At 50.1% G+C, this 57,671-nt stretch carries 51 protein-coding genes (2 of these 51 running past the window's edge); 29 read left to right on the plus strand and 22 right to left on the minus strand.

The features are described from left to right. The 3 genes from T488_RS0113170 to T488_RS0113185 all read left to right on the plus strand — a co-directional run. Nucleotides 1–1,102 carry the 3' portion of a serine/threonine-protein kinase gene (locus T488_RS0113170; RefSeq protein WP_028521199.1) on the plus strand. It extends 599 nt beyond the left edge of the window, so only the last 1,102 of its 1,701 coding nucleotides appear in the window; its start codon lies off the left edge, out of view; it ends in the stop codon at nucleotides 1,100–1,102. Between the two features lie 11 nt (nucleotides 1,103–1,113). Then, nucleotides 1,114–1,515 carry a hypothetical protein gene (locus T488_RS0113175; protein WP_028521200.1) on the plus strand — a complete coding sequence of 134 codons (402 nt, stop codon included), beginning with the start codon at nucleotides 1,114–1,116 and terminating at the stop codon, nucleotides 1,513–1,515. A gap of 350 nt (nucleotides 1,516–1,865) precedes the next feature. Next, a complete protein-coding gene (locus T488_RS0113185) occupies nucleotides 1,866–7,478 on the plus strand; it encodes a hypothetical protein (RefSeq protein WP_028521202.1) in 5,613 nt (1,870 codons plus the stop codon). A gap of 48 nt (nucleotides 7,479–7,526) precedes the next feature. Here T488_RS0113185 and T488_RS0113190 read toward each other — a convergent pair whose 3' ends face one another. The 4 genes from T488_RS0113190 to T488_RS0113205 all read right to left on the minus strand — a co-directional run bounded on the left by T488_RS0113190 (nucleotide 7,527) and on the right by T488_RS0113205 (nucleotide 10,785). Then, entirely contained in the window at nucleotides 7,527–8,399 is an 873-nt protein-coding gene (locus T488_RS0113190; protein ID WP_028521203.1) for a sensor histidine kinase, read from the minus strand. Between the two features lie 17 nt (nucleotides 8,400–8,416). Next, entirely contained in the window at nucleotides 8,417–9,127 is a 711-nt protein-coding gene (locus tag T488_RS0113195; RefSeq protein WP_028521204.1) for an ABC transporter permease, read from the minus strand. Continuing rightward, nucleotides 9,120–10,034, minus strand: a complete 915-nt coding sequence (locus T488_RS0113200; protein WP_028521205.1) for an ABC transporter ATP-binding protein — start codon at nucleotides 10,032–10,034, stop codon at nucleotides 9,120–9,122. Before T488_RS0113200 ends, T488_RS0113195 begins: the two co-directional genes overlap by 8 nt. 82 nt (nucleotides 10,035–10,116) lie before the next feature. Then, the gene (locus T488_RS0113205) at nucleotides 10,117–10,785 is read right to left on the minus strand and encodes a response regulator transcription factor (protein ID WP_028521206.1); all 669 of its coding nucleotides are present in this window, start codon (nucleotides 10,783–10,785) and stop codon (nucleotides 10,117–10,119) included. Between the two features lie 125 nt (nucleotides 10,786–10,910). On the opposite strand from T488_RS0113205, the gene T488_RS18055 reads away from it, so the two are divergent. From T488_RS18055 to queF, 6 genes are all read left to right on the plus strand, one after another. Then, a complete protein-coding gene (locus tag T488_RS18055; protein WP_051536483.1) occupies nucleotides 10,911–11,867 on the plus strand; it encodes a hypothetical protein in 957 nt (318 codons plus the stop codon). Nucleotides 11,868–12,057: 190 nt separating this feature from the next. After that, a complete protein-coding gene (gene queD / locus T488_RS0113215; protein ID WP_028521207.1) occupies nucleotides 12,058–12,483 on the plus strand; it encodes a 6-carboxytetrahydropterin synthase QueD in 426 nt (141 codons plus the stop codon). Beyond that, nucleotides 12,480–13,142 carry a putative 7-carboxy-7-deazaguanine synthase QueE gene (gene queE, locus T488_RS0113220; RefSeq protein ID WP_207640304.1) on the plus strand — a complete coding sequence of 221 codons (663 nt, stop codon included), beginning with the start codon at nucleotides 12,480–12,482 and terminating at the stop codon, nucleotides 13,140–13,142. The genes queD and queE overlap by 4 nt, the downstream gene beginning before the upstream one ends. Further along, the gene (gene folE / locus T488_RS0113225) at nucleotides 13,142–13,711 is read left to right on the plus strand and encodes a GTP cyclohydrolase I (protein ID WP_028521209.1); all 570 of its coding nucleotides are present in this window, start codon (nucleotides 13,142–13,144) and stop codon (nucleotides 13,709–13,711) included. Before queE ends, folE begins: the two co-directional genes overlap by 1 nt. 10 nt (nucleotides 13,712–13,721) lie before the next feature. Further along, nucleotides 13,722–14,408, plus strand: a complete 687-nt coding sequence (gene queC / locus T488_RS0113230) for a 7-cyano-7-deazaguanine synthase QueC (protein ID WP_028521210.1) — start codon at nucleotides 13,722–13,724, stop codon at nucleotides 14,406–14,408. A gap of 1 nt (nucleotide 14,409) precedes the next feature. Further along, entirely contained in the window at nucleotides 14,410–14,907 is a 498-nt protein-coding gene (queF, locus tag T488_RS0113235) for a preQ(1) synthase (protein ID WP_028521211.1), read from the plus strand. A gap of 73 nt (nucleotides 14,908–14,980) precedes the next feature. Here the strand turns inward: queF and T488_RS0113240 are convergent, their stop codons facing one another. Together T488_RS0113240 and T488_RS0113245 are read right to left on the minus strand one after the other, a co-directional pair. Then, the gene (locus T488_RS0113240; protein ID WP_028521212.1) at nucleotides 14,981–17,944 is read right to left on the minus strand and encodes a glycoside hydrolase family 9 protein; all 2,964 of its coding nucleotides are present in this window, start codon (nucleotides 17,942–17,944) and stop codon (nucleotides 14,981–14,983) included. Nucleotides 17,945–18,173: 229 nt separating this feature from the next. Next, nucleotides 18,174–19,481, minus strand: a complete 1,308-nt coding sequence (locus tag T488_RS0113245) for a GGDEF domain-containing protein (RefSeq protein WP_028521213.1) — start codon at nucleotides 19,479–19,481, stop codon at nucleotides 18,174–18,176. A gap of 297 nt (nucleotides 19,482–19,778) precedes the next feature. Between T488_RS0113245 and T488_RS0113250 the strand changes: the two genes are divergently transcribed. The 5 genes from T488_RS0113250 (at nucleotide 19,779) to T488_RS0113270 (ending at nucleotide 23,788) form a co-directional block, all read left to right on the plus strand. Then, nucleotides 19,779–20,600, plus strand: a complete 822-nt coding sequence (locus T488_RS0113250; RefSeq protein ID WP_082320540.1) for an NUDIX hydrolase — start codon at nucleotides 19,779–19,781, stop codon at nucleotides 20,598–20,600. Between the two features lie 13 nt (nucleotides 20,601–20,613). Continuing rightward, nucleotides 20,614–21,138, plus strand: coding sequence for a cysteine hydrolase family protein (locus tag T488_RS0113255; protein ID WP_028521215.1), 525 nt, complete (start codon nucleotides 20,614–20,616; stop codon nucleotides 21,136–21,138). Nucleotides 21,139–21,156: 18 nt separating this feature from the next. Then, the gene (pncB, locus tag T488_RS0113260) at nucleotides 21,157–22,359 is read left to right on the plus strand and encodes a nicotinate phosphoribosyltransferase (protein ID WP_028521216.1); all 1,203 of its coding nucleotides are present in this window, start codon (nucleotides 21,157–21,159) and stop codon (nucleotides 22,357–22,359) included. Nucleotides 22,360–22,500: 141 nt separating this feature from the next. Then, nucleotides 22,501–23,049 (plus strand): hypothetical protein, encoded by a 549-nt coding sequence (locus T488_RS0113265; RefSeq protein ID WP_028521217.1) that lies wholly within the window; start codon nucleotides 22,501–22,503, stop codon nucleotides 23,047–23,049. Nucleotides 23,050–23,062: 13 nt separating this feature from the next. Further along, a complete protein-coding gene (locus T488_RS0113270) occupies nucleotides 23,063–23,788 on the plus strand; it encodes a prolipoprotein diacylglyceryl transferase family protein (RefSeq protein ID WP_028521218.1) in 726 nt (241 codons plus the stop codon). 17 nt (nucleotides 23,789–23,805) lie between these two features. Here T488_RS0113270 and T488_RS0113275 read toward each other — a convergent pair whose 3' ends face one another. From T488_RS0113275 to T488_RS18995, 7 genes are all read right to left on the minus strand, one after another. Beyond that, entirely contained in the window at nucleotides 23,806–25,518 is a 1,713-nt protein-coding gene (locus T488_RS0113275; protein WP_028521219.1) for an ABC transporter ATP-binding protein, read from the minus strand. Beyond that, nucleotides 25,515–25,940 carry a S26 family signal peptidase gene (locus T488_RS0113280; protein WP_028521220.1) on the minus strand — a complete coding sequence of 142 codons (426 nt, stop codon included), beginning with the start codon at nucleotides 25,938–25,940 and terminating at the stop codon, nucleotides 25,515–25,517. Before T488_RS0113280 ends, T488_RS0113275 begins: the two co-directional genes overlap by 4 nt. Then, nucleotides 25,937–26,668: a hypothetical protein gene (locus T488_RS0113285; protein ID WP_028521221.1), complete on the minus strand. Its 732-nt coding sequence runs from the start codon at nucleotides 26,666–26,668 to the stop codon at nucleotides 25,937–25,939. The genes T488_RS0113280 and T488_RS0113285 overlap by 4 nt, the downstream gene beginning before the upstream one ends. After that, on the minus strand, nucleotides 26,655–27,779 hold the full coding sequence (locus tag T488_RS0113290) for a nucleotidyltransferase domain-containing protein (protein ID WP_028521222.1): 1,125 nt from the start codon (nucleotides 27,777–27,779) through the stop codon (nucleotides 26,655–26,657). Before T488_RS0113290 ends, T488_RS0113285 begins: the two co-directional genes overlap by 14 nt. Beyond that, complete coding sequence (locus tag T488_RS0113295) at nucleotides 27,776–28,036, minus strand: PqqD family protein (RefSeq protein WP_028521223.1); 261 nt, start codon at nucleotides 28,034–28,036, stop codon at nucleotides 27,776–27,778. Before T488_RS0113295 ends, T488_RS0113290 begins: the two co-directional genes overlap by 4 nt. Before the next feature lie 18 nt (nucleotides 28,037–28,054). Next, nucleotides 28,055–28,447: a hypothetical protein gene (locus T488_RS18060; protein WP_037298296.1), complete on the minus strand. Its 393-nt coding sequence runs from the start codon at nucleotides 28,445–28,447 to the stop codon at nucleotides 28,055–28,057. A gap of 209 nt (nucleotides 28,448–28,656) precedes the next feature. Further along, nucleotides 28,657–30,963: a BspA family leucine-rich repeat surface protein gene (locus T488_RS18995; protein WP_051536484.1), complete on the minus strand. Its 2,307-nt coding sequence runs from the start codon at nucleotides 30,961–30,963 to the stop codon at nucleotides 28,657–28,659. Nucleotides 30,964–31,455: 492 nt separating this feature from the next. On the opposite strand from T488_RS18995, the gene T488_RS0113315 reads away from it, so the two are divergent. The 4 genes from T488_RS0113315 (at nucleotide 31,456) to T488_RS0113330 (ending at nucleotide 36,615) form a co-directional block, all read left to right on the plus strand. Beyond that, the gene (locus T488_RS0113315; protein ID WP_028521224.1) at nucleotides 31,456–34,005 is read left to right on the plus strand and encodes a dockerin type I repeat-containing protein; all 2,550 of its coding nucleotides are present in this window, start codon (nucleotides 31,456–31,458) and stop codon (nucleotides 34,003–34,005) included. A gap of 185 nt (nucleotides 34,006–34,190) precedes the next feature. Continuing rightward, nucleotides 34,191–34,808 (plus strand): TetR family transcriptional regulator, encoded by a 618-nt coding sequence (locus tag T488_RS0113320; protein ID WP_028521225.1) that lies wholly within the window; start codon nucleotides 34,191–34,193, stop codon nucleotides 34,806–34,808. Then, nucleotides 34,808–35,845 (plus strand): aldo/keto reductase, encoded by a 1,038-nt coding sequence (locus tag T488_RS0113325; RefSeq protein ID WP_028521226.1) that lies wholly within the window; start codon nucleotides 34,808–34,810, stop codon nucleotides 35,843–35,845. The genes T488_RS0113320 and T488_RS0113325 overlap by 1 nt, the downstream gene beginning before the upstream one ends. 14 nt (nucleotides 35,846–35,859) lie before the next feature. Next, nucleotides 35,860–36,615 carry a carboxymuconolactone decarboxylase family protein gene (locus T488_RS0113330; RefSeq protein WP_037298298.1) on the plus strand — a complete coding sequence of 252 codons (756 nt, stop codon included), beginning with the start codon at nucleotides 35,860–35,862 and terminating at the stop codon, nucleotides 36,613–36,615. A 123-nt stretch (nucleotides 36,616–36,738) separates the two neighbouring features. Here T488_RS0113330 and T488_RS0113335 read toward each other — a convergent pair whose 3' ends face one another. Next, on the minus strand, nucleotides 36,739–38,211 hold the full coding sequence (locus T488_RS0113335; RefSeq protein WP_028521228.1) for a DUF2828 family protein: 1,473 nt from the start codon (nucleotides 38,209–38,211) through the stop codon (nucleotides 36,739–36,741). A 492-nt stretch (nucleotides 38,212–38,703) separates the two neighbouring features. After that, nucleotides 38,704–39,939, minus strand: coding sequence for an RtcB family protein (locus T488_RS0113340; RefSeq protein ID WP_028521229.1), 1,236 nt, complete (start codon nucleotides 39,937–39,939; stop codon nucleotides 38,704–38,706). Between the two features lie 146 nt (nucleotides 39,940–40,085). On the opposite strand from T488_RS0113340, the gene T488_RS0113345 reads away from it, so the two are divergent. The 9 genes from T488_RS0113345 to T488_RS0113385 all read left to right on the plus strand — a co-directional run bounded on the left by T488_RS0113345 (nucleotide 40,086) and on the right by T488_RS0113385 (nucleotide 48,891). Next, a complete protein-coding gene (locus T488_RS0113345) occupies nucleotides 40,086–41,360 on the plus strand; it encodes a WYL domain-containing protein (RefSeq protein ID WP_028521230.1) in 1,275 nt (424 codons plus the stop codon). After that, the gene (locus tag T488_RS0113350; protein WP_242838352.1) at nucleotides 41,338–42,333 is read left to right on the plus strand and encodes a WYL domain-containing protein; all 996 of its coding nucleotides are present in this window, start codon (nucleotides 41,338–41,340) and stop codon (nucleotides 42,331–42,333) included. The genes T488_RS0113345 and T488_RS0113350 overlap by 23 nt, the downstream gene beginning before the upstream one ends. Nucleotide 42,334: 1 nt before the next feature. Then, on the plus strand, nucleotides 42,335–43,663 hold the full coding sequence (locus T488_RS18070; protein WP_037298300.1) for a CCA tRNA nucleotidyltransferase: 1,329 nt from the start codon (nucleotides 42,335–42,337) through the stop codon (nucleotides 43,661–43,663). 5 nt (nucleotides 43,664–43,668) lie between these two features. Further along, on the plus strand, nucleotides 43,669–44,697 hold the full coding sequence (locus tag T488_RS0113360) for a DNA polymerase beta superfamily protein (protein ID WP_028521232.1): 1,029 nt from the start codon (nucleotides 43,669–43,671) through the stop codon (nucleotides 44,695–44,697). A 177-nt stretch (nucleotides 44,698–44,874) separates the two neighbouring features. Beyond that, nucleotides 44,875–45,408: a flavodoxin family protein gene (locus T488_RS0113365; RefSeq protein ID WP_028521233.1), complete on the plus strand. Its 534-nt coding sequence runs from the start codon at nucleotides 44,875–44,877 to the stop codon at nucleotides 45,406–45,408. A 15-nt stretch (nucleotides 45,409–45,423) separates the two neighbouring features. Next, nucleotides 45,424–45,888: a flavodoxin gene (locus T488_RS0113370; RefSeq protein ID WP_028521234.1), complete on the plus strand. Its 465-nt coding sequence runs from the start codon at nucleotides 45,424–45,426 to the stop codon at nucleotides 45,886–45,888. A gap of 173 nt (nucleotides 45,889–46,061) precedes the next feature. Next, nucleotides 46,062–46,628, plus strand: coding sequence for an RNA polymerase sigma factor (locus T488_RS0113375; protein WP_028521235.1), 567 nt, complete (start codon nucleotides 46,062–46,064; stop codon nucleotides 46,626–46,628). A 12-nt stretch (nucleotides 46,629–46,640) separates the two neighbouring features. Continuing rightward, complete coding sequence (locus T488_RS0113380) at nucleotides 46,641–48,017, plus strand: hypothetical protein (protein ID WP_028521236.1); 1,377 nt, start codon at nucleotides 46,641–46,643, stop codon at nucleotides 48,015–48,017. Nucleotides 48,018–48,186: 169 nt separating this feature from the next. After that, nucleotides 48,187–48,891, plus strand: coding sequence for a dockerin type I domain-containing protein (locus T488_RS0113385; RefSeq protein ID WP_028521237.1), 705 nt, complete (start codon nucleotides 48,187–48,189; stop codon nucleotides 48,889–48,891). Between the two features lie 77 nt (nucleotides 48,892–48,968). Here the strand turns inward: T488_RS0113385 and T488_RS0113390 are convergent, their stop codons facing one another. From T488_RS0113390 to T488_RS0113405, 4 genes are all read right to left on the minus strand, one after another. Beyond that, a complete protein-coding gene (locus T488_RS0113390; RefSeq protein WP_028521238.1) occupies nucleotides 48,969–50,183 on the minus strand; it encodes a hypothetical protein in 1,215 nt (404 codons plus the stop codon). Between the two features lie 13 nt (nucleotides 50,184–50,196). Beyond that, nucleotides 50,197–50,748, minus strand: a complete 552-nt coding sequence (locus tag T488_RS0113395; RefSeq protein ID WP_028521239.1) for an RNA polymerase sigma factor — start codon at nucleotides 50,746–50,748, stop codon at nucleotides 50,197–50,199. A 135-nt stretch (nucleotides 50,749–50,883) separates the two neighbouring features. Beyond that, nucleotides 50,884–52,017, minus strand: coding sequence for a leucine-rich repeat protein (locus tag T488_RS0113400; protein WP_028521240.1), 1,134 nt, complete (start codon nucleotides 52,015–52,017; stop codon nucleotides 50,884–50,886). A 303-nt stretch (nucleotides 52,018–52,320) separates the two neighbouring features. Further along, nucleotides 52,321–53,670, minus strand: coding sequence for an MATE family efflux transporter (locus tag T488_RS0113405; protein ID WP_242838353.1), 1,350 nt, complete (start codon nucleotides 53,668–53,670; stop codon nucleotides 52,321–52,323). 205 nt (nucleotides 53,671–53,875) lie between these two features. On the opposite strand from T488_RS0113405, the gene T488_RS0113410 reads away from it, so the two are divergent. Together T488_RS0113410 and T488_RS0113415 are read left to right on the plus strand one after the other, a co-directional pair. Continuing rightward, a complete protein-coding gene (locus T488_RS0113410; RefSeq protein ID WP_028521242.1) occupies nucleotides 53,876–54,286 on the plus strand; it encodes a VOC family protein in 411 nt (136 codons plus the stop codon). A 20-nt stretch (nucleotides 54,287–54,306) separates the two neighbouring features. Next, nucleotides 54,307–55,386 carry a dockerin type I domain-containing protein gene (locus T488_RS0113415; RefSeq protein WP_028521243.1) on the plus strand — a complete coding sequence of 360 codons (1,080 nt, stop codon included), beginning with the start codon at nucleotides 54,307–54,309 and terminating at the stop codon, nucleotides 55,384–55,386. 60 nt (nucleotides 55,387–55,446) lie between these two features. Here the strand turns inward: T488_RS0113415 and T488_RS0113420 are convergent, their stop codons facing one another. The 3 genes from T488_RS0113420 to T488_RS0113430 all read right to left on the minus strand — a co-directional run. After that, the gene (locus T488_RS0113420) at nucleotides 55,447–55,653 is read right to left on the minus strand and encodes a helix-turn-helix domain-containing protein (RefSeq protein WP_028521244.1); all 207 of its coding nucleotides are present in this window, start codon (nucleotides 55,651–55,653) and stop codon (nucleotides 55,447–55,449) included. Between the two features lie 11 nt (nucleotides 55,654–55,664). Then, a complete protein-coding gene (locus T488_RS0113425; protein WP_028521245.1) occupies nucleotides 55,665–56,117 on the minus strand; it encodes a DUF2975 domain-containing protein in 453 nt (150 codons plus the stop codon). Between the two features lie 256 nt (nucleotides 56,118–56,373). Next, nucleotides 56,374–57,671, minus strand: the 3' portion of a protein-coding gene (locus tag T488_RS0113430; RefSeq protein WP_028521246.1) for a leucine-rich repeat protein. It continues 3,250 nt past the right edge of the window; the window shows 1,298 of its 4,548 coding nt (coding positions 3,251–4,548); the start codon falls outside the window, past its right edge; the stop codon is at nucleotides 56,374–56,376.

The following is a 57,671-nucleotide window of genomic DNA, read 5'->3' on the forward strand; positions in this document are numbered from 1 at the left end:
GAGGACAGATATATTCAATATCGGCGCCACCATTTATCATATGCTTACTGGTAAAAAGCCCCTTAACGTCTCCGCTGACGGAAATCTGGTAAGCTCTGCCGAGAGGTTCACCTTCGGCAAGGGCATGAACTCGGCTCTTGTCAGGATAATCAAGAAGTGCGTCAACGATGACAGGAGCAAGAGATACCCCAACTGCGATGAGCTCTATGATGCCCTCTACAAGGCTGAGAACCACACCTACGCGAGAGCAACGGGCATACTTGCAGGTCTTGCGGCAGTGTTCCTGGGATTTTCATTCTTCGCTGGAACTATGGCTAACAAGAGCAGGAGCGAGGACTTCAACAAGCTGGTGGAAAGGGCTGAGAACTCCGCAGAATACAGCGAAAGATCAGCTGCCTTCGAGGAGGTCATAAAGGCTGACGGCTCCTACTCAGACGCCTATCTCAAGCTCATAGAGCTGTACAAGACGGATATGGTATTTGACGAGAAGGAGACCAGTCAGATACTGACTCTCATAAATGAAAACATCAACGAGCTCAAGCGTGATCCTCAGTATGAGGAGGTCGCCTATGAGCTGGGTATACTCTACTGGTATTACTACTTCTACGGAAGCGACGGTGACAGCTCAAAGCAGAACGGAAGCACCACAGGCAGGATCGCCTCGGTAAAATGGTTCCGCGAGGCTCAGACCGAGAACTTCAGGAAGTCCGATCCGGATAAATACGATATTGCCAGAGTCTACTGCGCTATCGGTGACTTCTACTCACAGACACAGAAGAAGGAGAACGAGCTCCTGAAGAAGAACTACTCCGCCGATCTGTGGGAGAGCATGAAGGAGCTGGACTCACTTGTTGAGGAGGCAAACGCAGGCTCGGAGATCATAATCCTTGAGACCTACAAGACACTGTTAAATCTCGAAAATACCAATATGAACGACTTTGCAAAGGCAGGGATCTCCTATGAGGAGCAGAGGAGCTTCCTTGACAATATCAAGGCAAAGACAGAAAAAATGAATGCCGCCGAGGAACGTGCGGCTGAGGCTAAGGAGTATATCCTCAGCTTCTATGACAGAGTCGCCGAGAGTATCGACGGCGCGGAATAAGGAGGTGCGGCATGAGTTCATTCGACTGGCAGGTGGTATCGCAAATATCTCTGGGCATCGGACTGGTGCTGCTCCTTGCGGCGCTGGTGATCGCTGTCAGGTTCAGGGTCATATCCAATCTGGTATCGGAGCTGACCTCAAAGGGCGGCGCTGCCGAGCCCGCTTCGCAGTCACCGTCGGTGAGCAGATCGCTGAGAGCTTCTGAGAATATGATCTTTGACGATCAGACTGACGATAACAAGGACGGCGACATAATAACCGTGGTTGTCGGACATAAGAAAAAGGAAAATATCAGCGATACAGTTGTTGTGGGTACCAAGACCGACAGCAGCAGCGACTTCAGGATAGTGAGAAATGTACTGCTTATAAACGCTGATGTTGAGGCGATCGACGACCGCGGCAGAGACAGATGAAAACAACGGATAGCCTTCCGTACTAAGCGGAAAAGAGGAATATCCTTATACGTATTATTGTTTGCTCCCCTTTGCGGAGCACCTATCAAGACACAGGAAAGCGCAGCATACTTCATGACCATTTGTGTATGCGGGGCTTTTACGGCGCTCCTGAGAAGGACCGTCCCTTGCAGCCTGATGAGGCTGTGAGCCTGTTACAAGCTCGGAACAGCCCGCCGCCGCTGCGGATCAGCGGAGGTCAGAGGGTCCGAAGTTCCCTCTTCGGACTTCTCGGCTGTAATGCGGAGGCGGCTCAGGCTGTGACGATGCGGGCTTATGGTCTTGAACCAAGAAAAAGGAGGTAGATCGGGATGAATAACGGCATCTTTGATTTCAGAAAAAGAATAGCTGCTGTGGCTGCCCTCGTCTTTGTTTCCCACTCGCTCTGCGGTATGCCGATAACAGAAAGTAAAGCGGCTTCGGTGATGTTCACCGCCGATGTACAGCCCAATGCGGCTGATAATGATGAAACAGACGGAGCTTCCGCTGATGACGGCGAAACAGAGCCCGTCACCTATACAGTGACCTTCACCAACTGTACATTCAATGAGAATGATTTCAACAGTCTTGCTTACAGTATTTTCAAAACCCAGCTGGAACAGGAGTTCTCTGCGGATACGAATACGGGTACTATAACCGTAAGCAGTGATGCCGGGATAAGTAATGATGATATTTATATCGGCGGAAAACTTTACAGGGTAGACCGTGAAAACTCGGATATTTCCAATATGAAGATCGCTGTGAGCCTTTTTGTAAGGGCGGATAATCTCACATCATTCGACGAGCTGGAGTTCAGCGGAGCAGTGGACGGGATATATGCCCGTGTAGGTTCCGATCTGATCATCACTCCGAAAAAAGAGTATATCCTCAAGGGATCAGCCGAGAGCCAGACTATCACTGTGGGAGAGGATTTCTATCTCTACAGACAGAACGAGGACACAGAGGCTGAGACCTATGAGATAAACCTGGCAGGCAGGATCTTCCGCGTTGCTCCCAGGACCTTCACTATTGACAGAGAGAATACCGATATCTCTGTATTTCTCAACAGAACAGCTGTAGTCCCCGAGGGCATGACCTTCAGGTGGAAGGATACGGATTCCATAATCGTGATCCCCTCCGCCAGCAGCGCTCTGGAGGTATCCTGCGACGGCAGGAAGCATATCTTCAATGTCAGCAATACCCAGTTCAAGATGGAAGATGTGCTGGGTATTGAGGGTATCGGCTATAAGCAGAATGCCAGGATAGGGCTCAGGGCTGTACCGAATACCATAAATTCCGTGCTCAGATATGAGGGCGATGAAGAACGCTCGGACGTTCGTCAGCTGCTCAAATTACAGATCGAGAACGGAGATCTTTTCTATCCCGTACCATATCTTGAGAACGGCGGATACTATCTCAGCAGCTATGATTATGAGGGCGATGAGCCGGTATCCCAGAGTCAGCTTTACACTGATGTTACAAGCGGCGAAAGGTTCTTCAGGATACCCGCCAAAGCAGGAGATAGCGAGATAACTCTCAATTACAGCAAGCTCGCCACATTCGGAAGCTATGTATACAAGCCTTCTGACGGCATTACCAAGCGAAATCAGCAGTGCTACACCATTGACGGCAGCGCTCTGAATACGGCTCTTATGACATTCCCTGCTGAGCTCCTGGGCTCTGCCTTTGTGTATGACACCTTCAAGGGTGACAGCCATTCGGGACTCAGCTCATCATATTTTACTGTAACCAAGGGAAGGAGCGCCTTTACCGTTACAAGAAGTGAAGTGGAGAATTCTCATTTCTTCTTCGCCAAGGACGTACTGAAAAACGGCACGGAGGTCGCCGACGGTCTGGGCTCGGATATATGCTTCTATGTGGACAGGAATGCCCCTGAGACCACCGTTAAGGACACGGAGACGGGAGAAGCTCCGGATGACGGTAAGTGGTCGGGAAAGAGCGGTCTTACCGTGGCTCTCGAAGTGGACGATACCGAGGAATGTCCCCTCAGCGGCAACTCCACCTCCTATGAGGAGCGCACCGTCAGTGACGTATACGACAGGTATATCAATGCCGCCTCAGAGGACGGCAGCGAGATACGCTCGGTCATCATCGGCGATATTCGTTTTGACAGACCCGAAAAGGGCTGGACCGATACAGACAATATCGTAAGCTATATTGAAAACGACGCTATCCGTGCAGGAGAGGAGAGAGCTGTTGACTATCTCAGGAGCGACAGCCTTATAGAGGCAAACACTATACATATCAGCAGCGACAGGGAATATAACTTCTATAAGCAGCTGCTCAGGGACGGTATCTGCGACAGGATCGAAACTGACCTGAAAAACGAGCTTGACGAGGCTGAACACCTTATCAAAGCCTTTACGGAAAATGAAGAGGACGTTCCTTCGTCTCTCATTACACAGGTGCAGAAGGCTGATGAGAGGCTCACAGTGTTCAGAAAAGAGGTGGGCGATTACAGAAATGCTGTTGCAGCTGCAAAAACTGCATATAAGTCTGTACCCTCCCTTACCTACGATCAGGAGAACCACAGGTTCGTTGTCACCATTGAGGCGGGAGAAACAGTCAAAGACAGCATCTTCACTGAGACACTCCCCGTTTTTGCCGTTGATAACAGCAACAACAGCGGCATAGGCGAAAAGTCCGACGAGATAGTTTTCAACTATGACGGAGCTGCTCCCGTTATCGCAGATAACGATGTCCGCATAGAGAATGCGGTGTTCATAGGCGAAAAGGACGGCGTGAAGCAGTACGTTCTCAGGGACGGCACTGAGTTCAGGGCAAATGTAGACGATGTGCTCCGCAGCGGAAGCAGTGAAAAACAGGGTACGGGAATTGACAGAGTTGTCTGGGAGTTTGACGGCGTGCGTCATGATATGTACGGCTACGGCGACAGCTACAGCGGCAGAGTCAACGCAGATGCTATCAGCGGAGAAGATGTCAATTCCGAGATCATCTTCTATGCAGTGGATAAGGTGGGCAACGAGACAAAGCTCAGCTCCGCCGCCGCAAAGGATAAGTTCCGTGTTATCGTGGACAATACGGCGCCGAAATGTGAGATAAGTGATATATCCGATCCCTCGGAAACATACACCGATAAGGAGAAGCAGAAAAAGTGGTTCAGCTCCTACAGCGGCATAAAAATACAGATCAAGGCAGATGACGGCGATCCCGCCGGAAGCTCTGGCGTGGAGAAGGTCATCATAAATATAAACGGCAGGGACAACGAGGTCAATGTGGCTTCGGCGGGTATTGACCCCGCAGCTCTCGGCAAGGGAGGCTATTATATCTCCTTTGAGGCGGATCAGGCTCCCGACAGCTTCAGAGCTGTACTCAGAAACAGCGCAGATCAGGACTTTGAGCTTTCACTTGGCGGAGATTATTACCGTATCGGACGCCGCTACGACGGAAGCTATGAGGATATTCCCGACAAGGGTGCGGTCTCTGTAAAGGTAAGAGCTGCCGACTATGCAGGTCATATCACCGGATCAGGTGAGGAGAAGGCTTTCCTGGATCTTGAGAAGCCCAGTATATCAAGGATCGAATTCGGAGGCAGAAACATCATCAACAGGGACGGTGTGGTGAGATATTCCGTATTTGCAGCCTCAGAGGCTGAATTCACCGTCAAGGCGGGGGATAACCTTCCCGTTTCGGGAATCGAGAAACTGAATGTGAGCCTTGCCAATGCCGACGGAACTCCCTATAAGGGCAGTGTGGAGGTGAGAAACACCGTTCCGGACAAGGAGTGGAGATTTACCATACCCGCAGGCTTCAGGGGTACAGTTTCCGCGTATGTGGAGAGCAATGTTCACAGAAGCTCGGATACAGTGGAGACCTTCGGTATCATCACCGAGAGCGCTCAGATACATGACCAGAATTCATCGGCAGCAGTGGAGCTTCCCGCTGCACAGCACTACGACGCACAGGGACGTCCTCTTTACAGCGGCGACGTTGACATTAAGCTCAGTGTCCGCGACGGCTTCTCGGGAATAGATCAGGTATTTCTTACCTCCTCGGGAGCAGGCGGCGGTACAGCAGATGTGGACGTTGAAGGCAATATCGGAGGCGAAGACGGAGAACGCTGGACCGCGGCAGGTACCTACAAGAACCTGGTTACCGCTATGGACGGTACTATCCGCGTATCCGACAATGTCAACGGCAGCAGAGTATCGCTGGGATACATTGACAATGCGGGACATTATGAGGAGGAGGCTGCTTCAGCCGGCTTCAGCATAGACAAGACCGATCCGAGGGTGGAGGTAACTTTCACCGACCAGAACAGCGGCGGCGACCAGGATTTCAAGGACGTCTACAAGAACTCAAGGCGTGCAGTCATTACCGTTACCGAGCGCAATTTCGATCCCGAGCTGGTAGAGGTTACAGTAAACGGCACAAGGCAGAGAGTGGACTTCACGCTGTCAGGCGGCACCGCAGGCACTGATACGGCTCAGTACCGCGGTGAGGTGCCCTTCGATGCAGACGGCACATATACTCTTTCGGTAAAGTGCAGGGATATGGCAGGCAGAAACAGTCAGGAGTATACCTCCGAGCCCTTCACTATAGATAAGACGGCTCCTGTTCTCAATGTGGGCTTTGACAAGACCATTGAGAACGACCATTACTACCATGACAATATGACCATGACATTCAAGGTCAGCGACGAGAATTTCGAGCCTTCAAGACTAAATATCTCGGGCACCTTCAACGGAAGCGCCGAGAGCTTCCCCAAGGCATCGGAATGGAGCAGAATTGGTAAGGATTACTTCTCCACCATAAAATTCGGCAAGGACGGAGAGTACTCCGTAAGCGTGTCGGGAAGCGACAAGGCAGGAAATGCTCTTGACTCTTACAATACCAAATTCTGTATCGACACCACAGCTCCCTCTATCAGTATAGGCGAGGTGGAAAAGGCTAACGGCGGCGCTGAGGTAAGACCGCATATACGCTTTAACGATACCAACCTTGACAGGGACAGCATAAGCATTACCCTTGAGGGTGCAAAGCGAGGAAAGAACCTTCCCTTCGACGGTCAGTTCAACGAGACTCCCGAGGGACTTGACTATGTATTCGATAACTTCCCCGCACGCAAGTCCTATGACGACATCTACACCATCAAGGCAAGCGTAAAGGACAACGCCGACAACCAGCTGGATACAGAGCTCACATTCTCTGTAAACAGATTCGGTTCCACATTTGAATTCGACGAGGCGTCAAGGAAACTGGCTGACAAGTACATCTCCAGTGAGCAGGACATTGTCCTCACAGAGTATAACGTTGACAAGCACTCTGAGGACTGCGGAGTCTTCATCACCAAGGACTCAGAGATGATAGAGCTGAGAGAGGGCAGAGACTACTCCATAGAGCACACAGGCGGCAACGGAGAGTGGTCTGTCTACAAGTATACCATCTATGCAAGCAACTTTGGCAGCGATGCCAGGTATACTGTTTCCGTCCATACCGTGGACGAGGCAGGCAATATCAACATCAGCGATTCCGACAAGAAGAAGGCAGAGCTCTCATTCTACGTGGACAAGACAAAGCCCCTTTGCATACCGCTGAATCTCAGCGAAAACAGTGCATACAAGGGCGAGAGCTATACCGCTCATCTCTCTGTCACCGACAACATCGACCTCAAGGCGGTTGAGATCTTCCTCAACGGCGATAAGATCGGCTCAAGGATAGAAAATGACGAGTGCACATTCGATATACCCAATTCGGCGCGCTCTCAGGACATCAGAGTCATACTTACGGATATGGCTGACAACGAGATAGAGTACAACTACAGGAACGTTCTTGTTACCACAAACGTGGCAAGACTCCTTATCCGAAAGACCTGGGTAAAGGTAACAGGTATTTCTGCTATCGCTCTTGCAGGAGCAGGCGCATTCCTTCTGAAGAGAAGAAGGAAGAACAAGCTCCTCTGATAAAGAAAAAAGCCCTGAGACGGCGTAAAAGCTGCCTCAGGGCTTTTATTATATCTTCAGGGTAATTATGAGCCTTCCATCTGTGAGCTCTGCGGACAGGCTGCCTCCCGCTCTCTCTGCAAGAGCCCTTGCTATGGAGAGCCCCAGACCTGTGGAGCTCCGTGCGGTCTCCACGGTATAGAAGCGGTCGAAGAGCTGTGCTGCCTGCACGGGGGTCATATCCGCAGCAGCATTGGCGAAGGTGATGACACCGTCGGCAGTGAGCCTTATCTCAAGGTCGCCGCTGCTGTACTTGGCGGCGTTGGTTAGCAGATTGGAAAACACTCTGGAGAGCTCCGACCTGTTGGCGGTACGCATGACCTTTTCCTCGGTAAGGTCTATATCGGGACTTATCCCGCTCTCGGTAAGAACGGGATAATAGCTGCTTATACACTCCGCAAGGAGCTGATTTACGTATATCTCCTCCGTATCCTCGGGCTCGTCCTTAGATATGATGACGGAGTAGCTGAAAAGCTCCTCTGTCAGCTGCTGCATAGCGTCTGTTCGCTGTGAGATCACCGAGAAATAGCGGCGGAGCTTCTGCGGATCATCGGTCTTTTCCGCAAGGTCAAGGTAGCCCCGTATGGCTGTGAGAGGTGTCCGCAGGTCATGGGAGATATTTGTCACTGCATTTTTCAGTTTCCTGTTGCCGCGGATACAGGACAGCTTCTCTCTGCGGAGCAAAGACAGCTGAGAGTCAATGCTCTCCGCAAGACCGCGTATATCCTTGTCACCTGAGGAAACATAAATGGTGTTGTTGGTGTCGCTTTTAAGTCTGTCAGCAAACTGCGCGGATATTTCCCGTGCCGACTTTTTCAGCAGATATATCTTGACGCAGAGCAGTATTATCACAACTGCGGCGCATAACAGACAGTAAACCATTTTTTCCTCCTGTGTGGTTATTTAAGGTCGGCTTTGCGGAAGTTTACCACTCCCGCTGTTATGAAAAATACGGTGAGTATCAGTGAATATACTATGTGAATGGCGGCGCGTTTGTCAGGGACCGCAAGTGCAGTCATCTGGCTCAGGGGAATGATGTCATTCATCACCTGTATCCACTTTGAATCGCCGAATTCCTGAGACATAGCAGCGAACATCAGCAGGGGATACATGATTATTATGGGAAGAACTCCGCCTGCGGCGCTTTTTACGGTCATGGCGAGAAATGTGGTTAGAGCGGATACAGCGACCACCGCAAAGAAGCAAACGGTCATGTTTTTCAGCACATCAGAAGCAGCTGCACCCTTTGCACCGATGACTATAAGGTTGGCAGCAGATGATACCGCAAAGAAAATGATGAGCGATACACCGAAAAATACTGTCTCCGCTATCTGATTTGCAAGGTAGATGTGGGAGCGCTTATGTCCCACGGTGAGCTTGTTGCGTATGGTATTCTGGGTGTAGTCACGGCTTATGAAGAGACCTCCCACAGCCGACATGAACATCATCATTATCAGTGGTATCTCAAACATACCGAACCAGTCAAGGCTGCCGTTGAGCTTGCTTATGAGGACCTCCAGCAGGGCGAGTACCGCCGACATGATGACGCATATCATCGTATCCTTTCTGCGGAGCATGAGCTTCAGGTTTACTTTCAGGAGCTTATTCATTGCTGCCACCTCCTACCAGTGAGATAAAGAAGCCTTCAAGGTTCTCATCGTGCTCGGAGGCGGAGAGTATCTCGCACTTCTCCTCCCACAGGCTGAATGCCAGCTTTGTGATATTCGGAGAGGCGAAGATGTCAGCCGTTTCCTTGTCGATCATTCTGTAATCGGTGCCCATTCCGTCAAGCACTCTTGCAAGGGCGCCGGTGTCGGTGACCTTCACCCTTACGCACTTGCGGCACTCGTTTTCCAGCTCCTCGGCACTCATTTCGCGGACTATCTGCCCGCCGTTGATGAAGCCGTAATGTGTGGCTACCTTTGCCAGCTCGTCAAGGATATGGCTGGAGATGAGAATGGTGATGTTGTTCTCGCGGTTGAGCTTGATTATGAGCTCGCGCATTTCGATGATGCCCTGTGGGTCAAGACCGTTAATGGGCTCGTCAAGGACGAGAAAATCCGGTTTTCCGCAGAGCGCCACGGCAATGCCGAGACGCTGGCGCATTCCCAGCGAGAAGTCTCTGGCGTGTTTATTTCCTGTGTTTTTCAGTCCCACAAGTTCAAGGAGCTCATCAATGCCCTTATAGTCGGGCATTCCCATAATGTCATACTGCATTTCCAGGTTTTTCCTTGCGGAGAGATAGGGGAGTATTGACGGGGTCTCCACAACTGCACCCATTCTCCTTCTGGTCTCGGAGATATTTGGATCGCTGTTTTTGACGCCGTAGAGCTCGAAGCTGCCGTCCGTGGGGAACTGTATCCCGCACACCATGCGTATGAGAGTGGTCTTTCCTGCGCCGTTCCTGCCTACAAAGCCGTATATGGAGCCCTTGGGAACGTTCATTGTGAGACCGTTCAGGGCTTTGAAGTCCTTGTATTGCTTGGTGAGCGCATTTGTTCTGAGTACATAGTCCATATAAGAACCTCCTTCTTTCTTTCTGATATGAGTATATCACAGGAAGGTTAAGAAATCGGTTAAGAAAAGAGTTAAGATACGGTTAATTTTTATCGGAAAGCATATAGCCTATACCCCACACTGCTGAGATACAGTCGCTTCCCATTGCTGCTTTCAGCTTGCGGCGGAGATTGTGGACGTGTATTTTCAGGGAGTCCTCGGTGCAGTCGGGAGTATCATCGCTTATGCGGTCGAGTATGGTCAGCTTCGCCACCACCTGTCCCTTATTCTGCATGAGGAGCTTGAGTATGGCGTATTCCGTCCTGGTGAGCCTTATCTCACCGCCCGGGCAGGTCACGGTATGGGAGTCGGTGTCAAGACTGAGACTGCCGCAGGTGAGCAGTTCCTTCTCCGAAGCGGGAGCGTTTCTGCGCAGCTGCACCACTATCCTTGCAAGGAGCTCCTCGGTATCGAAGGGCTTGGTGATGTAGTCGGCAGCTCCGCCGAGAAGCATATCCACCTTGCCTGCGCGGTCGGACTTGGCACTGAGCACGATAACGGGAATGTCCTTTATCTGCGGGAGGAGCTCCTCACCGCTGAGTCCCGGGAGCATCAGGTCAAGGAGTATCAGGTCCGGAGTGGTCTGCTGCAATATGAGCAGAGCCTCTGTGCCCGAATACGCCCTTTTTACGGCATACCCCTCGCCTGTCAGCACCTCGCTGAGCATATCATTGATGTGTATATCGTCGTCGATTATCATTATAACTGCCATGTGTCCGCCTCCTGCCGTTTTAACTATTATAACATCAGAGGAAGATTTTTGCAAGCCGCAGACTTGATTTGACGCGGCGTCTGTGCTATAATTGTAAAAGATTATTTACAGAAAAGGTGACATGATTGCATAGATTCAGAAAAGCCCTGCCCTCGGTCATATCCCTTGTACTTGCGGTACTTATGGTGGCGGCGGCAGAGCTTGCACATGAAAAAGAAATGATATTCCCCGAGATAACGGCTATAGCCATAGGTGCACTTGCTGCTCCGCGGCAGGTGTGGAACACATCGCGGCTGAGGCTGCTGCTGACCATATCAGCCTGTGCTGCGGCAGGAGTGGGTATAGTTTATCTGGTGCCTCTGCCTCTTGCGGCGCAGATACCCATAGGACTTGTCATTGCATTTGCACTTATAACTCTTTCGGGTACGGAGTTCCTGCCTGCGGTGTCAGCCTGCGTGCTGCCCGTGCTTCTCGGCACAAGGAGCCCCATATACATACTCTCCGTCGTTGTGATGACCTCCCTGATACTGGGAGTACAGCTGCTTCTTGAGAAGGCAGGCATGAGGGAGAAATACGACTTCCGCCCCGTTGAGCCTGACCGTGAACTGTTCTTGCTCCGCGGAAAGCAGATAGTATGCGCTTCGCTTATATGCCTTATCCCTGCGCTGCTCCACGAGATATTCTTCATAGCTCCGCCCCTTATAGTGGGATTTGCGGAGATGAGCAAGCCTGCATCAAAGCTGAGGGAAAAGGCAACTGCCACTGTGGGGCTTATCGCCCTTGCTGCGGCAGCAGGCTGTGCTTCACGCTATGTCCTGTGCGTTACAATGGGACTTCCGCTTGCATTGGCGGCAGGGGTGTCCTGCGGAGCCATACTCATTGCGGTAAATGCCGCAAAGCTCTATTTTCCGCCCTGCGGAGCTGCTGCCACGCTGCCCTTCATAATTCCCGGGGCAGCACTGCTGAAGTTCCCCTTCGAGCTGACCGCAGGCTATGTGATACTTACCGCAGCGGTGTTCCTGTTCTTCGGCGAGAGACCGCTTGCTCCCGTAAGGAAAATCGCCGCGATAATACGCAGATAACACTTGACACAGGGGAGAAATAGTGTTATAATATTTCTCGGACCATGTTCCCGACAGTTCGTTTGCGCCATCCTGTCGTTAAACAAAACCAGGGCATCTGTGAGTGCAGGAATACTGCGCTCTTAAAGTGATACAGATGCGTCTGCCCATGGCAGGCGCTTTTTTGTTGATATATCCAAGAGGTGAAGAAATGTATTATCTGAAAACTTCCGCTGAGTTCGACAGCGCGCATTTCCTTGCAGGCTATAAGGGCAAGTGCGCAAATATCCACGGTCATCGCTGGAAGGTAGAGGTGACTGTGGCTGCGGACGCTCTTATTGAAAGCGGTGAGAAAAGAGGTATGGTCATCGACTTCGGTGACTTAAAGCACGAGGTAAGGGCTCTTGCAGACAGCTTCGATCACGCGCTTATATATGAGACAGGTTCGCTGAAGGAGACCACACTTGCGGCTCTCCGCGATGAGGACTTCCGTCTTATTGAGGTGGCTTACCGCCCCACAGCCGAGAATTTTGCAAAGGATTTCTTCGGCACACTTAGAGAAAAGGGACTTCCCGTCAAGACCGTCACGGTCTATGAGACTCCCGAAAACTGCGCTGTATATGAGGAGGAGATATGATGCTGCCCGTAGTTGAAAAATTTGTCAGCATAAACGGTGAGGGCGCCCACGCAGGTGAGCTTGCAGCATTTGTGCGCTTCCGCGGCTGCAATCTTAACTGCTCATACTGTGACACCAGCTGGGCAAACAGCGGCAATGCTCCTGCGGAGTTCGAGACTCCCGCGGAGATAGCCGACTGGGTAAGCGAAACAGGTGTCCGCAACGTTACCCTGACAGGGGGAGAGCCTCTGCTGCACAAGGAGTGCGCTGAGGTCATCAGCCTTCTCATGGAGAGAGGCTGCCGCGTGGAGATAGAGACCAACGGAAGCATTGCTCTTGACAGACTGGCTGAGGCTGACCGCAGACCCGTTTTCACCATGGACTATAAGCTGCCCTCAAGCGGCATGGAGGAGTTCATGTGCAGAAACAATTTCCGCCTGCTGGGCTGCCATGATACGGTGAAGTTCGTTTCGGGCAGCATGGAGGACCTGGAAAGGGCAGCGGAGGTTATAGAGGAGTACAGGCTCACTGAGCGCTGCCATGTTTACATCAGCCCTGTTTTCGGCGAGATAGAGCCTGCCGACATAGTTGAGTTCATGGAGGAGCGGAATATGAACGGAGTAAGGCTCCAGCTCCAGCTCCACAAGTTTATATGGGAGCCAACAAGGAGGGGCGTTTGATGGACAGAGAAAAAATCGAATACCACGTTCTCGGACTTCTCAAAGCCATAGGCGAGGACCCCGACCGCGAGGGACTCAGGGAGACTCCTGCCCGTGTGGCGCGTATGCTTGAGGAGGTACTTGAGGGAACTGCATATACAAATCACCAGATAGCCGAGATGTTCGGCAAGACCTTTGACGCAGAGGGCACCCCCGATATGGACAGCGCCGTGGTCATGAAGGATATTACCGTTTTCAGCTACTGCGAGCACCATCTGGCGCTTATGTACGATATGAGCGTGAATGTGGCGTACATTCCCCACGGCAGAGTGCTGGGACTCAGCAAGATAGCCCGTATCTGCGATATGGCGGCGAAGCGTTTGCAGCTTCAGGAGCGTCTGGGAAAGGACATCGCAGAGATAATCTCCGAGGCGGCAGGTACTCCCGATGTGGGCGTAATGATAAGGGGTAGCCACAGCTGTATGACTGCCAGAGGTATCCGGAATGCCGGCGCAAAGACGGTGACGGGTACGTTCATGGGCGCTTTCAGGGACAGTGCGGAGCTGAAATCCCTGGTGAAGTTTGACTGAGGAGGATATTATGAAAGCATTGGTACTTTTCAGCGGCGGCGTTGACAGCACAACCTGTCTCGCCATCGCTGCTGATAAATACGGAGCAGACGAGGTGCTTGCACTGTCTCTCTACTACGGACAGAAGCACAGCCGCGAGCTGGAAGCTGCAAGGAAGATAGCTGCCCATTATGGTGTAAAGCATAAAGAGCTCGATCTTGCGCTGATATTCGCTGACAGCGACTGCACTCTTCTCAAGGGCTCCGATGGGGAGATACCCAAGGAGAGCTATGCGGAGCAGCTGGAAAAGACAGACGGCAAGCCTGTCTCCACCTATGTGCCCTTCAGAAACGGACTTTTCCTGGCTTCTGCGGCAAGCATAGCCCTGTCCAACGGCTGCGTGGAGATATACTACGGCGCTCACAGCGATGACGCCGCAGGCAATGCCTACCCCGATTGCAGCAGCGACTTCAATGACGCCATCAACCGCGCCATCTATCTGGGAAGCGGCGAAGAACTGAGGGTAACGGCTCCCTTTATAGGCATGAACAAGGCTCAGGTCATTGCAAAGGGACTGGAGCTGGGAGTTCCCTATGAGCTTACATGGAGCTGCTATGAGGGCGGCGACAAGCCCTGCGGAGTATGCGGCACCTGCCGCGACAGGATAGCCGCATTCAGAGCCAACGGCATGGACGACCCTGCCATGAAAGGAGAATAATATGAGCGGAAGGACCGAAAATGAAAAGGGGAGCATAACTCTCCTCGGCAATAACAACACAAAGTATTCATCTGATTACGACCCGTCGGTGCTGGAGACCTTCCCCAACAAGCACCCCGACAATGATTATTTCGTAAAGTTCAACTGTCCCGAGTTCACAAGTCTGTGCCCTATCACCGGACAGCCCGACTTTGCCACCATTTACATCTCCTATATCCCCGGCGAGAGAATGGTGGAGAGCAAGTCGCTGAAGCTGTATCTGTTCAGCTTCCGCAATCACGGCGACTTCCATGAGGACTGCGTGAACATCATCATGAAGGACCTCATAAAGCTCATGGAGCCCAAGTACATAGAGGTATGGGGAAAGTTCCTGCCCCGCGGCGGCATCTCCATCGACCCCTACTGCAACTACGGCATTCCCGGTACAAAGTGGGAACAGCTTGCCTGGGACAGGCTCGCACACCACGATATGTACCCCGAGAGCATCAATAACAGGTGATATAAAACGATCCCCTGAGTGAATGAACACTCAGGGGATTTTCTGTTTTATTCAGTTGTCAGCTGTGTGCTTATCAGTCCAGTGATTCGACCAGGTGGAGGAGATACTCCTGAATGCGGAGGGCGTCTCCACTGGTTATGCCCTTTGTGGACTTGTCAACGTCTGCATTTGCCTTGCCCTGAGGAGTAAGGTGCTTGGGATTTTTGCCCTGAGTACCGTACTGGTCGGGGTTAGCCAGAGACTGCATAATGAGGATAGCGTCTGCAAGCTCAACTGTATCATCGCAGTTTGCGTCGCCTGACTTTGTGACAGCAATATCAGTTGTGGTAGTGGTCTTGCCGGGGTCAGGTGTTGTGGTGGTAGTTGTAGTGGTAGTAGGAGGTGTTGTGGTAGTTGTGGTTGTGGTCGGCAGAGGTCCGGGCACATCCCATGCGTTCTCGGCAAAGTTGATGTTCCATGCGAAGGAAGCCTGCCAGTCTACAGCTGAATCGTTTGTGCTCCATGAGCTTACGGAATCGGCGTAGCACTTCTGAGCAGGTACCTTTCCGCGCTCCATTCCCAGACTCTTTACATAGTCATCCTGAATTCCTGAAGCGGGACCGCTGACCATTACTCCTGAGGGAGCCATGGGGAAATCGTGGTCCAGCTCATATATCCAGTATCTGTTTGAGGGATTATTTGAGTGGTATGTACCGTAGCCTGTGACATAGGATATGCCGAGACCGTTTCTTCCGAAAATGTAGTCCATAGCCTGAGTCATGCCGTTGAGATACTTCATATCTGCGTTTGATGCGTCATAAGCATAAGCCATGATCATGGCGTTATTAGTTATAAAAGCATTTGAACCGGGCTCATATCCTGCATGAGTATAATCAGTGGGCATACCGATTTGATCCATGATTACGGTTTCTTTGAATGGTACACCCATTCCGTTTCTAGAGCTGTTTTCAATTTCAAGCAGAGATTCTGCGGCTTGTTTGATATTATACTCGATGATTTCCTTGTCCCTTGCAGCTGCCTTATCGCTGAGGTAAAGCGAAAGTGTTCCCAGAGTAGTAGTTTCACTGTTATTGAAGGCTGAGTAGGTAACACCATCTATTTGGGACAGCTCTATGTCAAACGCCTTTGTGACTCCTGCTCTGCTGTGTTTGTTCTCATAGTTCTTCAGCTCGTCATAGTACTCCTCAGCACCTGTGGTTGCGAAGAGCTCGCAGGCAGCCCAGTATGCTTCGTCCTTGACGCAGCTGTCCTCGTATATGCCTGTGCCCACATATGAGCCTTCGGGAGCGAACTGAGGATCCACCTGATAATGTCCGCTTCTGACATCACTGACATCCCATTTTTCCTTGTATGCCATTACAGCCTTCCAGGAATCCTCTGCGTGTTTGAGGCACTCCTTTGCGAAATCATCGTCTATGCCCTCCCAGAGACGTGCAGCCTGAGCTGCGCAGGCTATCATATTGAATGTAGCTGCATACGTAGGAGGTCTTACGATACGGACAGGCATATATTCTTCGTCATATATGTAGGTTTTTCCTGCAAAACTGTTGGGTCTGTAGTCGCCTGCCTGGTGGTATACGAAGTTTGCGTGATCCTTGCCCCATACTGAGTCCTTGTCAGCATCAACGATCATCTTGAACATCCACTCAAGCTCATATCTTGCTTCTCTGAGGGACTCCTCGGAGGCATCGCCCCTTGACTTGTCCATTTCGTACATATTCTGGAGGAGCCATACAGCGTTAGCGCCTGTGATGACGTTCTTTGTGCTGTCGGAGCCTGTGTACCAGCCGCCTGTTACGTCGATAGAATCCCTCTTATCGCCGTCAAATTCTCTGCCGTAGGCTCTTATCCATTCTGACTGGATATATGCGGTATCGTTCTTGTGCATTGCAGAATGAGCAAGCTTGGACTTCTTGTCCTTTGGGTTATATGAGGTTATCTTTGATTCTTTAATATCCTCGTCGGAACGGTTCTGATAGTAGTAGTTCAGGGCGTCTTTGAGGATACCACTGTAAACATCTTCACCTATCTTGAACTCATGGCTGATGTATTTCTTATAGGTCTCGCCTGTGCGGGAATTTGTATATACGTTGTCCTTGTCATCCACCTCAATTGTGTATGTACCGGGCTCGGAAACAGTTGAGAAATCAAGTATCTGGCAGTAATCGCCTGCTGTTTCGTCATATCCTATGGGAGTACCCTTGCCTGTGTATACGGTCTCGCCGTTTTTCTTGACTGTGAAGCTTACGGGGTCCTTTATCTCCTTGCTTGTGGCGTATGTAGCCTTTTTGTCATTGGCTATGTAATAGCCCATCTGGTTCACTCTTACATCGCTTCTGGGGGTAATGATCCCCATTTCATTTGTGGGATCCCAGAGGCATGGAGTGGACTTTGCGTCCTTGTATTCCTCACCGCAGGTCTCGCACTCAAGTGTGAGATTATCGAACTTCAGCACTGTTCCCTCGGGGAAACAGTCATTAGGCTGGTAAGAGCCTGCGCCGCCGTACTGGAATGACCATTCAGCCACCTCGATAGTTTTTGTGGCGGTAAATTCACTGTCGAAGCTGTTCTTGCCTTGAATTATTTTGACGTTGTCCCAGCCCTGATCCCAGTTGCTGGCATTGTTCTGCCAAACTCCTGAAGGGTCAACGTTGAAGTTTGTGCCTGAATCGCTGATGACAGTAGCAAGCTCGCCGTCCGTTGAGGCTTCTACTTCCCAGTGTATCTTGTACTTATGCCCCTTCTCAATATGGAGATTTCTGTGGCGTATACCCAGATCCCATCTTGAGTCGCCGCCTCGCTGATATCCGCCGGGATTGTAGATAGTGATGTTAAAGCTGCCGCCCTTGGTGTCGAAGCGCTGCTCTGCGGGGCTAATGGAATATGCTGTCCATGGCAGCGCTATCCCGTCGTTGAAGTCATTCTGTCCGAGACAATCAGCATTAGCTGTAAATGGTGCAAATGCGGCAGTGCTTACCGCAGCTATTGAAGCTGCCATTAGTCTCTGAATGATTTTTTTGGTTGACCTGTGTTTCATGATTGTTCCCTCCCTGATATGTTCGCCGGTTTTTCGGCATTTTATTTATCATATCCGCGGCATTAATTGTTGTAAAAAATAACAATCTTTTTAACTTGTATCCGCGAATATATATCTATTATATACTATTATTTCCTGTTAGTCAAGTATAAAAAGCCCGCTCCCGAGTGTTTTTTCGGGAGCGGTTTTTAAAGAGAGGCTTTACACAAGCTTAACTATGTTTCATGTTTCAGCGAAATACTGCCTTTACACAGTTTCTTCCCGAGGACTTTGCTTCGTATACAGCCTTGTCCATACGGTCAAAGGCAGATGATATGCTGTCATCGGCGGATATGGTCGTAACACCTATACTGCAAGTGATATTCCCTATTTTATCAAAGTTTTCTGCGGCAACTCTCTCCCGGAGCGCCTCAGCGATAGATACAGCTTTATCGGCGTCTGCGTTGTAGAGCACAACTACGAACTCCTCGCCGCCCCAGCGTCCTGCTACAGCCTTCATACCTGCCACAAATCCGTCGATGACCTGAGCGAAGTGTACCAGAGTGGCGTCGCCTGCGGAGTGACCATACAGGTCATTGACCCGCTTGAAAAAGTCAATATCCAGTATCATCATGGCAGCGCTGCCGCCGTCTTTTCGGATACCGTTGATGGTGTTTTCCATTTCGCTCTCGATCTGTCGGTGGTTGTATATGCCCGTCAGGGGATCCTTCAGTGCCAGATCCTCGTAAGTTTTCAGGGTAGTCATCAGCTTTTCGGCGCTCTCGTGAATATCCTGCACCATGAATACGAAACGGAAATCGTCGGGATTAGCGGTCTCGGCGCGTCTGAATATGAGCTTTACCCATATGTATTTGCCCTCAAGGTTCATCATGAGGCAGTCATAGGAGGAGGTGCGTCCCACGGACAGGTTTTTCTTCAGATACTCGGGATCGGTGCGCTCAAGGAAGATGTCCTGATCCTCGGGCCAGATCATATTGACGATCATAAGCCGCCAGTCCGAGTATTTCAGCTGCTGGTTCATGACCTCGTCGGAGATCTCGGTGATGCTGATACTGTTGGTGGTGTCCTTGACCAGATCCACATACATTGAGAAAAGATAGGTATCCTGTATGGTATCCACCTTTTTGGTGGTGAGAGTCTCGTCGATATACTGGCTTCCATCCAGCTCGTCAAGTATTATGAGGTAGACCTCCTCGCTTTTCATGGGGTAAACGGTCATCTGTACTATATGGGTAACGTTATCAACGCTGATGTTGATCCTCTTGCTGTATTTCCCCACGAATTTGCCTGCGGTGGGGATAAACACGCGATAGCCCTCTATGACGGAGTCAGAGCTGTTGTTCAGGTGGTACCAGAGCTTTTCAATAAGATCATGGTAGCTGCCGTCTTTTTCAAGGAAGGTCTCAAAGACTCCCCGTTTTATGAGAGTTCTGTAGGTGTCATTTCTGCCGTCGGCAATGACTACGGCGTCAACGTTGCTGCCTGCAAATCTCATTGCCTCCTCGAGAGTGATCTCGTTGATGTTATCGGTATTCACGTTCAGTCCCCCTAAAAGCTGTATAGTTCAGCTTCCCGCGGCTGTATCATGCCGGAGAAGTTTTATTCTTTATATATATGATAACATATAATAACATTTGAAATGATAATATTCTGTTAATTTTCAACAATTGATATAGCTATTTGTAAGAGTTTACAATCAGAGGCAGCTTTACTTGTGTAAAATGCAGAAAACAGCGGCTTTTCAGAAAAAAGAAAAGTTTTTTTTAAAAAGCACTTGACATCTTATTATTTTTGTGATATTATCATGATAGAAATAACAGAGGAGGTGATGCCGGTGGCAACAGAAAAAGAGTTCCTGTCGGCATATAAGCTCAGCGATTATGAGAGACCTTCGGTGACAGCCGATGTGGCGGCGTTCATGATAAGGTCCGAGGAAAAGACCAGCTATCGCCGCAATCCCGAGAACAGGCTCACATTGCTGCTTATAAAGAGGGGCGGTCACCCCTACAAGGATATGTGGGCGCTGCCGGGGGGCTTTCTCAACTCAAATGAGACGATCGAGGAATGTGCTCTCAGGGAGATAAAGGAGGAGACCAATGTCCTTCCCGTATCCATCATGCCTGTGGGAGTTTTCAGCCGCCCCGGCAGAGACCCGAGAGGCTGGATAATCTCACACGCTTATGTTTCCGTCATCGGGGACGAGTCCGTGAAGCAGGTAGCTATGGACGACGCCTCCGACGCACAGTGGTTCGATGTGGACTTTGACAGGGACGAGGGCGGTGAGTACCACCTGACTCTCAGCTGCGGAGATGTGGTGCTGAGGGCTGTCCTCACCGAGGAGAGCTCCGGCTTCGGACGCACCTCATTCGCCATAAAGGACAGCGGTACCCTTGCCTTTGACCATGCTGCCATGATAGCCTCTGCCGTAACAGCTCTCAGGAGAGCGGCGAGAAGCTACGATACCATTTTTGACTTCCTGCCTGAGGCGTTTACTCTCACCGCCTTTCAGAAGGTGCAGGAGACCATACTGAACGTTTCCTTCCTGCCTGCCAATTTCAGACGAATGGTCAGCAGGTATGTGGAGGAGACAGGGGAGATAGTAAGGGGCGAGGGACATCGTCCCGCCAAGCTCTACAGACGCAAAAACAATGATTAAGGAGGAGATCGTCATGAAAAATATTCTGGTAGTAGTTGATATGCAGAAGGACTTCGTGGACGGAGCCCTGGGCTCTGCTGAGGCCTGCGCAATAGTTCCTGCGGCTGCAAAGAAGATAGCCGCTTTCAAGGGAGAGATATTCGTAACCTTCGACACTCATTCTGAGAATTATATGGACACCGCCGAGGGAAAGAAGCTTCCCGTTCCTCACTGCATAAAGGGCACAGAGGGCTGGGAGCTGGACAAGGATATTGCAGAGGCTCTCAAGGGAAAGAACTTTACTCCCGTTGAGAAAAAGACCTTCGGTTCTGTTGATCTTCCGAAGCTCATAAAAAAGGCAGTTGGCAATGAGGAGTTCACTGTTGAACTAATCGGTCTCTGCACGGATATATGCGTTGTAAGCAACGCCCTGCTCATAAAGGCAAGCTTCCCCGAAACTCCCATAGCCGTGGACGCAGCCTGCTGCGCAGGAGTTACACCTCTTAAGCACGATGCAGCCCTCGAGACCATGAGAAGCTGCCAGATAGACGTTATATAACAGAAAGGATATGATATTATGAAACTTGAACCCATCGTTGTTTCGCTCCTTGACACTGACCTGTACAAGTTCAACATGGACCAGGTCATCTTCCACAAGCACACAGACCTCTGCGGACAGTATTACTTCAAATGCCGCAATAAGGGCATAGTTTTCACTGATGAGATGGTGCAGGAGATAAACGATCAGATCGATCACCTGTGCACTCTCAGCTTCAAAAATGAGGAGCTGGACTACCTCCGCTCTATCCGCTTCATCAAGAACGACTACGTTGAGTTCCTCAGGCTCTGGCACCCTATCAGGGACTACGTTACCGCAGGGCTCAATGCTGACGGCAATCTGGAGATCGTTGTGGACGGTCCGCTGTTTTCGGCTATGCAGTTCGAGATATATCTCCTTGAGATAGTCAACGAGGTATACTTCCGCATGAAGTACGATTACAACAGGCTGAGAAAGTCTGCGGAGGAGCGCCTTGACGCCAAGATAAAGGCTCTGAACGACGGCACATACACATTCAAATTCGCTGAGTTCGGCTGCCGCAGAAGACTGTCCCGTGAGTGGGAGGACGTTGTGGTGAAGCGCCTGTGCACCGAGACCGACAAGTGCGTGGGCACTTCAAATGTGTACCTTGCCATGAAGTACAACGTAACTCCTATCGGCACCTACGCTCACGAGTTCGTGCAGATGTATCAGGGAATAGACTCCATACCCCTTGCATATACCAACCACTACGCCATGAAGGACTGGTATGACGAGTATGACGGCGATAACGGTACTGCTCTTACGGATACTATCACAACAGACCTGTTCCTGCTGGACTTTAACCGCTCAATGGTCAATAACTACACAGGTGTCCGCCATGACAGCGGAGATCCCTATGAGTGGGGCGAGAAGATGATAGCTCACTATAAGAAGTACGGCGTTGATCCTAAGACAAAGCTGCTGCTGTTCAGCGACAGCCTTGATTTTGACCGCGCACAGAAGCTCTACGATCATTTCTGTGACAAGACCAAGGTATCCTTCGGTATCGGAACATTCTGCTCCAACGATACGGAGGAGGAGGCTCTCAACATTGTTATCAAGCTCCAGTATGTAAACGGCAGACCCGTGGCGAAGCTGTCCGACGCTGTTGGCAAGGCAATGTGCCGCGATGAGGAGTACCTTGAGTACCTCAAGCGCTCTGTGGACTTCAGACTGAAAAGAGAAGCCGATAAAAAATAAGTATCCCATACGGAGAAGGCGGTGAGTGAGCCTTCTCCGTTTTTTGTTACAAATGTCACTTTGAAAGTTATTCCTGTCATCTTGTATTTCTGCGCATCTTACTGTATAATCAGAGCATAGAAACACGGAAGGGGGATCACTATGAGAGTTGATTACTACGGAATGGATAATTGTACCTATGATATGTACTGCGGCAGACCTGCGCTGTTTGCTCCCGAGGGCGCAGATGAGGGTATGCTGGCAGGCTACGGTTTCGCAAGGCTTCAGGACGGAAGATATATCCACTTTCTGGATCAGCAGGAATACTTCCACATAATAAACAATGAGGTGAACGGAAGGGTGGTATTCGATCAGGCTACCCACTACATGATAACTCAGTATTACTGGTCACAGTACGCACCTCCGCCGCCTGTAAACCGCTCCGAGGGCGGCACTGTAATGTGCATCATCAGCCTGGCACTGTTCCTGATAAGCCCCTTATTGATACTGGTAAATCCGGGGATCTCAATGCTGGGCTGGATAGCCTCACTGGTGCTTATGATAATCGTCAAAGCCACTTATCCTAAAAACGTATTCGGCACAGTTCTTCTGATACTTCACATCGTTGCTTTTGTCATAGGCTTCATAGCTCTGCTGCTTCTCATGGCAGCCTGCTATGATCTGATGAACCAGTGCAGCCACATTGCCTGAAAGGAGAGAAAATATGAATATACATATCTGTACCGACCACGGTCTCATACCACCCTATGCCATAATGCTAATGCTGTCTTTTGCAGCAGGACTGTCGATTCAGTTCATACTGAATATCAAAGGCGGAATAAAGCGCAATATCGCAGCCTACGGCATTCTCCTCGCAATGCCCATGAGCATTTTCTTTGCACTGCTCCTCACTTATATTTCCACAGGAGGAAAGGCTTTCGGCATATCCTCCATAGGCGGAGCTGTCGGAATGTACGTCAGCGCTCTCACCATGGCTGCCATTACCCGCAGACGGGAGAGCTTCGGAGTCATGCTCCGCAGCTGCACCCTTTCTCTTCCGATGATGTACAGCGTATCCAAGATAGGCTGCCTGCTGGGAGGCTGCTGCCGCGGCATGGATTACAGCGGCGTTATGTGTGTTGAGTACAGCGGTGAGCGAATGGGACATCTCTGCGCATTCCCCGTGCAGATAGCGGAGTCCTTAGCATTTCTCGCTATATTCATGGCGGGCATGGTGATGTATCTCCGACGCAGCAGGAACGCAGTTCCAGCGGTGTTCCTGCTCTCCGCAGGGGCTAAATTCGCCCTGGACTTCCTCAGGGTTTCACACACGGGAAAGGTCATCTCCCTCAATCAGCTGCTCTGCACCGCAGCTGCGGCGGTATGCGTTGCAGTTATAGTCCTTCGGGAGCATAAGTCCCGCGGCTTTGCAGAACGTGCATATAACTGAAAAAACGGCTCACAGTCTTACTGTGAGCCGTCTGTATTATCGGTAAAATCAATGACTCTGTCGCATATCTCAAGAGCCGCAGGTCTGTGTGTCACTATGACCACGGTCTTGTCGGTCATGCTGCGGAGATTTTCAAGGAGCTGCCTTTCCGTACCCTCATCAAGGGCGCTGGTGGCTTCGTCCAGAAGCAGCACGGGACTTTCCGAGAACACTGCCCTTGCAATGGCTATCCTCTGCATCTGTCCCTCCGAGAGACCTGTTCCCCGCTCGCCCAGGAGAGTGTCCGCACCTGCCTCAAGCTCCGAAACGAAGCCGTCTGCACAGGCTATTTTCAGGGCATTGTTCAGCCGCTCGCTGTTGTCCATATCAGCCTTGTCGCTGAATGCCACTACCTCGCGGATAGTTCCGCTCATGAGCTGATTGCCCTGCGGTACATAGGCGAAAAGCCTGTGCCACTGAGGCGTCAGCTCAGTCTCATTTCCCGCTGTATCGGTGAGATAACGCTTGCCGCCGTCCAGCCTGTAAATGCTCATGAGAAGCTTCAGCACTGTGGATTTTCCGCAGCCGCTGTGTCCCGTGAACGCCACATACTCACCCTTTTTTATGTCGATACTGATGTCACTGAGCACCTCAGGCATATCCTCCTTGGACAGCTTCTTTATGCTGTCGGCAGCAGGATAGTAGGTAAAGCTTGCATTGCGTATGCCGAAGGAGCGCAGCTCCTGTGAATAATACCTTCCCACCTCCTCGGTGCTGAGGGGGGCAAGGTCGCTGTCATCGTCAAAGCTCTCTATCTCCATAAGTCTTTCCGCACTGGCGGTCATGGCGTAAAATTTGGGGAGATAGCCTGTGATATTGGCAAAAGGAGTCTGTATCTGTGATATGAGCTGGGTCATGGCAGTGAGGGTACCGTAGCTTATGGTGCCCATTAGTATGCCGTAGCCGCAGTAGCAGACGCCGAAAAGGTACATACCGTTCATAGCAGCGGCAAAGCCTATATTGCAGAGATTGGAAAAGCGGTTCTTCTTCATCCTGGCGGACTTGTGCGCCTTCATTCTGTTGACGGCGTCCTCCTCTGTCTGCTCCTCGGCAGCGAATGTGCGTATCATCATCATGCTGCCGATACGTTCCTGCAGGAACACTCTCAGCCTGCCGTCCTTTTCCTGCACCTGCTTGTGTAGCCCTTTCAGCACCTTGCGGAAGCCGTAGGTGAAAAGCAGCATCACTACCGCGCAGGGGAGAAGTATAAGCGCGAACCGTCGGTCCAGCACTATCATCATTATGACAGCGCTTATCATCTTGACTATCATGCCTGCCAGCCCCGGGAGTATCTCCACGTAGCTGTCTGCCACCACCACGGTGTCGCTGGTGAGGCGGTTCAGCCATTCGCCAGAGTGTACGGCGCTGACAGTGGCGAAGTCCTTGCGGAGGATATTGTCCATGAGCCGTGCCTTGAACAGGTTCTCGAAGGTGGAGCGGGAGAGCTCATTGAGCCACCTCACCATAGCCCTCAGACCTATCTGAACAAGGACCAGTATTACCGTAAGGAGGGTATATCTGAAAAATCCGTCCCTGTCACGGGCTGCGGCGGAGTCTACTATATTCCTCAGCAGCAAAGCGTACAGGACTCCGCTGGCGCCGTGGAGCGCCTGTATCAGTATCAGAGCCAGTATGTACAGCTTCTTTCCTCCGGGGACGGAATAAAGCCATTTTATTGAATTGTTCTTCATTTCTTCAAAATCTGCCTTAGTTTATTTTTTGCCTTTTTGAAGCATTTTCTCAGGGGATAGGTGAAAACGATGAAGCGGCTGTAAAGGCGGTAGTGGAGCTCATTGACGGAATGCTCCCTGCCCTTGCGGACGAAGCCCGTCATAACGCCGATGACGTCCTCCTCCATAATGTTATTCTCCTTGTTGAGACAGTTGTCGCCCAGGGTGACATAGCTGCCGCTGCAAACTTTTACCACGCGGTGGAGCACATAGCTCTCGGGGGGGCGCCTGTAGAGTATAACGTCGTACTTCCTGCACCTCTCCTCGCCCTTGCGCCTTACAGTGAACATATCCCTGTCCTGTTTCAGCAGGGGCAGCATACTGACTCCGCGGTTGGTGTAGGTCATCTCGCCGTTTTTTTCAAGGTATTCTTCGTAAGTCATCTCATGCCCTCATAGGCGGTCACAGCCGCCGAAATATCCATATTGCAGCCCAGGCGGTAGAGAGCGGTCTGCTCTGCCAGCATATCCGCAAGGGCAAGTGTTTTCTGCATTTTTGCCATATCCGAGGGACGGTATATCTGCTGTATCAGCATGGGATAAGCCTCGCCGGGAGATATGGAGACTATGCTGTTTTCCGCGGCTCTTGTGAGTATACATATCGCCTTCAGCGGCACGGATATGTTGGCACCCAGCCTGTGCTTGCCGTTATATGGAGTACCGAATGCTGTGACTCCGTTTCTGTTTATCCTCAGCAGTGGCTTGTCGTCGTTGACCATGACGGCGCGGCTGCCGAAATACTCTCTCCACAGCCTTGTGTGGGTGGATTTTCCCGTTCCCGACTTAGCTGTGAACAGGTAGCCCTCACCGTCAACTGCCACAACAGAGCCGTGGAAGAGAACGGTGTCAAAGTCAGGCATTTTTTCTGCGATCCTGCGGTAGACCGCCAGCTCCTCAAGGTAGCTGTCGCTGTATTCCTGTACAGGGTGCCCCTCGAACCTGTCCTCATCGGCAGAGCGCCGACGCTCAGAGTCGATATCGGACATTGAAGTGGATACGGTGTACTCCGCTTCTTCGTCAGTGAGATAGTCCTTGCAGTAGTCGTGTACCTCATCATAGAGTGAGTCGATACATACCACTCTGTCGGCTATCCGGTAGTTATTTTTTATCATGTTTTTTCAGTGCCTTTACCTCTGCGGTGATCTTTGTGCGATTGACGATGAGTCCTTTGACCCAGCGGCACACATATCCCACGGGCAAAAGTGCCTTGTACCTGCAAAGACGGGGATAGATGTGCTTCATATAGTCATGGTCGGGGAAGAGCCTTGCGCGGACAAAGCCTGCCTTTGAGCTGTCTCCCGAACGGCTTTCGTAATTTTTCATGGCATTGTCGGCAGCGTTGCTGATGGTGCCGTAGGTGCCGTAGTCAAGGAAGCTGTCCAGCAGCTTTTCCTCAGCTTCCGTAAGTTCTGGTATCTCCGGAGAGGAGAAGAGCTTCATGGCAAGAGCCAGACGCTCCTGCTCATATTCCTCAATGCCCAGCTGCTTCATCTGTTCTGAGATATATCCGCGGTCGATGCTGCTGCCCTTTGCCTTCATGAAGATGTAGCAGTCAAGCAGCGAGCGTATACCTGTTCCGCCGCAGCTGTAGTGCTTGTACTCATGGGCGGTCATATACACATAGAAGTCCTCGTCGGACAGGCGGCAGCCGGATTTCCTGCCCTCATCGGGCTTTAACAGACGTTTTGGATCCTGATAGTAGTCATGGAGCTCCTTTGTGTCATAGCTGAACAGACGGGTGTGCATCTCGAAATTCATTACGGGAGGCTTTTTGTAGACATCGTCGGCAAGCTTGCCCACACTTACCGCAGTATAGCCTCTCGCAACCATTATATCCATGACGTCCTTCTGGAAGGCAGGGTCATAGAGTATATCGTTATCGGACATCTCCCGCATACCGCTGCGGGGATAGAGCTCCTTGAGTATAACGCCTTTCATGGGCAGATACCATATGCCGCGTTCTTCAAATTCGGCGGTTATGGCTTCACGCTCTGAGTCCAGCAGGATATTCTTCCTGACAGCCTTGTTGTATGCCTGTATGAATTTTTCATCTGCGGCTCCTGCCTTCTCAAGGGGCACATATACCGCTGCCCTGATGGTATGAGCCTTGCAGAGGCTGTACAGATTTTCAATATCCATAGCCTTTACTTTTTCGGCGTCGGGAGCTGTATCATTTACTGCACAGGCGAGCAGGTATATCAGGTCCTTTTTTATGCCGTTCATTCTGTAACAGCTCCGATAGAGCGGAGCTTGGCGATGACAGCGGCAGTGTCGGTCTCTGCCACTGAGCGCTCAACGTCGTACTTCTCAAGGAGCTTGTCAACAATGGCAGCCTCGGTGGTGTCTGACTTGAGGCACTCGATTATGAAAGCGGCAGTGGGATTGCTGCGGATAAGACCGCTCCATTCGGTACCGCCGGTGGAAACTGTGATGTGTTCCCCCCTTGATTCATGGGTGAGAAAGCCCGGTGAAAGTTTCATGTACAAAACTCCTTTCTGTCAGTCAATGGGGATAATGGGCAGCTCAATGACGCCGCTGTCAGATGTTGTTCCGGGCAGTGACGGTGTGTCAGGCTGTGCGGGGACATCATCTGCTTCGGGAGGGATTATGCCGGCTTCGATAAGTGCAGATGTCCCGGGATCATCTGCTGCGGCTGAGCTGTTTCCGGCAGCTGTAGTAACAGCCGACTCTGTTGAAGCAGCAGTGGTCACCTCGGGGGCTGATCCGGTAGTTCCGGCAGACGTTGTGGTCACAGCAGCGGTGGTATCTGCGGCAGTTGAAGCCGTAGTCGTCTCCGATGAGGAGGAAGGCTTCGAGCTTCCGCCCTTGCCGCCGTTACAGCCCGTCAGCATAAGAGCTGCGGCGAATAATACAGGTAATGTTCTTTTCATAATTTACTCCTCCAAGTTTATACGACCATTATAACACAAAAGCTTGAGAATAGCAAGCTTTGGAAGTAACCTGCGAAAAACAGGCAGCCCATACGGACTGCCTGTATCAAGCTTTTACTGGGGTTCGAGCTCGGGATCACTGGTAGTGATGACGTCCTCGTTCTCAAACTCTATGAGCTCCAGATCGGGAGCAGTGTATTTTTCCTTCATCATGTGGTCTCCTTTAAAGATTTGTTGTAGTCATAAGCAGCCTTGCCGTAAGCGTAGAGCATCTCGCAAACACCGTAGAGATCGCTGCCGATATCACCTTTATCAAGAACGCGCTGAACGTAGGACATGGTGCTGAATGTTACAGACTTACCGCCTATGGTGATGGTGTAGTCGTCAAAGAGCTGATGTGCAGCGATGTCGGGTATCTCGAAGTACTTGCCGTACTTTCCTGTTTTTGAGGTAAGGGTCTTGCCGCCAAGGTCAGCGGTATTCTCTTCACCGTCGTAGTATATTCTGATAGCAGTGTCGGAGTTGAGTACCACCGAGATCTTGCACTTGCCTGTTTCGTCGATCATCTTCTTGTTGGATATGAAGTCGCGCTCAGAGGGAGCGATATTGGGGTGAGCGTAGTAGACATTTGTTCCGTTGAAGTATCCGTCAGCAGCAGTGCAGAGGTGTCTGAGACGTTTTGCAAGCTCAAGGACTTCCTCTGAAAGGCTGTTATTTGCGGAAACAGCTGCGAGATAATTATCGAGTGTCGTTGCGGACTGAGAGTGGTCAAGGAGACCGTAGGAGGTGTTTGCCACGATAAGTCTGTTGCCCTCGTAATCGTATGCCTTCATAGTAACGTCCGAGTTGCCCTGTGAAGCATTGAGGGGATAGGTTATCTTGTAATAGCCATTGATCCACTCGCAGTCGCTGAGATTAGTTTCCATATCTCCGTTGGGACCGTTGATGACTATCTTGTCAAGGCGTTCGGGGCGTGTTATGAAGAAGTTTAGACCGATACTGCTGTTCAGTGTGGCGCTGGTTGCCGAAACTGCAACGATACGCTTATTCAGCTTATCACAGCCTTTAAGCATATTTGTTTTGCCTGTATTGCTTCCCACTTCAAATTCAGAAAGATCAAGCTGCTGGAGTGAAGCACAGTTTAAGAACATAGCGTTCATATTTGTGACACCGGGGGTGCGGAAGCTGCTTACATCAAGCTTCTCAAGATGTGTGCAGTTTGCGAACATACTGTTCATACTGACTACAGATGTGGTGTCGAAGCTGCTGAGATCAAGCTCATAGAGCATTGAGCAGTCGTTGAACATATGGTTCATATCCTTGACCTTAACTGTATTGAAGTTTTTCAGATCAAGCTCATGGAGAGCAGAACAGCCATTGAACATATAGCTCATACCCGTAACATTTGAGGTATCGAATGAGTGGAGGCGAAGCTGCTGAAGATTGCTGCATCCGCTGAACATATTTCCCATGTTTGTAACGTTTGATGTATTGAAGCGCAGGTCAAGAGTCTCAAGGCTTCTGCAACTGTTGAACATTGAATACATATTCGTGACGCTTGAGGTGTTGAATGAACCGAGGTCAAGAGAGGTCAGACTTGAGCAGCCATTGAACATATACTCCATGTGTTCGACCTTTGATGTGTCTATGTTTCCGAAATTGATCTCGGTAAGCTTTGAGGATTTTGAGAACATATGAGTCATATTTGTGACATTTGAGGTGTCGAAATTGCTTATATCCAGTGATGTCAGCCCGGAGCATCCCATGAACATACCATACATATATGTGGCTGAAGATGTTTTAAAGCTGCTGACGTCAAGTGAGGTGAGACCTGAAGCACCGTCGAACATATTCCCGAAATTCGTTACTTTATGGGTCTCGAGTCTGCTGAGGTCAATTGAAGTCAGCTTCTTACAATCGGAAATAAAATAGGACATATCAGTAACATTGCCTGTTTGGAAATTGGTTATGTCAAGGGAGGTAAGACCGCTGCATCCGTGGAACATCCATGTCATTGACTTTACATTGGAAGTATCAAAATGACTTACGTCAAGTGATGTAAGTGCGGCGTCATAATCAAACATATGGCTCATATTTGTTACATTGGAGGTATTAAAGCTGCTTATATCAAGCGTAACGAGCTTTTCGCAGGATGCGAACATGGAGCCCATGTTTGTAACTGCGGAGGTATCTGCCTCGTAAAGGTCAATGGTCTTGGCGTGAAAATATGCAAACAATGATGAGCAGTCAGCAGGCAGCTTTGTGCCTTCGAGGGCAACGACTTTATTGACATTTTTGTTATATCGGTATTTGAGAACTTCACTTCTGATAACTTCTCCGCTGAGTGTGATCAATCCTGTTTCTTCGTCAAAAGAAACTGTTGAAGCAGTTTCCTCAGCATTTGCGGTCAATGCTGTTCCGAACAGTGGCGAACCGCCGTTATATGGCAGCGCACCGCCTATGAGCGCAACAGCAAGAATGGCTGCCGCTGCTCTTCTGATGTGTCTGGTATCCATGGTAAACACTCCTTTTCTGCCGCTTTTGTTTGATCCGCCGCCGCGGCTGGCAGCGGTATGATGTTCAGAGTTACAGTGCAGAGCTAAAGTAAAAAATGCACTTTTGAATGTTTATTTTATCATAATTATTTTAATTTGTCAATACATTTTTTGCTTATTTGCCAAAAAACAGCCTTCTGTCAATATTTTTCCGCAGAAAAAAAGCAGCCCTGAGACTGCCTTTTATGAATATTCTGTTATGAGCTCAGTCCATATCCGGCAGGAAACGTTTGGCTCCCACAAGGTCGGCAACGGTGCAGCCGTCGTCTGCGATAACGCTTTGCCTATGAGTACAAGGTCGAAAACGTCCACGGTTCCGTCACTGTATGGAGAAGTTGTTTTATCTTTGAATGGGAATTAACAGAATGTTTACAATTTCAGCCGCACATTTTGCCGTCCTATCCGTTATAATATATGTAAAAACGGAAAGTTTTTCCGAAAGGAGGTATTTTTATGAAACCATTCAAGCAAATTCTCACTTCATTCCTTGCAGGCTCGGTCATGATGTCGGCAGGAGCTTCTGCACTGCCTGTTACTGCGGTGACTGTGCCTGTGGGTGATGTCAGCATAATCACAGCAGACCGGACACTTGCTCAGCCGAAAGCCTACCCGAAGAACTACCTGGAGGCTCTGGACTTCGTCAATACCTACGGCAGCGGCTGTATTGCTAACGGTAATATCTGCATAGTACAGCAGCGCTCAGACGCCGAGGACGCCTATTACGATATTGTCTGCAAAAGTGTTGACGTCGCAGACGCCAAGTTAAGGTGCATCTATTCCGATGACCTGTACTTTTCTCCCGATATTATTCCAAAGGAGGGCTTTCCCGAGAAGCAGGAGAAGCTCCGCGCACTTATGGAGAAATACGGCATAGCCGAGGACACAGAGTCTCTTGATAACTATTTCAGAGTAGAGGTATATATGTCCTCAACGCCAGATCTGCTGTTCGGTCTCGTTTCGGGCTATATGGACGGGGACAAGCCTGTGGAAACGGATATGCAGCCCTATTTCTTCGGCATCGGAACGGATATTTTCGACAAGAGACAGAGCGACATCTATGAGTTTGCTCCCGACTGCGTTGGTGAGTACAACAGCTTCATAGAAGAAAACGGAGATCTTTCGGCGTCAGGGAAGTATATCATCTTCTGCGGCGATGTTCAGCGGGCTGCGGGCTTCGATGTTACCATGACACAGAGCGGTAAAGGCGAGGTCAAAGAGGTTGCAAGATACGCAGTTAAAGATGTAAAGGCGGATATGTCCGATATAAGCGACGGCAGCGCTGTGAAGACGGTCATCGTTTATGAGCCCACAGCAGAGGGCGAGGTGGATCTGGAGTTCAATATAGCTTCACAGGTCCAGGGAGCAGGCGATCCGAAGAACGTGAAGGGCAGCTTCACCATCACCGCTAAGCCCAATGATCGGTTTGAGATAGTTGAAAACAGGACGGACGTTCCCGAGTGGGTCCCCACGGATTTTGCCGAGGCTCTGGAGTTTGACAGGACCTACGGTGCTACCCGTGCAGCCGACGGATATGCCTGCTGCGTCCGCAGAATGATAAAGGGCAGGAGCTACACAAAGTCAGGCGTTCACGCCCTTGACAAGCAGCAGAAAAATGCGGATCCCGGCAAGGTCTTTGAAAGGACCTTCACCCTTGAGGTCCCCGACAAGAGCGACACCGAGGCATATGAGAGCTATCTTGCCATGCTGAAAAAGTGCCGGCTCACCGAAAAGGACGTTCAGAACGCCGATAAAGAAATATACTATACCGTTGAGGTGTTCAAGCCCGAAAAGAACACCACTCTTTCCGTGTTCTGGGATAATATGTACACATACGAAAACGGCAAGCCAAAGGACTACATAGATCTTGAATTTGCTGTCGATGACAGCGGAAACGTCACTGAGACCGATATTTTCGGCTGGCTTCCCGACTCAATGACAGAGATGAGAGAGTGGATAACGGAGAGGGGCAATGTTACAGCTCATGAGGAATATGTTGTGTTCTCTGTTATTTCAAGTGCATATAATATGGAGATGTCCTATGAGGGTATCCCTGAGATCACAGAGGCATTCAGCTACAGATTTGAAGCTCCTTCCATCGTGACCACATTGGGAGCTCCATATGCAGAGGCGGTGCTCTATCAGGGCTGGAGACAGGGAAAGGACATAATGACCTTCGATTACAGCGGCGGCAAGGGACAGTATGAGCCCGCAGCAAAGACCGTTCAGACAGTCAGCTTTAACCTTGATCTCCATGCCGCGCTGCTTGATGATGCGGGACTTGATCCCCTTGTCAAGGGCGACTGCAATTATGACGGTATGCTGGGAGTTGCCGATGTAGTGGCGCTCCAGAACTGGCTCCTGGGCAGAGATAGTCTCAGAAAGCCCGAAAATGCAGATATTGACGGTGACGGCGTTCTTGACGTATTCGACCTCATGCAGCTGAGAAAGCTGCTGGTGGAGTCTCCTCTCTGGGGAGAGGGTATCGTTGACGATCCCGAGCCTATGATGGTGGTAATCAGTGAGAACTTCGCATGGACTCCTCAGCAGAGAATAACCGTATTTGATCAGAACGGAACGGGATACAACATGGTCTACTCCGCAGACGCTTCCAAGAATGGCAATACATATGGAACTATTATAAATCTCAGTAATGACAGCTGGTATGAGGACATAAAGGCGGTAATGAAGAACGAAAAAGCCAAAAAGCTCTGTATGCCCGATACTGCGGTAGCTCCCACAAGAAAGATAACAGCGGAGCTTGCAGAGCATATGGGCGAGGAATTATCAAAGGGCTATGTTTTCGGCTTTGATATGGGTCAGACAAATACCTTCCTCATCGGAAAGGACGAAAAGGGCGAGCCCTGCTGTCTTGAGATCTTCACCACAGGCGGCTATGTCGCATGGTCTGAGTGTGATGAGATGCGCACATACCTCAAGAAGATCAGCGGAACGGGACTGGCTGCTGATCCGAAAGAAATAAAGAAATTATCAAAGCTTGATTGAATCACTCAGCGGAGCGCCGGAAGCGCTCCGCTTTCTTTGTGCATTTATCACTAATGGACAATGATTTTACAGTGCGAATTGCCGAAAATTAAAAAAGCTCCGCAAACTTGTTGACACTGTGTCAGAATGATGCTATAATAACTGTAATGACACTGTGTCAGAATAAGAGAAAAGGAGGCATTGTCATGCCAAAGGGGTCACCCGAGCTTACGGCTTCACGCCGTGAGGAGATAATAACTGCCTGCGAAAAGCTCTATGAGACCATGAGCTTCAAGGAGATAACGATCAAGGAGATAGGTGCGGTCACTTCCTTTACAAGGACTTCCATATACAACTACTTCCAGACCAAGGAGGAGATATTCCTTGCCCTTATGCAGCGGGAATACGAGCAGTGGGCTGAGGAGCTAAGCGCCATTGCCGACAGGAACAAGACCATGTCTGCGGAGACTTTTGCTGATGTTATAGCAAAGTCACTGGAAAAGAGAGAGCAGCTTCTCAAGCTCCTTGCCATGAACCACTACGATATGGAGGAGAACTCCCGTGAAGAAAGGCTCACGGACTTCAAGGTGGCTTACGGAGCGTCACTTGACGCCATGAGAGCCTGCGTTGTGAAGTTTTTCCCCGATGTGAACACCGAGAGCTTCATATTCGTGTTCTTTCCGTTCCTTTTCGGCGTCTATCCCTATGCCGTGGCGACGGAAAAACAGCTCACCGCCATGCGTGAAGCAAAACTTGACTTTAAAATGCACAGCATTTATGAAATGATATATTCCTGCGTAATACAGCTGTTGGGAGGTAAATGATGAAATACACAAAGCTTGGTAATTCCGACCTGAATGTGTCCCGTATCTGTATGGGCTGTATGGGCTTCGGAGACTCAAAGAACGGACAGCACTCATGGACTCTTGACGAGGAGCACTCCCGCGAGATTATAAAACGGGGACTCGATCTTGGGGTCAATTTCTACGACACTGCCATAGGCTATCAGTCAGGTACCAGCGAGCAGTATGTGGGCAGAGCCCTACGGGACTTTGCAAAGCGTGATGAGGTTGTAGTGGCGACAAAGTTCCTGCCCAGAACTCCTGCCGATATAGAAGCAGGCATAACGGGTCAGCAGCACATCGCCCGCATGATCGACAAGAGCCTTGAAAACCTTGGCATGGACTACGTTGACCTCTACATCTATCATATGTGGGACTGGAACACGCCCATATACGATATACTCGAAGGTCTGAACAATGCTGTGAAGGCAGGAAAGGTACGCTATATAGGCATATCCAACTGCTATGCCTGGCAGCTTGCAAAGGCGAATGCGCTTGCGGAGAAGGAGGGCTTTGCCAGGTTCGTAAGCGTTCAGGGACACTATAACCTCATCTTCCGCGAGGAGGAGCGTGAAATGGCTATGCTCTGCGCTGAGGACAATATCGCTATGACGCCCTACAGCTCCCTTGCCAGCGGCAGACTTGCAAGACTTCCCGGCGAGAGCTCAAAGCGCGCCGAGGAGGACAGCTACGCTAAATTCAAGTATGACGCCACAAAGGAGCAGGACGAGGTCATCATCAGGCGAGTTGCAGAGCTTGCGGAAAAGCACGGCGTTTCCATGACCGAGGTGTCACTTGCATGGCTTCTCACAAAGGTCACAGCTCCTGTTGTGGGAGCTACAAAGCTCCACCACATCGAGGGCGCGGCAAAGGCTGTGGAGCTGGAGCTCACTGACGAGGAACTTGCATATCTTGAGGAGCCCTATGTTCCTCACGCTCTGGCAGGAGTAATGGCACAGAACAAGCCCGCCAATAAAAACGAAAAGCACGTCTGGTCCACAGGAAGCCAGAAAATATAAAGGAGAGATAAATCATGAGTGAAAAAATAGTACAGACAGCAGGCAGAGACCAGCTTGGCGAGTTCGCTCCCGCATTCGCACATCTCAACGATGATGTGCTCTTCGGAGAGGTATGGAACGAGCAGGCGATAGATGTAAAGACAAAGTGCATCATCACTGTGGTATCGCTGATGGCATCGGGTATCACCGACAGCTCCCTCAGCTATCATCTCCAGAATGCAAAGGCTCACGGTGTCACGAAAGAGGAGATAGCAGCCATTATCACCCATGCTGCCATGTATGTGGGCTGGCCTAAGGGCTGGGCAGTTTTCAGGCTTGCAAAGGAGGTCTGGAATGAGACTTCTCCTGAGCTCACCGACAGGGACAGATACCAGAATACCATTTTCTTCCCCATAGGCGAGGAAAATCCCTACGGACAGTTCTTTGTGGGACAGAGCTATCTTGCTCCCGTTTCTACTGAGCAGGTGCCCGTGTACAATGTCACATTTGAGCCCGGCTGCCGCAACAACTGGCATATCCACCATGCAAAGAGCGGCGGCGGACAGATGCTGATCTGCGTAGGCGGCAGAGGCTATTATCAGGAGTGGGGCAAGGAGGCTGTGGAGCTTGCTCCCGGAACAGTCATCAATATCCCCGCAAATGTAAAGCACTGGCACGGAGCCGCTCATGACAGCTGGTTCTCACATCTTGCCCTTGAGATAGCAGGCGAGGAGGCAAGCACAGAGTGGTGCGAGGCTGTCTCCGATGAGGATTACAATAAGCTGAAATAAAAGCTCACATTTAACAGTGATGCGTATACAAAAGTTATGCCCCGAAGCGTTTTACATTGCCTCGGGGCTTTTTTAGCTGCACCTCTGCTCCATCGGAGCGAAGGACTGTCCGTATTACACTATTTATGCCGCAGTTACAGCTGCGTATCTCTTTGAGTTTATCACCCTGTCCATCACAGCCTCGGGGGAGATCTCTCCGCCTATGACCATGTCGAATACAGAGGGTGAGTAGCCCGATACCAGCGCCGCTCCTGTTTCGGAGCGTGTCACAGGCATATTGCCGCAGTGTCCGCTCACGTTCCAGAACACCACCTCAGGCAGCACATAGCCGTACTGACGGTAGAGCTTTCTTACGGCACGGAACAGCACCTCGTTGTTTCCGCCTGTTACGCAGTAGTCGAACTGCATATCGGATATTATGTATATCTTTGTGGGCAGCTCTGACTGAGGAACACGGTTCTTTATAGCCGTCTTCAGTATCAGTTTGAAAACTGCCTCCAGGTCTGTATTGGCTATCTCGTTGAAGGTGCGGCAGTAATTCGCCTTTGCGACGATGTCCCTGCCCTTTATCTCCACCAGCTGAGGTGTCTCGGAGAAGGTTATGAAGTGGTTGGCGAATGCGCCTGTGTTGTGCTCTGCGAAGTATATTCCCAGAGACAGCGCTGCATCTATGGGGCGTATGCCTCCGCAGTTGCAGGTCATGGAGCCTGAGCCGTCAACTACTGCTATGGCGTTCTCACGTCTTGACGCAGTCAGGTCGGGCAGTGACTTCCACGCAGCGTCCAGAGACATTCTGTCTGCCTCGGAATTCTTTCCTGTCAGAGCCGCTCTTATGATGTCATAGGGGTACAGTCTGTCGGCGTTGAGTCTTGCCTCGCCGCTGTGTACCTTGTTCAGGAAGGTGGTGTAGCGCTCATTGTCATTGCGTATGAACGCATCTCTGTACTTGAACATTGCGCAGGAGGGCTGTACCTCATAGTCGAAGGTGTAGTCTCTCTCGCGGATACGGTTCTCGATGATGTCGGTGTATCTTCTCAGAGCGGACAGTGTCTTTCTGTACTCCGCCTCGGACATACCCAGCAGTGCTGCCAGGCGTCTGCCCTTGTTCCTTGTCTCCTTTGAGGAGGTGTTCACGGAGGGCAGCCACTTTGCCAGCAGGGAAGCCTGTCCCTTTCGGTTCATTGCAGCTATATCCGCATTGAGCTGTGTTCTTATGACGTTTACAGCCTCAGGCTCCAGAGGAGTTCCCAGCAGTACGCACAGGTCGTCAAATCTGCCGTACTCGGCAAACAGGTGTACATTCCTTCTTACAGCCTCGGGAGCTGTATTTACCAGTGCAGAGACTGCTGTACGGAAGAAGCGTCTCTCGCCCAGACCGCCTCTTGCGTCACGGGCGAAGAAAACTATCTTCATGGTCTTCACGGGGTCTTCTGCGTAAGCACGGTTAACCAGTGCGGCTATCTCCTCCGCGGAGGCACTTCTCATGGCGCCTGCCTTGAAGAACATATCCAGGCAGAAGGACTCTGTTGAACGGTAAGCCATAGCGCCGTTCTCGGTATATGTGTTATTTGCTTCCTTCTTCAGAAAATTCAGCATAGTTATTCTCCTTTCAGCGGGGAGCCCCCGCGGGCTTCCACGTTGACGCCCGCAAGCTCGCTCACTTCTTGTAAAAATCAAAGTCTGCTTTCGCTTACGGTGATCGAAATGTAACGGTAGTTTTCAAGTCAGCATTTTTATACCATACGTTTCCGCAGGGCAGGATTTGAACCTGCATTTGCCAATTTTTCGTGCTGTTGCTGACTTAGTGTAAAATAGATCATTCGCCGCCCGTCACGGCTCGTCTTTTACGCACAGTGCTTTGACCCGAAGGAAAGCTCTCTGTGTCCCTTAATCTATTGCTGTGAGAGCCGTGGACGGCTGAAAACAAGACGCATTCTTTTTCATTGACAGATGAAAATAAAAACTGCTGTATGCGTCTTTGCAAGGCACTTTAATATGATCCTATGTTAACAGTATAGTCATTCGTCTGCTGTAAGTGCCTTTATATCCTTTTTTACTGCGGCAGGAGGGGAGCTTCCGCCGCTTTTATCAGCCCTTGATGACGCCTACCGTGAACAGTCTCTTGACTGCCTCGGTAAGGTCGGTCTGGTTTGCCATGACATCGCCGATGTCCTTGTATGCGAAACGTGATTCCTCAGCCACATCGGACTTGTTGTTCTTGGCGAGAACTACGTCCTGCGCCTTTAAGTCCACCATTACGGACTCCACCGAGAACTTGTCCAGTGCAGCTGTTCGTGAGTAAGCTCTGCCTGCGCCGTGGGACGAGGACATGAAGCTGTCGGGGTTGCCCTTTCCGCGGACTATGTAGCTGTATGAGCCCATAGCACCGGGGATAATGCCCATATCTCCCTCACGGGCGCGTATTGCACCCTTTCTGTGTACCCACACATTCCTGCCGAAGTGGTTTTCCAGAGCGGCATAGTTGTGGTGGCAGTTAATCTCCCCCGAAAACTCAGGAACGATGCCTGTATGCTTGGTTATGTGCTTTGCGAATATGTCCTTGACCTTTGAGAGCATTATTGCGCGGTTTTCATAGGCGAAGTCCATGCACAGCTGCATCCATGCCAGATAGCGCTGTCCCTCGTCGGTATCAACGGGCAGGAACGGCAGGTTCCATTCCGACGGCACCTTTGAGAACCATCTGTCGTTGAGCTCATGGGCTATCTTATTGAAGTACTGTCCAACGATATTTCCGAAGTGACGGCTTCCCGAGTGGAGCATGATACCGCACATTCCATCGTCGTCCTGCTGTATCTCGATGAAGTGGTTTCCGCCGCCCAGGGTGCCTGCCTGAAAGTAACCCTCCTCTATCTGGGGGATAAGCTCCTTATCAGCTTCAAAGCGGCTCATCTCAGCCTTGGCGCGGTCCAGCACCTCCGAGTGCTGAGCTGTCTTGTAGTGTGCAAAGCCTGTGGGGATATTTCTCAGAACATCGCCGCATATTGTCTGCACAAGGTTACCGCTGCCTGTCATTGTCTCACGGAGCAGCGACACGGGTATATCGGTCTGGACGTATGCCATTCCGCAGCCGATGTCAACTCCCACCGCATTGGGGATAACCACATTCTCGCAGGCTATGACGCCGCCTATGGGCATTCCCTTTCCTGCGTGGGTGTCGGGCATAAGTGCTATCCACTTATGTGCGAAGGGAAGCTTCGCAAGGTGCTCCGCCTGTTCGATACACTTCTCGCCGACTGCCTCGGCGTTGGTCTGCCATATCTTTATGGGGAGCATTTCTGAATTCTTCTTGTAATGTACGAACATTTTCTTCACTTCTTTCCTTTAGCTTGACTCCAGTATAACACAGGGAACAGAAATAATCATATAAAATTTTCTGCACACACTCTTTTTCATATTGCAAAGGGAAGTTTTTTCTGTTAATATATAAATGTAGAGAGGAGTTGAAAGCAATGGCAGGATTTTCCGAGCTTATCAAAAATTTCGACAAGACCCGTGACTATGTTCGGGACTTTTTCATATACGGCTGCAAGGTACGCAGCGATTTTGACCGCAAGAGCGTTCGCACCTACGGTGACGAGAAGCGCCGCGTCGAGAGCTGGATGGGAGATTGTATGCGCTATGACGATTCGGTACGCGGCAGAAGCGTGTCAATATCCGTGGACAGCGGTCATATCCCCGAAAATCCGCTGTACAGTGCCTATTACTCCAAGAGCTTCACGGATAACGATATACGTCTCCACTTCCTTATCACAGATATTCTCGCTGACGGCAGCAGCCTCACTCTCAGGGAGATAACGGACATTCTCAACACAGAATACGGACAGCTTTTTGATGAGCAGACCGTCCGCAACAAGCTGAAGGAATACACCGATGAGGGCATAATCGTCTCCGAAAAGCAGGGCAAGACCCTTTACTACTCACTTTCACAGGACAGGGCTGATGACTATATAAATGAGTTCAGAGGGCTCTCTGACGCTCTGATGTTCTTCTCCGAGACCCAGCACTTCGGCATAATCGGCAACAGCATACTGAAAATGCTGGGACTGAAAAACGAACACTTTTTTATCAAGCACAATTATATGATGCACACCCTTGAGGACGTGCTGGTGCCCGAGATACTCACTGCCATGAACGAGAAGCGGTATATCTCCTTCCGCACCTTTTCGGCGAAAAGGCGCAAGGCTGGCGATGACCTCGGCACCGAAAATCAGGTGGTGCCCATGAGGATACTTATCTCGGTGCAGACGGGAAGACGCTATCTGGCAGGATATATCCGCAGTCTGAAAAGGTTCGCCGCATTCCGTCTGGACTACATGAAGACTGTGAAGAAGGGGGATATATGCGAGAACTATGACTCTCTGAAGGCAAAGTTCGACCGCAATATGGGGCGCTGCTTCGGCGTTTCCTTCGGTATGCGCCGCGAGACGGGCACGGTCACTCCCATGAAGATAACCTTCTTCGCCGACGAGGAGAAGGAGCCATATATAATCGAACGCCTTCAGCGCGAAAAGCGGTGCTGCACTCTTGAAAAGGAAGGCGAACACCTCTATACTCTCACCGCTGATGTCTTTGACCCCAACGAGCTCATGCACTGGGCCAAGACCTTCATCGGGCGGATAGTCCGCATAGAGGGCGGCGCAGACAGTGTCAGACAGCGCTTTTACGATGATATTTCAAGAATGAACAGAATGTACGGCGGTGATGATGATGAACATATTCAGTGAGATATACGGCACATATTTCCGTATCGCGGCAAAGCTGCTGGAAAAACAGGTTACCGACGAAAAGACTGTCCGTGAAACAGTTCAGCGCGAGGGCTTCCGGGATTCGGTGCTGTTCCTGCCCCAGAAGCTGCTGCCCGGTGAGGAAAGCTGGGGGCTTTTCCGCCGCCTGTCCGACAACAGTCTGGAGCGGATAACAAAAAATGCACCCGTGAAGGTGCTGACAAGGCTGCAAAAGATGTGGCTGAGGGCAAAGCTTTCGGACCCCAGGATAAGGCTTTTCATGGACGAGGACACACTTACTGCCCTTGAAAAAAAGCTTGCAGATGTGCCGCCCCTTTACAGGCGGGAGCAGTTCGGCTTTACCGACCGCTTCTCGGACTGTGACGACTTTCTCAGTCAGCGCTACACAGAGGTTTTCCGCACCGCTCTTACGGCGGTCAAGCGCAGGAGCATAGTCTATATCGAGTTCACCTCGGGACACGGCAAGCGCATGGGAGGCAAGTTCGTACTGCTGAAAATGGAGTACTCTCCCAAGAACGACAAATTCCGCGCCTACTGCTATCTGCTGCGCAATGACAGAGTCAAAAGCAGTGGTATCATCAACATCGGGCGCATAAATAAAATAGCCGACACGGGACGTGTTTTTCGCACTCCCGTGTCAATGGAGTCCTATTTCCTGAGCCGCAAGTGCAGCTCTCCTGCGGTAATAAGGGTGAAACCCGAAAGAAACGGCGTGGAGCGCTTCATGCTGGAGTTTGCTTCCTATGAGAAGCACACCGTCCGCGACCTGGAAACGGGAGAATACACCGTGGAACTGTGGTACGATCGACAGGACGAGACAGAGCTGCTGATACAGCTGCTGAGCTTTGGTCCCGTTGTGGAGATAACGGGTCCGCAGCATCTGCGTGAACAGGCTAAAATACGCATAAAAAAGCAGTATGAGCTGCTTGAGAGATACAGAGAGGAGGGATAAAATGACCGATCAGGAAGCCGCAGTGCTCATCGCCGAAAAAGCGGCAGAGCTTGGCGGAACAGTGTACTTCGTGGGCGGCTGCGTCCGTGACGGGATACTGGGCAGGGAAAACAAGGACATCGACATAGAGATACACGGTCTCACCGCCGAGCAGACTGAAAAGGTGCTGGACTCGGTGGGCAGCCGTCAGGAATACGGAAAAAGCTTCGGCATCTACAGTCTGAAAGGACTTGGACTTGATATATCATTGCCAGGGTCGGGACACTCAGACGAGGACGCCGCCCCGTTCATGGGGACTTATGAAGCTGCAAGACGCCGTGACTTCACCGTAAACGGACTTATGAAAAATGTGCTCACGGGAGAGATCACAGACCACTTCGGCGGAATGAAGGACATAGAGTCCCGAACTATACGTCACATAGATGACAGCACCTTTGCTGCGGATCCACTGAGAGTGCTCCGTGCGGCGCAGTTCTCTGCACGTTTCGGCTTTGACATAGCCGCTGAGACAGTCGGTCTCTGCCGCAGTCTTGACATTTCGGGACTGCCCTCCGAGCGCATAATGCTGGAGACGGAAAAGGCGCTGCTCAGGTCGGAAAAGCCCTCGGTGTTCTTTGAGCAGCTTCGCAGAATGGGGCAGCTCAGCTTCTGGTTCCCAGAGGCAAAGGCACTCATAGGTGTGCCCCAGAACCGCCAATACCACCTTGAGGGAGATGCCTGGACTCACACCATGATGGTGCTGGACGAGGCTGCCAAAAGGCGTGATATTGCAAAATATCCCCTGGGATTCATGCTCTCTGCACTCTGCCACGACTTCGGCAAGGCGGTGAGCACAACAATAGACGAGGACGGGACTGTCCACTCCTATGAGCACGAAGCCCTGGGACTGCCGCCGGTTAAGACCTTTCTGGAAAGGCTGACCTCGGAAAGCGCACTTATCAGATACGTTCTGAACATGACAGAGCTCCACATGGAGCCCAATATAATGGCACGGGCAAGGTCAAAACTGAAAAGGACCAACAGGCTCTTTGACAGGTCTGTGGAGCCCTTTGACCTTATACAGCTTTCGGTCTGCGACGGACTGGGGAAGCTGCCGAAATGCGATGATACCGAGGAATTCCTCATGCAGAGATACGACCGCTTCAACGAGATAATGTCACGTCCCTGTCTCATGGGCAGGGACCTCATAGAGGCAGGTCTTGAGCCGTCGGAGCACTTCTCGGAGATACTCGGCTATGCACACAAGCTGAGGCTTGCAGGTCTGGACAAGGATAACCAGCTCCGCCAGAGCCTTGCCTACGCAAGAAGCGTGCTTAAAATAAAGGGGTGAAAGCAATGAAGCTTGAAGAAATAAAGGAAAAGCTTGCAGGGAGCGAATATGACTTTCTGCGCAACGACAAACATCTGGGCAAAAACATAATACTTCTCGGGCTTGGCGGCTCCCACGCCTACGGTACGGAGACCGAGACCTCAGACCTTGACATCAGGGGCTGTGCACTGAGCAGCAGGGAGGAGATACTCTGCGGCGAGAACTTTGAACAGGTCATGGATATTCCCACCGATACCACAGTGTTTTCCTTCACGAAGCTGATACAGCTGCTGACGGACTGTAACCCCAATACCATTGAGATACTGGGGCTCAGACCCGACCATTACCTCTATCTCTCGGATATAGGAAGGGAGCTGCTTGACAACCGGAAGATGTTCCTGTCAAGAAAGGCGGTAAACTCCTTCAGCGGCTATGCCACAGCGCAGTTCAGACGGCTCGACAACAAGTCTGCCCGTCTTGCGGACCAGTCCATACAGGAGCAGCATATACTCAGCAGCATAAAAATGGCTTCCGAGAGCTTCCGCGAGATGTACTTTCAGTACCCGGAGGACGCTGTGAAGCTGTACATCGACAAGGCGGTGAATGACAGCCTTGATACGGAGATATTCATGGATATAAGCCTGAAGCACTATCCCCTCCGCGACTATAAGGATATGTGGAACCGGATGTCGGATATAGTCCGGGACTATGCGAAGGTGGGCAAGCGCAACCAGAACGCCATAAGCCACAACAAGCTGGGCAAGCACATGATGCACCTCATAAGGCTGTATATCATGTGCATAGATATTCTTGAAAAGGGCGAGATAATCACCTACAGAGAGGCTGAACACGATCTGCTCATGAGTATAAGGAACGGCGCTTTTCTGGACGGAAACAGACAGCCTACCGATGAGTTCTTTGAGCTTGTGGAGGACTACAAAAAGCGTCTCGGCTACGCAAAGGATAACACCGACCTCCCCGAGCTGCCCGACTATGAGGCTATAAGAGAGTTTACCATCTATGCAAACGGAAGAGCAGTAAAGGAAGATATATGATACCCCCTTACGGACGGGAAAATGCTTCTTTGATTTGTGCAGTTATCACTAAGCGGAGGAGCGCTGACAGTGCGATTTGCCGAAAATATAATTTTTGCCGCAAATATATTGACACAGTGTCAGAATAATGCTATAATATCAATAGTGACACGGTGTCAGAACGGAAAGAGGTGCGGTATGAAAATAGTTGTACTTATGGCGAGCCCAAATACCGACGGCTCCACGAGGATACTTGCAGAAAGCTTCGCAAAGGGCGCAGAGGAAGGCGGACATTCGGTGGAGATCATAGACGTCTGTACGCTGAACATCGCCCCATGTACAGGCTGCGTAGCCTGCGGATATGAGGGGGACTGCGTTCAGCATGATGACAATGAGATCATCCGAAGAAAGCTGCTCTCCTGCGATATGGTGGTCTTTGCCACGCCCCTTTACTATTATGGTATGTCGGCGCAGCTGAAGACCGTGGTTGACAGGTTCTGTGCATATAACAGCAGCCTCAACCGCAGGCATCTCAAATCGGCACTGCTGACTGTGGCGTGGAATTCACAGGACTGGACCTTTGAAGCACTTGAAGCCCACTATAAAACCCTTGTGCGCTATATTAATTTCGAGGATATGGGCATGGTACTGGGCTATGGCTGCGGGACTCCCTCAATGACAAGAGCAGGGAAGTACCCTGAAATGGCATATAAATTAGGTAGATCATTATAAAATGGAGGTAATATCATGAGTAAGAAATTAGTAGCATATTTTTCAGCAAGCGGAAATACAGCAGCTCTGGCTGAGAAACTGGCAAAGGCAGCAGGAGCCGATCTCTACGAGATAAAGCCTGCGGTCCCCTACACAAGGGAAGATCTGAACTGGCAGAACAAGCAGTCCAGGAGCAGCGTTGAGATGAGCGATCACAGCTCACGTCCCGCACTGGCAGATACTATGGCAAATGCAGCGGCGTACGATACCATATATATCGGTTTCCCTGTGTGGTGGTACATCGCTCCCACTATCATAAACTCCTTCCTGGAGAGCTATGATCTCTCGGGCAAGAAGATAATACTCTTTGCTACCTCGGGAGGAAGCGGCTTCGGAAAGGCAGTACAGAACCTGAGCCTCAGCGCTCCCAATGCACAGATAGTGGAGGGAAAGGTAAATCCCTCAGCAAAGGATATAGAGCTCCTTGCCGCTATGGACTGAGCTCACTGATCTTATAAACAATATCAGCCCCGAAGCGTTTATCTCTCCGCTTCGGGGCATTGCTGGTAATGGAAATAAAAATTTACGTCAGATATGTAACAGCTGACAAGTTTATCCCGATTGTTGTTTATGAAAGGCCGACCTTATTAAATAGATCGCGAGGAGGAATGAAAATGACAAGCAGAGAACTGGCGGCAATGATGAAAGAATCACCTGCCGACTGTCATAGGACCCTTGTCAGGGAGTATGGCAGATATGTTTATGCTATCGTTTATAACAAGCTCAGAGGCTGCGGGACCAAAGAAGATATAGAGGAATGTGTCAGTGATGTTTTTGCTGCTCTTTTCATGAAGTGTCAGTTTGATCTGTCATCTGAAAACGACATCAAGAGCCTGATCGGCACTATTGCTCAGAGAAAGGCTATAGACAGCTTCAGGAGCCTTTGTGCGAAGGAGAAACATATCACCGATACCGACGAGGACGATATGAGAGAGATTGTCTCTGACTTCAGTGTTGACGAGCGCGTTGACCGTTCTGAACTCCGCCGCGTGCTCCTTGATAAGATAGATGAGCTGGGCGAGCCCGATTCAACTATTCTTATTCAGAAATTCTATTATAATAAAGACTCCAATGAGATAGCCAGAAGCGTTTCCATGACTGCTGGCGCTGTCAGACAGAGATGTGCAAGGGCTATGAGCAAGCTGCGATCGAAGCTTGTGGAAGTCGGAATACAAGGATAAGGGGGAGCAGATATGAAAGACAAAGAAATATTCGATATTCTCGAAAATGCGGAGTACGAATCAATGGAAAGACTTATAGACAAGTGCCCCGAGATCCCTGATGAACAGCTTGACAGGATACTTGCCATGAGCGAGAAAAAGTTCAGGGACAAAATGGCGGCACAGGAAAGAACAGAGAGAGATAATACTATAAAAATGACAGAAAATGACGAGGTACAGGGCGTTGAGCGCAGCAGAAGACCTGCATGGCTGGCTTATCTTACCACAGCAGCTTCGGTCATACTCATAGCGGGTATCGCTATCGGAAGCACATTCATGCTCAGAAGAGAAAGCAAGCCCGGCGGAGGCGGAGAGCTGCCACCTGCGGTAACAGCTACTACCACAGCAAGTGACAACACAGGAACTACATTTGTATCATCTGGCAAGGACGGAACAGTCACCGTGACCACTACCACAACGACCGCAGGCGGTACAGCAGTAACATCGGCAGTCCCCGGCGGTGAAGGAAATACAGTTACAGCTGCTGAAAATGAGGAGCTGAAGCCCTTCGTCGGCAGATGGAAGTATCAGGCATCAAGCGGCAACTATACCGTTGACATGGGCGCCGAGAATATCGGCACTGTTGAGATACGGGGCGACGGCACATATACCTATACCGAGAATAACGGCAATGTCACCACAGACAGGGTCGAGAGATCGGTCGAGAAAATAGCCGGTACAGAGTTCGTGACACTCACGTTCTATGACGGCTCGGCTATAAAGTTTGTGGCATCATACAACGAAGCTGGCAGCGACCGCCTCAATATAGGCAACGGCGGTCTTGAGAGACTGGTCCGCGAGGGAAGTGCCGATGCCAATGTTCCGGAAGTGAAGTCGAGCTGGAAGACCGCTTACAGGCAGGTACTGAATGACTTCATGAATTCTTCCGAATACACTCAGGATACCAGATGGGACGTTCAGGATCTGGACAGCGACGGAACACCCGAGCTCCTCATATCACTGGGCACATTCTATGCGGCAGGAGTAAGGATATACTATTATGAGAACGGAAATGCTGTTCCTGTTCTCACAGGTGACGGCAGCATAGGAGCCTATGGTCTGTACGGCGAGTTAAAATATTGTCCCGGAGAGTACCTTCTCGGAGGTTACAATTTAAATAAGGGCTATGAGTACTATTCAACAGCAAAATATGAAGGTCACAAGGTAACCCCTCTCCAGACGACCATGAACAATGTTGGAATTGTCGGTGAGGATGCTGCGGAATATTATATAAACGAAATAGAAGTAAGCAAGGAAGAACATGATGACGCAGTGGCTCAGTGGAATGTAAAGAACTGGGTAAGTGCAGGCAGACAGTATACCTTCGGTGACTTCTCGCCCCTCAGCTGAACTGAATAAACACCGAAAACCACCCTGAAAACGGGTGGTTTTTGTTTTTCGGAAAATTTTCTGAAATTTTTGGGAGATTTTTGTAACACACTGTTTTTTTGCTCCGATTACTGTTTATGAAAGGTCGATCTTAGAGATTAAAACAACGATGATCCAGGAGGAATTTATTATGAAAAATATGATTACTATTATCGCCGCTATGGGCATTATGCTTTCAGCCGCTCCCGTAAACGCTTTCTGCGCAGCAGACACAGCTGCTGCTTCTGTAACAGCAGAGGCTGACACAATTGACATCATGTCTTTCGCAGGCAAGTGGACACATCAGGTATCAAAGGGAAACACCACAGTTGACATGAGCGCAGCGAACATCGGCACTATGGAAATAAATGCTGACGCTTCATATAAGTACACAGACGCAGAGGGCAGGACCTCTACAGGCACAGTAAAGCTTGGCAGCGAGAATATCGGCGGCACTGAGTTTACAGTTCTCAGCTTCTATGAGGGCGCAGAGCTTAAGTTCACTGCTTCCTATTCAGAGAGAAGACCCGATGTGCTCAGCCTCGGCAACGGCGGTCTGGCACAGTTTGCCCGCGATACAGCAATTTCCGTGGCTTACTCCCTGGGCGACATCAACAATGACAATGCTGTCAACGCAGTTGATGCTTCAAAGGTGCTTTCATACTACGCTATGACCTCCACAAACAAGGAAGGCGGCTTCACAGATGCTCAGAAAAAGGCAGCTGACGTAAACGGCGACGGCTATGTAAATTCCGTTGACGCTTCAAACATCCTTGCCTGCTACGCATACAATTCCACATCACACAGCAAGGTGCTCTCTTTTGAGGAGTACCGCACAGCAAGCACAAAGGCATAAGCTTACGTAAATAAAAACGCACCTCCGCAGAGTGGGACTTAATTGTCCGCTGCGGAGGTGTTTTACTATATCATGTTTTATCCTATATTTTCGCTGTCGGGAGTTTCGTCAAGTATGCTGAGGTCGTAAGAAGCAGTCTCTTCAGTGTTGGGAGCACAGCTCGACAGACGCTCCTTGATGTAAGCGCCGTCCTCGGGAAGCTCTGCGTCCTCGTTGAACAGGAGAGTATCCACTGAGTATTCCTCGGTGTATTCTCCCTGAGTATCCTTGAACCAGAGAATTAAGCCTGTCTCGTTATCCACGAGAATGTCCAGCTGTACCTCATCAACATACTCCTCGTCAAAAATGCGTACTCCGCCTCGTCCCATTTTTTGCTCATATTCTGTCACACTGGGGCAGAAAAGGCGGGCTGAGGTGCAGTCTCTGCCGAGGAAGGTGGCTCCTCCGCTTATCTCCTGTATCTCATATTTGCCCGTATTTATCTCCTCGAGAACGACCTCGGAATAGAAATTGCAGGGGCTTGCGAAAACATTGGGCGTATCGAACACGCTGTCCTTGCGGTCTGTTACCTCATACTGATCTATAAAGTTTTTGTCGCTGCTTCCGTATACACAGATATACAGATCCTTGTACATGAACATTTCGTTTGAGGTATAGATGCTCTCGACGTTGTCAAGGTCTATTCCCCAGTCAGCGAGATCTTCATCGCTGAAGTTCTTGTAATATTCGGCATTATGGCTCCATTTCTTCACCATGGACTCGTTTCCTGTGACCATATCCCTCTTGGCAAGGCCTCGTTCTGTTGACACTCCGTTTTCGCTGACCATGGTGTAGCCTATATTGAGCTGCTGATAATCGTCATAGGAGCGGCTGTTCAGCAGTTCAAGGAGCTGTTCCTCTGTAGGTACCCCGGGCTCTGTGGTCTGCTCCTCTGTGGTGGGAGCAGCTGTTGTTTCGGCAGTTGCCTCAGTCTCCTCAATGACATCGGAGGAGGGCTCAGCTGTGAAATTATTATTTCTGCCGCGGAGCAGGTAACCTCCGCCCACTGCCGCACCTGCTGCGAGCACCAAGGCTGCCGCAGCGGATATGACCTTGAGATATATCCTTGGACGGTATGCCTCAACGCCGCTGACGTCAATGTCCTCTGAGGTGTGTCCGCCCTCCACACGGCGCTCTATCTCGTTGAAAATGCGGTCACGCTGTTTCTTATCTCCCACAGGATAGCGGGAGGCTATCCTCTCGGCGTCCTCATCGCTTAAATTGCCGAAAAGCTTGTCTGTATCCTTTTTCATAACTATCTCTCCTTTAATAGAAGTCTCTGAGCAGGCTGCGGAGCTTCTTCATGGCTCTTGCACAGCGCATACGCACTGTTGCGGGCTTCATGTCCACCGTTCTGCCTATCTCATTTGCATTTTGTCCGTAGAAATATTTCTGTATTATTATAGCGGAGTCAGGCTCGCCAAGCTCTTCTATCTTTTCGAGAAGAATCCTTGTCATTTCCGAGTTTTCGGCGTTCTGATCCACTCTTTCCTCAGAGCGGAGCTCACCAAGCTCTTCGCTGTCTATAGAGACGCACTTACCCGACCTTGACATAAGAGACCTCCGCATACTGATCGCCTTATGCTTGGCGACTGTGCCGACGAAAGGCTTCACAGAGCCCACAGTGCTGTCGTCCAGCTTGCTTATGACTGCGGTGAAGGTGTCTATCACACATTCCTCAATATCTTCACGGGAGCCGATGCCCCTGAGGATATTCACAGATATTGCGCAGACGTAGCTGTAATATTCATCGAACAGGGCGCGGTGTCCATTTTGCGGTGACCGGTGCAGCAGTTCAAGTATTTCTGAGTCGTTCATTGTGCTCCTCCTTCTTCGGCAGATCTGCTTTCATTATACACATACGCAGGAGACATGGCAAGTGCAACAGAAAATTTTGTCGGACATAAAAACAGCCGCTTAAAGCGGCTGTTCCGGATAGTTATGATATTGTTATCACTTTGCGATAAGAGCCTTTCTCATCATTACAAGGTCGAAAACGTCAAGCTGCTCGTCCTCGATGAAGTCGCCTGCCTTCCAGTTCTTGAGCTCTGTATCGGGAGCTCCCACGAGCCACTTGTTCATAAGCACCAGATCGGCAGTGTTGAACTCGCCGTTAGCGTCAACGTCGCCCTTGATCTCCTGGGGAGGAGCTACGTAGCTCTCGTCGAAGATGTACTTTGCGCTGTTCAGGAACTTGTCGTCAGAGGGCTTGTCAGCCTGGTTCCAGTCAGTCTGGGTGCCGTAAACTGTGATGGTAGCCTGTGAAGTAACATCGGAAAATGCCATGTAGTCGATCTTGGTCATCTTGCCTGATACCTTGAGATCGGTGAGCTTGTTGCAGTATGCAAAAGCCAGGCTGTCGATGAATGTGCAGGCTTTTGCGTCAACTGACCTCAGATTTGAGCAGTAGAAGAATACATTGTCATTTATCTTTGTTACGCTTGAGGGAAATACAACGGAGGTAATGTCCTCGTTTCTCTCAAAAGCACCTGCGGAAACGTACTTAACATCGTCAGGAACCACAACATCGCCCTTTGCGTTTGCACCGTCGATGAGGTTGCCGTTGATGATGACCAGATCACTCTTCTGGCGCTGTGCGTCCATCCAGGGAGTGTTATCGAATACCTTTGCGGACATCTCGATCATCTTATCGGGAAGATTTACCTCGGAAAGCTGCTTACACAGATCGAATGCGCGGAGATCGATGAACTCTACGCTGTCGGGAATGGTGACGGATTTAAGGTTTGCGCTCATGCTGAAGGCATACTTTCCGATGGTCTTGACTGAACCGGGGATAGTTATGCTTGAAATTGAGCTGCCGTTGAATGCGTAATCGCCGATGGCGGTTACGGGCAGACCTGAGATAGTCTCGGGTATTTCGATGGATGTTGCCTTGTAATCGCTTCCTGTGATCTCAACGTGATCGTCGTACTTCTCATAAGTGAGACTTCCTGCTGTCTCGGCAGCATAGGCAGTCAGTGCAGCAGGTGCGATGGTGCTTCCCATTGCAGAGATCGGCATAACAGCTGACAGTGTTGCAGCTGCTGCAAGTGAAGCAGCCTTCAGTGCTATTCTCTTTGAATTCATTATTAACCCCTCCTGTTAATATGATACATTTTATGCCTGCCTGTCGGGCAGACAGCTTAACCTGATGAAATAGGAGCTTTTTTCAGCTCCTGCATATTATTGTACCATATATTGCAGAATAAGTCAACAATATCCTAAAAAAGAGACGTTTCGTTAATAATAATTGTATAATAGGGGAACGCTAATACTACAAGTTAAAGAAAATGGCTGATTACAGGGAAGTAACAGACGATATAATTACATTCGGGCACGGAACTGCTCCCGGGCAGCTGCCATATAACGGCAGGGGCATTACACCGGGGGTTATGCTTCGCCGGTCCCTTCCTCCGCGGAGACTTCTTCACGGGGCAGTCTGCGGAAGAACAACAAGGCAAAAATCACAAAAAACGGAACGGAAACGATCAGCGACAAAGGCTGAGCCTCCTGTATTCCTGCAAGACCTCTCAGGCGGGGGAGTATTATCAGCGCCGCAATGAAGAACAGTCCGTTTCTCAGGGAGGAGAGTATGCTTGCACCCAGCCGCTTTCCCGTGCTCTGGTAAAGCATTTCCACGACCATGCAGGGCGGCAGTGCCAGTGTTGCCAGTGCCTGGAGGCGGAGAGCTCTTGTGCCTATCCTTATTACCTCGGGATCGTCGCGGAACAGTCCTATGAGACTGCCCGAAAAGACAATGAGCACGGTGCAGCTCACAAGGATTATGCCCTCGGACATTAAACAGGCGAATTTAAAGCCCTTACGAAGCCGTGAGTACCTTTTTGCGCCGTAGCTGAAGGCGGACACCGGCTGGAATCCCTGTCCCACTCCGAGAGCTACCGAGAAGGCGAAGAACGTTATCCTGGATACTATGCTCATTGCGGCAACGGCAGCATCTCCGTAGTCAGCGCAGCTGCTGTTGAGAAGTACTGTGGTGATACTGTTCAGAGCCTGTCTCAGCAGACTGGGAAAACCTGTTGCCATGATATTGAGTACCATGGCGGTCTTAATAAGCCGTGCATTGCCGAAGCTGAGCTTTGATTCGGTTTTTCCCGTCAGGAACATCCAGAGCAGTATTCCCCAGCTCACAAGCTGGCTGAGGGCAGTGGAGAGACCTGCACCGCTGATACCCATTTTCAGTCCGAACATAAGAATGGGATCGCCGACCATATTCAGTACGGCTCCCGACATCAGGCCTATCATTCCCAGAAATGCCTTGCCCTCATAGCGCAGTATATTGTTCATAGTGAGACATGAGCACATAAATGGCGCCGAAATGAGGATATATGAGATGTAGGTCTTGGCATAGGGCGCGATAGTATCGGTGCTCCCCAGCAGGTACACCACATCGTCCAGAAAGATGAAGCCGAAGATACATATCATCAGTCCGAACAGGAATGAGCCGAGAAAGCCTGCTGTTGCGTGAACAGAGGCGCTTTTTACGTCACGGTTGCCCAGAGCTCTTGAGAGGATACTGCCGGAGCCCTGTCCGAACATGAAGCCGAATGCCTGTATTATAGCCATAAATCCGAAAACAATGCCCACTGCACCGCTGGCACTGGTGCCCAGCCTGCCCACAAATGCTGTGTCCACCAGATTGTAGATGTTGGTGACAAGCATCGAGATCACAGCAGGTACCGACAGCCCCAGAATAAGCCTTGGTATCGGGGTTAGCGTCATTTTTTCGTATTGGGAGTTTTTGCCTTGAGTCATATTTCCATGGACCTTTCTTTCATTAGCCTTTTCATTAATCTGAATATATTATACCCCTGTGATCCGATTTTGTCAAAGAGGGGAGCGCTTTGCCCCCCCGGGCTCTGAGGTTGACAAACAGGCGTCAGAGATGTATAATATGAGAAAAATCACTGAACTCGGGAGGTCTGGTATGAGATTAGACGGCTTTGGGATATTTGTTGAAGATATGGGGAAAATGATACGCTTTTACAGGGACGTACTTGGCTTTGAGATAAAGGAGGCTGAGGATACCTCCAATGTTTATCTTGTGAAGGACGGAACTCTGTTCCTGATGTACGGCAGAAAGGACTTCGAGAAAATGACGAGCCGCAGATATGAATATATCAAGGGTCTGAACGGACATTACGAGATCGCGCTTTATGTTGATACCTTTGACGAGGTGGACGCCGCCTTCAGGAAGGCTGTTGATAAGGGTGCAGTCCCTGTACTGGAGCCCGAGCTTGAGCCCTGGGGACAGAGGACCTGCTATATCGCCGATCCCGAAGGCAATCTCATAGAGATAGGCTCATGGGACAAGCCCTATGATAAAAAGGATATATAAGTCTGAACAGGAGATAGGATATGAAAAACAGTATATTCAAGCGCTTTGTATCGGTGGTGACGGGCATTGCGATCGTATTGTCGGTCTGCCATTATTTCATGGATAGCGCAAAAGATCATGCAGCTTTCACAGTAAGCGGTCATGCTGCCGGGGAGAGCGGTGTATCGGATAATCCCTTTGACAAGCAGGACGACATGGAGGTGCCCTATGACAGAACACGCTGGGTGCAGCCCAATGAGTGGAATACACCGAAGATCGATCCGAGGGACTATGAAGGCGGACTGATGATCTATTTTGATAAGATAGGACTTGAGCCCGAATATGGCCCAGGTAAGATCCAGAGGGTATATTGCAGTATTACAGGTGCAACAGAGCCTGTAGGCAAAATAAAGTTCCACATTTATTATGATACCCGACTTACTGTCAAGGAAAACTCAAAGGGCGAGGTGATAACCACAGGGAAGGGGCTGGACGGCTTCACAACAGGTTCAGCCAAGATCGAAGACGGACAGCTGGCTTTCTATGCCTATGGCGAGGATACGCTGCTAAGTAACAGCTGTTTGTTCACCATTGACTTCATAGTTCCCGAAGATGCGGAGCAGGGAGAGATGTACCCCATAGGCATGGCGTATACAGATGACGGGATAGTGGCTGACACCTTCATAAAAGACAAGCCTGACAACGCAGGAATGCTCCAGATGACCTATGCCTTCACCAGGGGCATCTATAACGGATATATCAAGATAATTGGCGAGAAAAAAACTACTACTACCACCACTACGACGACCACCACAACAACCACTACTACAATCACTACCACAGCTCCTGTTGCGGCTGGCGTTTACATACCCGGTGATGTGACAGGTGACGGTCTTATCAATGCGGTAGATGCTTCATCTGTGCTTGCGTATTATGCAATGACCTCCACCAATAAGGAGGGCGGATACAACGATGAGCAGAAGGCGGCTGCCGACGTTGACAGCAATGGCAGGATCGACGCCGTGGACGCTTCAAATATCCTTTCCTACTATGCCTATACTTCCACTGCAAAGGAAGATATTATTTCTTTGGAAGAATTCATGAAAAAGCGGCATGAATGATAAAAAGCTCCCTTAAAAAAGGGAGCTTTTCTGTTTCAATGCCGTATTTAAAAGTATTTCCTATTTCCTGATGTGCTCAAAAAGATCTCCGGGCTGGCATTCCAGTGCTTCACAGATCGCGTTCATGGTCTCAAAGCGTATGCCCTTCATTTTTCCTGTTTTCAGATTGGAAAGGTTTACGTTTGTCATGCCTATTTTTTCGGCAAGCTCGTTGAGAGACATTTTTCTGTCAGCCATTATTTTATCAAGTCTGATGATTATAGCCATTGTATCTCCTTTTACGCGATCGTGTCGTTATCTTCCTGAAGGTCCCTGCCGTATACGAATATCTCGGATATTATGCCGACTATCACTCCAAGGAAAGCTATGATAAGGTTTTTTATATCAAAATTCATTGACAGGATAGTGCCGCTTTCTTCGGCATTGCTCAGGTTCGGCATAAGACCTCCTGCCATAAGGATTATCGCCATAATACGGAGCCTGGTGATTATACCTGCTGAAAATGGTCTGCCTGTTTTTCTTATCTCAACAAGTATCATACTGAGGAGACCGAGTTCGGCGAATATGATGAAGAAGTAAACAGCATAGCTGATGTGCTGAGGGTCGTCGGTACTGAAAAAGCTGATGATCTGGCAAGCTGAAAAAACTATTGCAGCGGCGCAGAGAATGCAGGATATGACGGTGTCGGTAAAGGTGCGCTTTTTAAGTTTTGCAGACATGGAATAATTCATAGAAACATCTCCTTTTTAAAGTTTGAGTTTAAAAAATTAAAGTTTTTGTCGGCTGACACTTGTATTATAGCGCAGAAATTAAAGTGTGTCAATAATAATTTAAAGTGAAACTTTAAATTTGGCAGACTGTACAAGGAAAGAGAGATGTTTTTAGCAAAATTGCCTAAGCTCACATTGCAAAAAAAGCCGGAAAGCACATCGCTTCCCGGCAGAGTATTATGTATAAAGATGATAATTCCTGTTCGGCGGATCAGTCTCACAGATCTGCCTGATCAAGATATTTCTCCAGAGGAAGGACTTCTTCCTTCGTTGTGGAGGTATATGCGTAGTATGAAAGTATCTGAGAGGCATCGACTGCATTGATAACGCCGTTTTTATTTACGTCGGCAGCCTTCTTCTGAGCATCGGTGAAGCCGCCGTCCTTACTGGTGGAAATGTTTGCATAGTATGAGAGTACATTGGAAGCGTCAACAGCGTTGATCTTTCCGTCATTGTTGATGTCGCCCAGCAGAATATCGGGATCGTTGTCGATGATGGGGGATGGGTCTGTCTCACCTATCTTCCGGCTGACAGCCTCGGAAGCCACACCGCTGTAGCTCAGCAGACCCTTTGTGATATGGAGCTCTGCTCCCGTAATATCTCCGCTCTCTGCGATGAGAGTTATTACGTCGGAAAAGCCCGTATCGTTGGTTTCAGACTTTGAAAATCTTATCCTGCACGGGATAGTATTGCCCTTGTTGTCGGTCAGATAGACGTTATCAGCTATAGCCGTACTGTCGGTGATGAACTGAGTCATTTTTATGTTGACACCGTTTGTATGAGCATCTATGCTGTCTATCTTTGCGGCTGAGGTGCCCTTCAGGGGGATATTCACATCAGTCTGTACAGGAAGGACGGGAAGCCATTCCGTGGTGTATGTCTCATAGCCTTCGGCTTCTATCTTTACCTGCCACAGTCCCTCGGGAACGTCCCACATGAACCAGCCTTCGGAGTCGGTTATCTGCGGATTGATCTGATCGTAGTCCTCCGCATTCCATTTGACCGCCTTGCCGCTGTCGTCCTTATAGTAGATCGTGGCTGTAGCTCCCTCAACGCGGTTTTCGGGAACAGCTGCATAAACGTAGCCGCTGGGGTCGATGCCCGCATTTACTTTTCCCTTGGGTGTTACAGGCTCAACGACATCATCAAGTTCACTTTCAAGCTTGTCATAGATCTTGCCCATAGCCCATATACCAAAGGTAAGTGCCGCACCCGCAAAAAGACCGGGCAGGAATGCCAGACCGGCTGCTGCAAGCGCGAAGCTTCCCTTTATGGCTACTGCGGCAATAGCAGCGCGCCCGACGAACAGAGCTCCTGATGTTACCATAAGCTTCGGACCCTGTTCCTTGACAAATGAATCCTTTGAATAGGCGATCTTGTTCACACGATCGCTGTGTGAATAGTAATGATTATAGAGCTCATAGCCTGCCTGAGCTGATGTGATAGCTGCTCCGGCAAAGCCTGCCGCATCTTTCAGACCCTGGGATTTGACATATTCCTCAAGTATATATGAAG

The sequence above is a fragment of the Ruminococcus flavefaciens ND2009 genome (assembly GCF_000621785.1).
GTDB classification, from domain to species: Bacteria; Bacillota; Clostridia; order Oscillospirales; family Ruminococcaceae; genus Ruminococcus; species Ruminococcus flavefaciens_C.

Coding starts and splice junctions, on each gene's coding strand:
- T488_RS0113175 (WP_028521200.1), top strand. CDS start 1,114: ATGAGTTCATTCGACTGGCAGGTGGTATCGCAAATATCTCTGGGCATC.
- T488_RS0113185 (WP_028521202.1), top strand. CDS start 1,866: ATGAATAACGGCATCTTTGATTTCAGAAAAAGAATAGCTGCTGTGGCT.
- T488_RS0113190 (WP_028521203.1), bottom strand. CDS start 8,399: ATGGTTTACTGTCTGTTATGCGCCGCAGTTGTGATAATACTGCTCTGC.
- T488_RS0113195 (WP_028521204.1), bottom strand. CDS start 9,127: ATGAATAAGCTCCTGAAAGTAAACCTGAAGCTCATGCTCCGCAGAAAG.
- T488_RS0113200 (WP_028521205.1), bottom strand. CDS start 10,034: ATGGACTATGTACTCAGAACAAATGCGCTCACCAAGCAATACAAGGAC.
- T488_RS0113205 (WP_028521206.1), bottom strand. CDS start 10,785: ATGGCAGTTATAATGATAATCGACGACGATATACACATCAATGATATG.
- queD (WP_028521207.1), top strand. CDS start 12,058: ATGTATTATCTGAAAACTTCCGCTGAGTTCGACAGCGCGCATTTCCTT.
- queE (WP_207640304.1), top strand. CDS start 12,480: ATGATGCTGCCCGTAGTTGAAAAATTTGTCAGCATAAACGGTGAGGGC.
- folE (WP_028521209.1), top strand. CDS start 13,142: ATGGACAGAGAAAAAATCGAATACCACGTTCTCGGACTTCTCAAAGCC.
- queC (WP_028521210.1), top strand. CDS start 13,722: ATGAAAGCATTGGTACTTTTCAGCGGCGGCGTTGACAGCACAACCTGT.
- queF (WP_028521211.1), top strand. CDS start 14,410: ATGAGCGGAAGGACCGAAAATGAAAAGGGGAGCATAACTCTCCTCGGC.
- T488_RS0113240 (WP_028521212.1), bottom strand. CDS start 17,944: ATGAAACACAGGTCAACCAAAAAAATCATTCAGAGACTAATGGCAGCT.
- T488_RS0113255 (WP_028521215.1), top strand. CDS start 20,614: ATGAAAAATATTCTGGTAGTAGTTGATATGCAGAAGGACTTCGTGGAC.
- pncB (WP_028521216.1), top strand. CDS start 21,157: ATGAAACTTGAACCCATCGTTGTTTCGCTCCTTGACACTGACCTGTAC.
- T488_RS0113265 (WP_028521217.1), top strand. CDS start 22,501: ATGAGAGTTGATTACTACGGAATGGATAATTGTACCTATGATATGTAC.
- T488_RS0113270 (WP_028521218.1), top strand. CDS start 23,063: ATGAATATACATATCTGTACCGACCACGGTCTCATACCACCCTATGCC.
- T488_RS0113275 (WP_028521219.1), bottom strand. CDS start 25,518: ATGAAGAACAATTCAATAAAATGGCTTTATTCCGTCCCCGGAGGAAAG.
- T488_RS0113280 (WP_028521220.1), bottom strand. CDS start 25,940: ATGACTTACGAAGAATACCTTGAAAAAAACGGCGAGATGACCTACACC.
- T488_RS0113285 (WP_028521221.1), bottom strand. CDS start 26,668: ATGATAAAAAATAACTACCGGATAGCCGACAGAGTGGTATGTATCGAC.
- T488_RS0113290 (WP_028521222.1), bottom strand. CDS start 27,779: ATGAACGGCATAAAAAAGGACCTGATATACCTGCTCGCCTGTGCAGTA.
- T488_RS0113295 (WP_028521223.1), bottom strand. CDS start 28,036: ATGAAACTTTCACCGGGCTTTCTCACCCATGAATCAAGGGGGGAACAC.
- T488_RS18060 (WP_037298296.1), bottom strand. CDS start 28,447: ATGAAAAGAACATTACCTGTATTATTCGCCGCAGCTCTTATGCTGACG.
- T488_RS18995 (WP_051536484.1), bottom strand. CDS start 30,963: ATGGATACCAGACACATCAGAAGAGCAGCGGCAGCCATTCTTGCTGTT.
- T488_RS0113315 (WP_028521224.1), top strand. CDS start 31,456: ATGAAACCATTCAAGCAAATTCTCACTTCATTCCTTGCAGGCTCGGTC.
- T488_RS0113320 (WP_028521225.1), top strand. CDS start 34,191: ATGCCAAAGGGGTCACCCGAGCTTACGGCTTCACGCCGTGAGGAGATA.
- T488_RS0113325 (WP_028521226.1), top strand. CDS start 34,808: ATGAAATACACAAAGCTTGGTAATTCCGACCTGAATGTGTCCCGTATC.
- T488_RS0113330 (WP_037298298.1), top strand. CDS start 35,860: ATGAGTGAAAAAATAGTACAGACAGCAGGCAGAGACCAGCTTGGCGAG.
- T488_RS0113335 (WP_028521228.1), bottom strand. CDS start 38,211: ATGCTGAATTTTCTGAAGAAGGAAGCAAATAACACATATACCGAGAAC.
- T488_RS0113340 (WP_028521229.1), bottom strand. CDS start 39,939: ATGTTCGTACATTACAAGAAGAATTCAGAAATGCTCCCCATAAAGATA.
- T488_RS0113345 (WP_028521230.1), top strand. CDS start 40,086: ATGGCAGGATTTTCCGAGCTTATCAAAAATTTCGACAAGACCCGTGAC.
- T488_RS0113350 (WP_242838352.1), top strand. CDS start 41,338: ATGATGATGAACATATTCAGTGAGATATACGGCACATATTTCCGTATC.
- T488_RS18070 (WP_037298300.1), top strand. CDS start 42,335: ATGACCGATCAGGAAGCCGCAGTGCTCATCGCCGAAAAAGCGGCAGAG.
- T488_RS0113360 (WP_028521232.1), top strand. CDS start 43,669: ATGAAGCTTGAAGAAATAAAGGAAAAGCTTGCAGGGAGCGAATATGAC.
- T488_RS0113365 (WP_028521233.1), top strand. CDS start 44,875: ATGAAAATAGTTGTACTTATGGCGAGCCCAAATACCGACGGCTCCACG.
- T488_RS0113370 (WP_028521234.1), top strand. CDS start 45,424: ATGAGTAAGAAATTAGTAGCATATTTTTCAGCAAGCGGAAATACAGCA.
- T488_RS0113375 (WP_028521235.1), top strand. CDS start 46,062: ATGACAAGCAGAGAACTGGCGGCAATGATGAAAGAATCACCTGCCGAC.
- T488_RS0113380 (WP_028521236.1), top strand. CDS start 46,641: ATGAAAGACAAAGAAATATTCGATATTCTCGAAAATGCGGAGTACGAA.
- T488_RS0113385 (WP_028521237.1), top strand. CDS start 48,187: ATGAAAAATATGATTACTATTATCGCCGCTATGGGCATTATGCTTTCA.
- T488_RS0113390 (WP_028521238.1), bottom strand. CDS start 50,183: ATGAAAAAGGATACAGACAAGCTTTTCGGCAATTTAAGCGATGAGGAC.
- T488_RS0113395 (WP_028521239.1), bottom strand. CDS start 50,748: ATGAACGACTCAGAAATACTTGAACTGCTGCACCGGTCACCGCAAAAT.
- T488_RS0113400 (WP_028521240.1), bottom strand. CDS start 52,017: ATGAATTCAAAGAGAATAGCACTGAAGGCTGCTTCACTTGCAGCAGCT.
- T488_RS0113405 (WP_242838353.1), bottom strand. CDS start 53,670: ATGACGCTAACCCCGATACCAAGGCTTATTCTGGGGCTGTCGGTACCT.
- T488_RS0113410 (WP_028521242.1), top strand. CDS start 53,876: ATGAGATTAGACGGCTTTGGGATATTTGTTGAAGATATGGGGAAAATG.
- T488_RS0113415 (WP_028521243.1), top strand. CDS start 54,307: ATGAAAAACAGTATATTCAAGCGCTTTGTATCGGTGGTGACGGGCATT.
- T488_RS0113420 (WP_028521244.1), bottom strand. CDS start 55,653: ATGGCTATAATCATCAGACTTGATAAAATAATGGCTGACAGAAAAATG.
- T488_RS0113425 (WP_028521245.1), bottom strand. CDS start 56,117: ATGAATTATTCCATGTCTGCAAAACTTAAAAAGCGCACCTTTACCGAC.